Here is a 57,671-nt window from a genome sequence, read left to right on the forward strand (position 1 = left end):
AGAGCTTGCCACCGCCCGCCGCCTGGCCCTGGTCTGGGGCGTGCGCCCCGTGCACTTCCCCAAGCAACTGCACGAATCCAGCGAGATGATCGCCTGCGCCACCCGCAGTGCCTGCGACGCCGGGGTGGCCAAGCCTGGCGATACGCTGATTGTCATCGCCGGACTACCCTTCGGGCGCAGTGGAAGTACGAATCTGCTGCATGTGGCGCTCGTGCCCGCGAACTGAATCTCGTGCAGCGCTTGAAGCGCCACGGCTATGACCTCAAAGCAGCAGGCCTGATCCACCGGCCCGTCTGCTGTATGCATCCACGACAAACTTGCAATTGGCCTCCCCCGCTGCGATCCGACGCTGCAGCTCAACGATCGATACCTCTTCAACTACGTCACTCATGATCCATACTCCGGAGCTCCCCACGACTCACCGAAAATTCGGTGAGTCGTGGTCACCTTGTGCCAATAACTTCCCCATAACCAGAACGACGTCGATACCCGGCACTCCAACCGTTACAGTGGAGCCCTCTGGAGGCACCTTCGAAACAGCCAGCACGCCCATGACCCAACCCTGGACACCAGCATCTCGCTCGCTTGCAGATGACCCAGTGTCACCACCATATTGCGCATCTGGGTCTCAGAATGGCTCAACGCCTAGCCGATGTATTCACCAGCCCCACAGGGACTCTAGCTGCATCGAACGCCTGCATCCAATGGCCGTGCCCTGCGTCTGCAACACCATGCTCATGGCCGCACACAATTCCGCCCGGTTTTCCATGCGATTTGTATTAATCTCGACACGGGAGTCAGTGCGCCATTCTGAATGGCCCAGAACGTCGGCAGCGTGCTACACGCGGCACAAGTGTCGACAATAGCGACTGGGAAGATGCTATAGGATCTCTCTTACCACCTCTGCAGGTCGGCACAGCCTGATGCCCTTACGTGTTACGACGATCGGTCTACTGATAAGCTCGGGGTGCGCCACCATAAGATCCACCAGTTGATCTTCACTCCACTTCGGATCATCAAGCAACAATTCATCGAAGATTGGTGCCTTCTTCCGAAGAAGTTGGCGTGCGGACATTTCGAGCTCTCGCAACAACTCCAGCAGCTTCGGCTTGGAAAGCCTGTCAGCCTCCATATAATCGACAAGTGCAGGTGCGAATCCTGCCCCCTCCACGATTTCCCGTGTACCTCGGCACGTCGGGCAACCATCGTAATAATAAATAGTGATGTTCTCCATCCTGATCTCCTAGTACCTTTAACCTTTAGCCGTGACAAGGGTCTCTACTGAAGAGCCTCATCCCCATCTCTCTTCAGAAGCTTCCTGGCGTAGTAGTGAAAACTCCCCTCTATGGATTTTTTGCTGAGTCGGTAATCGTGAGCTTCTTTGGCATTCTTTGGATCTAAGCTCTGAACCGTTCCTGCCGAACTCGCCAGAATCTGCATACGTGCAGCACGTTCAATAAAAATCCCCAAAACGCAGGACTCTTCGATCGAGCCAGTCGCAACAAGCTGCCCATGGTGCGCCAAAAGAATCGCGCGCTTGTCGCCAAGTGCTTCGTGGATCAACTTCCCTTCCTCATCTCCAACCGGCGCGCCTGGCCAATACGGAAGATAGGCGCAGTCATCGTAGAACATACTGGTGTCCATATGAGCAGCAACAAGCGGTTGCCCGATGAGCGACAGTGCCGATACATACGGGGGGTGGGTATGGACAATGGCTGAAACGTTCGGCCGATGTCGATAAACCCACAGGTGGAATCGGTTCGAAGGATTAACCATACCTTCACCTTCCAGGATGTTTAGGTCATCGTCAACCAAAACAATGTTACTTGCGCTTGCCTCATCGAAGCCCAAGCCGAAACTCAACATCCAGTAAGTATCTGGCTTTTCACCTCTTGCAGTAATCTGACCCGCCAAGCCGGACTCATGCCCCTGGTCCGCTAGAATCCTGCAAGTAAGAGCAACCTTCTGGGGAATCGTCCAATTCGGCATCTGAAAGTATCTTTCCATCTCCTTCTTTGTTTTTTCAAAATATGCTTCTTTATCACGAGTAATATGTTCCACCACAATCTCCAGGATTAATCCAGATAAATACATAGAATAGGCTTATGGAATCAATCATCCCTCCTACCCGCTTAGACTTAGCACGCAACTCATACGGCAAGCAATCACTTTCCGCTGATCATTCCAGCCGAGATCATGATGTCCTTGGTCTTCGCTTCATCCTTTTGAAGATAGTCCGAGAAGGCCTTGCCAGTCAGAAATAGATTTTTATAGGCTCCTCTTTCGATATACTCTTTCCATTCCTTAGTCTGGACTACCTTCTTCAGCAAGTTTGTGTAATATTCAACTTGGTCACTCGTTACCCCCTTCGGCATGAAGATCCCTCGTATCATCTGATACTCAGCATCAATCCCCTCAGACTTGCACGTCGGAACGCTGTTCCAGGACATGTCACCGACAACCAACTTCTTATACGGCATGCGTTCCGAATCCATAACGCAGAGAGGCCGGACCTGCCCAGAACGCCACGTCGCAGCATGCTCTATGGGGTTGTTCACATCCGAGTTTATATGCTGCCCTACAAGCTGAGCAGTAATTTCACCACCGCCTCTGTACGGAATAAACTTAAACTTGGCCCCAGTTGCTTGCTCTATGATCCTCGTCGCTACCTCGTCTTCCCGCTTTGCTCCGGCGCCCCCCATCTTGAAGGTGTTGGGCTTGCTCTTCACCGCATTGATATATTCCGTCGCAGTATGGTAGGGAGACTTCGAATTGACCCACAGAACAAATTGATCCAGAGCCATCAATGCCACGGGTGTGGTGTCACGCCAATTGAAGGGCAAATTTGTCGTCAACGGAACCGTATAGAGGTTAGCCAGGGCAATCATTATCTTCTCCGGATTTCCCTGGCTTTCTTTGAGGTCAATAAAGCCTTGTCCACCCCCACCACCATTTTCGATGGTCACTATCATCGGTTCTTTTGAAAACTTATGCTTGGCGACGATACTCTGTATCATGCGGGCCATCTGATCCGCACCGCCGCCCGAACCGCCGGTCACGACAAAGGAGATCGGGCGAGTCGGCGCCCAAGCCGCGTCAGCAATTCCGGGTACAGCCAGAAGCGAACAACTTGCCGCAGCCAGGATCGCAGCCACTGGTGCCCGCCGAAAATACCTTATTCCTTTTGCCATCATGGTGTCTTCCTCCAATCTATCCAATTTATGAAGACGGAGCGTTCTGCTCGTCTGCCCAACCAGGCGACAACCCTATCTGGAATGCAGGTTGTCGTCGTCCTACCATCGTTTACTCTAACGCCTCCTCAAGTGTCCCAACATGGTATCAATGAAAGTTCTAATCATTGGATATACCGCAAGTAGTATCGCCAACGCCATCAACGTCGTGACTAGCGGATTCGACCAGAATATCGAGAGGCTTCCATCGGAAGAAAGCATGGACTGCCTGAATGCATCCTCTGTCCTTCGCCCCAAAACAATGGCCAATACCAATGGCGCCAGCGGATACTTCAGCTTTTTCAGGACATATCCGATCACCCCGAACACCAGCATGATCCATATATCAGCGGTCGAATTATTGACCACGTATGCGCCCACAGCACAAACCATTATGATCAATGCGGAGATCGTGGAAAACGAAATACGCATGATTGAAGCGAAGAACGGGACCGCTGAAAGGCAAACGACGAGACCAACCACGTTACTGATATACATGCTTGCAACCAGCCCCCAGACAAAGTCGGGCTGTTCTCTGAACAGCAGTGGTCCTGGCTCCAGGCCCCATGTGATCAACCCCCCCAACAGCACTGCCGCAGTCGCCGAGCCCGGAATCCCGAGCGCCAGCATTGGCAGCAGGGAACTTGCACCGGACGCGTGTGCTGCCGTTTCAGGCGACAGCACCCCTCGGGGGTTTCCCTCTCCGAACTTTATTTCACCTTTTGAAAACCGGTCCTCAATCCCATAACCCATGAATGATGCCGCCGTCGCACCTCCCGGTGTCACCCCCATCCAGCACCCGACAATACAACTACGCACCAAGGAAGCCCAATACTTCGGAAGCTTGGCCCAAGTACGGAATACGTCCTTCGGTGTCAGACGCACACCCATGCCCTTGAACGTCAGGGATTTCTCGATAGTAAACAGGATTTCACCGATGCCAAACAGACCAATAACTGCAACTACAAAATCGACGCCCTGAATAAGGCTGACTTGGCCGAACGTCAATCTCAGAGTCCCACTCATGGAATCCATTCCAACCTCGGCAACAGCAAAGCCAAACAGCGTCGCCAAAATCGTCTTCATGGGCGAGCCTTTGCTCGAACCGATGAAGCTACAAAAGGTCAGAAGATAAACACCAAAGAATTCGGGCGGGCCGAACTTCAGAGAGAACCTTGCAAGCGCGAGAGCGGAAAACGTGAGAAGGAGTATTCCCACCAATGCGCCCACAAAAGCTCCTGTGAACGATAGTGTCAAGGCCTCCGCAGCCTTCCCCTGTTGCGCCATTGGGAAGCCGTCGAAGGTCGTTGCTACTGATGTCGAGTCACCTGGTATGTTAAATAAGATCGAGGTTATCGAGCCACCGAACAATGCACCCCAATAGATGCAAGACAGCATGATGATGGCGCTTACCGGAGTCATGCTGAACGTCAATGGCAAGAGTATCGCAACCCCGTTTGGGCCACCCAAGCCCGGCAGGACGCCAACGAATACTCCTAGGACAAGACCAAACAGCATCAATATCAGGTCATGCCAGTTCATTATCACATTCATGCCATGCAGCAGAAGTTCGAATTGTTCCATTTATGACCTTTCCGTTTTGTGACGTTCAGGCGAACGCACCCGATTATTCTGGCGCCCGAGGACGCGTAGCCCCTGGGACTCGCGCACCGGCGACTAATAGCCCATCAGATGTTCGATATACCCCTTTGGCAGCGGTATGCTGAATACAATTTCGAAAAGCACAAATACAGATACAACTGATATCACTGAAATTAGCAATGCCTTTCGAATTGGCTGCTTTCCAATCACCAAGATAAAATACAGGATGAATGGAAGCGATGACTCATATATCCCAATTACCTTTATCAGAGAGACATAGATAATCGTCGGAATCAGGACCTTGGCTATTCTCTTTACCCCAGAAATATCCGTGAATTGCTCCGTATCTTTCGGGCGTCTCAGTGCGAGACGCCAAAAGAGACCTAGTCCTACGATCGCCATCAGCAAACCGACCCTGAAGGGAAAGTACCCCGACTGCATTCCTTCTTCTGTCCAGCCGCACCCCAACTTGTAGCTACTCCACGCGACCGCCAGCCCAAGCAGGACAAACCCAATCGCGACGAGCTGATCCACCCTGGATCTGCCGATGCCGCTGGCAGTGCCGGCCGGACGTTCGTCTTTCAGTTCGTCGGTCATACAATTCTCCGTCACCCAATAGGTCAACTTCAGGAATCAATCGGCGCCCGTGCGCCGTGTCAACCTGCTGAACGGGCTGCCTGCGAATATGCTGCATAGCAGGCAGCTCGTCCAGGTCCTCATCCGCGCAATGGCCTGGACCGCACCTCAGACTGCTCAGCTAGATACTCCATCGCCACCTGTACCCCGCCCTTCTTATGCGGTACATGCGCGAGCTCCAAACCCATTTCCACCCCCGCCAGGGTGCCGCACACTGTCAGATCATTGAGATCGCCCAAGTGACCAATGCGAAATACCCGGTCCTTAAGCTTTGTGAGCCCCTGCCCCAGCGACATGTTGAAGTGCTCGAACACAACGTTGCGAAAGGCGTCCGCCCCATGACCCTCGGGCATCATGACAGCCGTGAGGGATGGGCTGTAATGTTCCGGATCGGCACAAAGGATCTCCAGCCCCCACGTACGCACGGCACGTCGAGTCGCTTCAGCATGGCGTTTATGGCGAGCAAAGACTGTTTCCAGTCCTTCGGTAAACAGCATATCCAGCGCCTCATGCAGGCCGTAGAGCAAATTGGTAGACGGCGTGTAAGGGAAGTAGCCGGTCGCGTTGCTGGCGATCATGGCGTGCCAGTCCCAGAACGAGCGCGGCAGGGTGTTCTTTTCGCTCGCGGCAAGCGCCTTGTCGCTGACGGCATTGAAGGACAGACCGGGGGGCAACATCAGCCCTTTTTGCGAGCCGGCAACAGTCACATCCACGCCCCATTCATCGTGGCGATAATCGATCGATCCCAGAGAAGAAATCGTGTCCACCATCAGCAGTGCAGGATGGCCGGCCCTATCGATGGCATCTCGCACAGCCTTGACATCACTGGTGACCCCGGTGGCCGTCTCGTTGTGCACCACGCAAACCGCTTTAATCTCGTGCGTCGTGTCGGCCCGGAGATGAGCTTCGATATCGGCAGGGTCGGCTGCGCGGCGCCAATCACCCGGCAAGAACTGTACACGGACGCCAAGGCGTTCAGCCATCTTCTTCCATAAAGTGGCAAAGTGCCCGGTTTCCGCCATGAGAACCAGGTCGCCCGGCGAGAGCGTGTTGACCAACGCTGCCTCCCAGGCTCCCGTCCCGGAGGCCGGGTAGATGACCACAGGGTTTTGGGTCTTGAAGACTTTCTTCATCCCGGCCAATACCGAGAGACCCAATGCACCAAACTCCGGCCCGCGGTGATCAATAGTGGGGTTGTCGATGGCGCGCAGGATTCGTTCGGGGACATTCGTGGGTCCCGGAATCTGGAGAAAATGACGCCCCGATGGGTGAGCGCTGAGAGTCAACATCGTGAAGGTTCCTTGAATGAATAAGTGAAAATGAGTAACGGAAACAGGAGGCTAATCACCGCTGAGCAGTCATAAGCGCCGCAATCCCTGCCTTCCCAATCTCTACGTCCTGAGTAGATTTCACGCCGGACACACCGACGGCACCGATGACCTCTCCGTCAACCACGATAGGCACGCCGCCCTCGAGCATGACGGGCATCGGAACCGACAAATAGGCATAGCGCCCACTATTGATCGACTCCTCGTAATGACTGGACTCGTGACGCCCCAACGCGGCCGTCCGGGCCTTTCCCGGAGAAATCGTAGCCGTCATGGGTGAAGCCCCATCAAGTCGCAACATGCCCAGCAGATGGCCGCCATCGTCCACAACTGAAATCGTGACCCGCCAATCGTGTTCCTGCGCGTATCGGCTCGCCGCCTGGATGATCGTCTTCACATCGTCCGCCACCAAGACCGGTTTTGTTTTCATAACTCCCTCCAAAGAATTTTTTGTACCGGGCCTAGGCCAAGGCCCGCTTCAGCACTCGAGCCACATGCACCGCCTGGCGACCGGCACCGTCTTCGATCTGATGCCGACAGCTTGTCCCATCAGCCACGATGAGATCATCCGGGCCAGCCTGTCGCACGGCAGGCAGCAAAGAAAGCTCGGCCATCTTCATCGAGATATCAAAATGGTTGGCGCCGTACCCAAAGCTTCCCGCCATACCGCAGCAACTGGATTCAATGAGACTTACCTGCAAATCGGGAGTCAGCCCCAGCACGGTCTGCACCGACTTGACCGCGTCAAATGCCTTCTGATGACAATACCCATGCAACAGAGCATGTTTTTGCGGCAATGCTTTGAGCTCCAGCGTGAGCCGACCCGCTGTGTGTTCTCGCGTCAGGTATCCCTCGAACAGAAATGACTGCTTCGCCAGCGCCTTTGCATCGTCACCCAGCGCCATGACCAAGAACTCGTCACGCAGCGAGAGAAGATTCGAGCTTGCAGCACTTGCAACCGACGCACAGATCCAGGCTTTCACGCACTTCTTCCGAGGTAAAGGCGTCCTTGTCTATTTGGCCCGAAAGCGCAAGGTGCAGGGTATTGGCCCACCCCCCGCGCCACGAACGAGGCTTGCAGCTCACTGCAGATATCGACGGCAACCCGTACATCTTCAAAGGCCTTGGGAACCAGAACCCCGACGGGGTCCATCTGATAGATAGAAACATCGGTGGCATAACGCCCTCGGTCCGCACGATCGAACAGGATTTCTCCTTGGACGTCGCAGGCAAGGCGCTCTGCGAGCTCGTTGCGCTTTACACCCGCATGTATGACCTTCGTTGGAACAGGAACGTCCATGATGAGCGGTTGTCGTGGAGGTTAGAGAACCACTCACAACTTAATTTTGAATGCAAAATACTTTATCAAAAGAAATCTAAAAAAGAAACTGCTCCCAAGGATTTTTTGATTGGTAATTACCCTAGAAGCATGAGAAATATCCGATGTAGTAAAATCGATTCGACTCGCCATGTGACTTTTGTATGCAAAATTCAAATTCTCTACTTATCGCCCCCAAAGCCGCTCCCCTCTCGAAGGTCGCACGTCTCCAGCTCCACGATGTCATCGTGGAACAATTGCGCAATTTCGTAGTGGAAGGCTCTATTGCTCCAGGCACCAAGCTCAACGAGCGCGAGCTATGCGATACGCTGGGAATCTCGCGCACGCCGCTACGCGAGGCTATCAAAGTGCTTGCGGCGGAGGGGCTGGTTGAGATCACGCCCAACCGTGGGGCCTCGGTTTACCAAATGTCCGAAGCCGAGATCCGCGAAATGTTCGAGCTCATGAGCTGCCTGGAAGGCTTCTCAGGGCTACTTGCCTGTCAGCGCATCACAGAAGAAGAAATTACTGAAATCAAGGCCATGCATTATGTAATGCTGGCTTGCCATGCTAAGAAGGATCTGCCCGGGTACTACAAGCAGAACAGTCTGATCCACGATCACATCAATCAGGCGGCGCGCAACGCCGCTCTGCGGCAAGTGTACCTGGCGACGAACCGCCGCCTGCAATCTCTGCGCTTTCGGTCCAACTTTGAGACAGCCAAGTGGGACAAGGCCATGGGGGAGCACAGCGAGATGATCGAGGCACTCGAAGCCCATAACGGCGAGCGCCTGTCCATCATCTTGCGAGACCATTTGCTCGAAAAACGGGACGCGGTGCTCCGCGTCCTTGCAAGCGACTCAGGCACGCCACTCAACGAAAGCAGCGTGGCCTGATACCTAGCCGCTTACGCCAGCTTCAGCGCCGCAATACCTGCCTTGGCGATCTCTGCGTCTTGCGCCGACTTCACACCTGAAACCCCCACGGCACCGACCACTTGCCCATCGGCCACGATGGGCACGCCGCCTTCCATGAAGACCAGATCAGGCACCGACAAAAAGGCGTAGCGCCCGCCATTGATGGTTTCTTCGTACCCACGCGATTCCTTTTGCCCCACGGCAGCCGTGCGGGCTTTGCCCGGTGCAATCACCGCAGTCATGGGCGCCGCACCATCCAGGCGAAGCAATCCCAGAAGATGGCCGCCATCATCTACTACGGAAATCGTCACCTTCCACCCGTTCGCGGTCGCGTGCTCACGAGCCGCCGCCAGCACCGCTGCGACGTCATCGGCCGTCAATGCAAATTTTGTCTTCATGCTGATCTCTCCAGAAAAGGGGGTGCAACACCCCATCGGGGCACTGGGCCCACGCGGTAAAACCACAGTCTAGCCGGCTGAGCGAAGTCAATACCATCGCCACAACATACTTTAAGTATATGCTGCATATAGGGATTGGTCTTTCAACTCTTATAGAAGACTACCTATAATGCTGGATAACGCAAAAGTCCAACAGGAACGTCAAATGTCAGATCGAATCTCCGCACACGGCCTCCAGGTGGCAGGGTCCCTGCACCAGTTCATCGAGCACGAAGCTCTGCCTGGCACTGGGGTCCAATCGGCCGCCTTCTGGAAGGGCCTGTCCGACATCATTCACGATCTCGCTCCCAAGAACCGCGCGCTGCTGGCTGAACGCGACCGCATCCAGGCCGCCATGGACAAGTGGTACGCGCAGCATCCGGGCACGGTGAAAGACCCCGCGGCCTACCGGGCGCATCTGAAATCCATCGGCTACCTGAAGGACGTGCCGGCCCAGGTGAAGGTCACCACCGACAACGTGGACACGGAAGTCACTGTGCAAGCCGGTCCGCAGCTGGTGGTGCCGATTACCAACGCCCGCTACGCACTCAACGCCGCCAATGCACGTTGGGGCAGCCTGTACGACGCGCTGTACGGCACGGATGCCATTTCCGACGAAGGCGGGGCGGGCAAGACAGCCACCTACAATCCGGCACGCGGCGCCAAGGTCATCGCCTTCGGTCGCCAGTTCCTGGACGACAACGTCCCGCTGGCCACCGGTTCACACAAAGACGCGGTGAGCTACTCCGTGGTCGGCGGTGTGCTGGAGGTCGCCCTGAAGGACGGCACGCACACCAGCCTGCGCAACGTCGAAGCCTTCCTGGGCCATCGCGGTGCAGCCAATGCGCCCGAGGCCGTCGTGATGGTCCACCACGGCCTGCACTTTGAAATCCAGTTCGACGCGCAACACCCCATCGGCAAGACCGATGCGGCGCACGTCAAAGACATTTTGCTGGAATCCGCCGTCACCACCATCATCGATCTGGAAGACTCCATCGCTGCTGTAGACGCCGACGACAAGGTGCTGGCCTACCGCAACTGGCTCGGCCTGATGAAGGGCGACCTGATCGAAGAACTGGTGAAGAACGGCAAGAAGATCACACGTCGCCTGAACGCCGACCGCGAATACGTGGCGCGCGACGGCAGCAAGGGCACGCTGCACGGCCGTGCGCTGCTCTTCATCCGCAACGTGGGCCACCTGATGACCAACCCGGCCATCCTGGACCGCGACGGGCACGAAGTGCCCGAGGGCATTCTGGACGCCGTCTTCACGTCGCTCATTGCCATGCACGACCTGAAGTCGCGCCAGAATTCGCGTACCGGCTCCATCTACATCGTCAAACCCAAGATGCATGGCCCGGACGAAGTCGCCTTCGCCAGCGAACTCTTCGGTCGCACCGAACAGCTGCTGGGCCTGGCACCCAACACGGTCAAGATGGGCATCATGGACGAGGAGCGCCGTACCAGCGTCAACCTCAAGGCCTGCATCGCAGCTGCCACTGCGCGCGTGGTGTTCATCAACACCGGGTTCCTGGATCGCACGGGCGACGAAATCCATACGTCCATGCACGCCGGCGCACTGGTGCGCAAGGGCGACATGAAGAATCTGGAATGGATCAAGGCCTATGAGCTGAACAACGTCCAGAGCGGCCTGGAATGCGGCCTGCGTGGCCACGCTCAGATCGGCAAGGGCATGTGGGCCATGCCGGATTTGATGGCTGACATGCTGCAGCAAAAAATTGGCCACGTGAAGGCCGGTGGCAACACGGCCTGGGTGCCGTCGCCTACGGCTGCCACGCTGCACGCCCTGCACTACCACATGGTGGATGTCGTCCAAGTACAGAAATCGCTGGAAGGACACCATGAAGACTATACCGACCGCATCCTGACGGTCCCGGTCTCGTCCGACCCTCATTGGACGGCGGAAGAAGTCCAGCAAGAGCTCGACAACAACTGCCAAGGCATCCTGGGCTACGTGGTGCGCTGGATCGACCAGGGCGTGGGCTGCTCCAAGGTGCCCAACATCCACAACGTGGGGCTGATGGAAGACCGTGCCACGCTGCGTATTTCCAGCCAACACATCGCCAACTGGCTGCTGCACGGCATCACGAACCGTGATCAAGTCGAGAAAACCCTGCGCCGCATGGCCGCCGTGGTGGACAAGCAAAACGCGGGCGATGCACTCTACGAACCCATGGACGGCCATTTCGACACGTCCTGCGCCTTCAAGGCCGCCAGCGACCTGATCTTCAAGGGCCTGGAACAGACCAATGGCTACACCGAGCCGCTGCTGCACCACTGGCGTCAGGTGAAGAAGGCCGAGCAAGCCAAGAAAGCCTGATTCGACAACAGGCATACGAAAAAAGCCTGGTCCCCATCGGGGCCAGGCTTTTTTTAACGCCAATTCAGGGGATCAACGGCGAACTTGCGCCACCAGCTCATCCAGCCAAGCCAGCATGGTGTCGACTTCATCGGCCGAGACGTTCAGCGCCGGCATGAAGCGCAGCAAATTGCCGCGGGGAGCGTTGAGCAGCAAGCCTTCAGGGGCGCGATCACGCGCGGCCTGCACCAGAGCGGGACCATCATCACGATCCATGATCAGGGCCCGCAGCAGGCCCATGCCACGCTCACCCTTCATGCCCCACTTCGCCGACAGGCGCTTGAGGCCCTCGGACAGCTGTGCACCACGAGCATTGACGGATTCCATGAAGCCAGGTGCGGTCATGGTGTCGAAGATCGCCACGCCCACCGCCGTCATGAGCGGGTTGCCGTTGTAGGTGCCGCCCTGATCGCCATGCTCAAAGCAACTGACTGCCTCGCGCGCGCATAGGGCAGATAGCGGTACACCGCCACCGATGCCCTTGCCCAGCGTCATGATGTCGGGCTCGATGCCCGCATGTTGATAGGCAAACAGCCGGCCGGTACGCCCCATGCCGGTCTGGACTTCGTCCACGATGAGCAGCAGGCCACGCTCACGCGTCAGTGCGCGCAGGCCCTGCAGGAATTCGGCCGTGGCCGGGAGGACACCGGCTTCACCCTGCACGGGTTCGAGCATGACGGCCACGGTCTGGTCGTCAATGAGCGCCCGCACGGAATCAAGATCGTTCAAATCCGCCTTGGGGAAGCCTTCTACCTGCGGCGCAAATTTCTTGTCCCAACCCGGCTTGCCGGAAGCCGACATGGTCGCCAGCGTGCGTCCATGAAAGCTGTGATCGAAGGTGATGATCTTGTACGCACCCTTGCGATGCAGCTGCCCCCACTTGCGGGCCAGCTTGATCGCCCCTTCGTTGGCCTCGGCACCGCTATTGGCGAAGAACACACGATCGAAGCACGAAGCCCCGACGATGCGCTTGGCCAGCTCAATGGACGGCTGGTTGTAGAAGGCGGGCGACGGGTTGAACAGCGTATTGGCCTGTCGGGTCAGGGCTTCGACCATCACTGGGGCGTTGTGCCCCAGGCAATTCACCGCCCAACCCTGGATGAAATCCAGGTAGCGCTTGCCCGCCTGGTCTTCGAGCCAGGCACCTTGCCCGCGCACAAAGACCAGTTCAGGACGTGAAGTGATTTCCATCAGGGCATTGAGCCCTGCACGATCGATAGCCATGAGTAAGAGTTCCACCCCAGGAGACGCAGCGCACTTGCACCGCCAAAGAAGGTATTTTAGCGTCACCAGCGACGCAACGACGCCCTTGATCACCCAATGAGCGATCTACCTCCGGCTCTCATGGTCACCACCAACCCGAAAGAAGGCGCGGTGCTTTGACGATCAAAATGCTGCGGTCGCACAAAAATCTGAAATAACTACCCCTTAACCTGGGCTTAACACGGACGCACAAAAAGTGAGTCGGCTATTCCACCCCCCTGGCCGATAATCTAAAAGCCGGTTGACGCGATTCACCAACGGGCCTGCGTCCATTTGCATGCCTGCGTAACGCCACACCGGGGATCTCTTAATTCACGAAGGCAAACATCAATATGAACAATAGTCGAACGCTCGGGTTGGCCGTCGCTCAAATGGGACCTGTGAACTTGGCGGATTCGAAGGAAACAGTAGTCGCCCGATTGATAGAGATGATGCGCGATGCCAAATCAAGGGGCGCCGAAGTCGTCGTATTCCCCGAGCTTGCATTGACGACATTTTTCCCACGATATTGGATGGAGGATCAGCAGGAAATCGACCGGTTCTTTGAAAAGGCAATGCCAAATCCGCAGGTCCAACCGTTATTCGACGAGGCCAAGAAACTGGGAGTGGGCTTTTACCTTGGCTACGCAGAACTTACACCAAATGGCCGAAGATTCAATACATCGATATTGGTCGAGAAAAATGGAGATATCGTAGGCAAATATCGAAAGATCCACCTGCCGGGGCACTCGGACCATAAAACCGGCGTCCCATTCCAACATCTCGAAAAGAAATACTTCGAGGTCGGGGATCTGGGGTTCCGTGTCTTCAACCTGCACGACACTCAATTCGGCATGTGCCTCTGCAATGATCGCCGCTGGCCCGAGACCTACAGGGTCATGTCTCTGCAAAGCGCAGAGATCGTGGTCCTTGGCTACAACACTCCATCGATCAATATCCACTGGAACGAACCAGTGCATCTGCGTACGTCGACACACCTGATTTCACTGCAGGCAAACGCATACCAGAACGCGCTCTGGGTTGCCGCGGCCGCGAAATGTGGTTCGGAAGACGGATTCCACATGATAGGAAGTTCCGTCATCGTCGCCCCTACAGGCGAAATCGTGGCGCGCGCGCTGACGGAAGAGGACGAAGTCATTGCCGTCAAGGCAGACCTGCAAATCGGCGAGAACTTCCGAAAACACGTCTTCAACTTCGCCAAGCACCGCAGGCCGGAGCACTACCGGCTGATCGTGGAACGCGTCGGGGCAGGCGAACCTTTGGAATGAGCTGGAGTGAAAACAACCATGGATAGCCGCTTCGATCTGACCATTCGCAATGGACGAATCGTAACCGACACTGAAATCATAGACGGTGACGTGGGGATTCGCGATGGTTGCATCGCCGCAATAGGGCCAGAATTACCTGCTGGACTGCGGGATATCGACGCGGCCAAAAAATGGGTGCTTCCAGGTGGTATCGACAGTCATTGTCACGTGGAGCAGCTCTCTGGAATGGGGATGATGTGTGCGGACGACTTCTACTCCGCCACGGTATCCGCAGCCTTTGGTGGCACGACCACCATCATCCCATTTGCGGCTCAGCACCGAGGGATGAAGATCCCCGACGTGGTGAAAGATTACTCGGAACGCGCGCGCACCAAGGCAGTGATTGACTACGGCTTTCACCTCATCTTGGCCAACCCGGACGATGACACCATGACGCGGGACCTCCCAGAAGCCATACGTGGGGGCATTTCGTCGCTCAAGATTTACATGACGTATGACCGTCTGAAACTGGAAGACATTCAGTTCCTGGATGTTCTGGAACTGGCTCGCGAGCACAACGCGCTTGTGATGGTTCACGCGGAGAACAACGACATCATCAAGTGGTTGGCGAAACGCCTGATCGAGCGTGGCCATACGGCACCAAAGTTTCATGCCGTAGCACACGACCCACTGGCCGAGGCCGAAGCCACGAACCGCGCCATTACGTTTTCGCGTCTCGTCGACACACCGATTCTCATCGTACACGTCTCGGGTGGAGACACCGTGGGATTGATCCGCAGCGCCAGAACGCTCGGAGCACACATATTGGCAGAAAGTTGCCCACAGTATTTGTTCCTCACCGCCGGGGACCTCGACCGGCTCGGGCTGGAGGGCGCGAAGTTTTGCTGCTCCCCACCTCCACGAGATGCGCAGGCCCAAGAAGCCATATGGGACGGATTTTCAGACGGAACGCTCGCCACCTACTCGTCCGACCACGCTCCCTATCGTTTCGACGCGACCGGCAAACTTCCTAAAGGAGATCAAACCACCTTCAAGGACATGGCCAACGGAGTCCCGGGCCTGGAGCTTCGCATGCCGTTGCTGTTCAGCGAGGGTTTTCTCGCTGGCCGCATCGACATTCACGAATTCGTGCGGCTGACAGCATCAAACCACGCTGATTTGTACGGCCTGTCTCCCAGGAAAGGGCGCATCACCGTCGGAGCCGACGCGGATATCGCCGTCTGGAACCCGGCACGCGAGACACGCATCACCTATTCCGACCTGCACGATCAAGTCGGCTATACGCCCTACGAGGGGCGAGTGGTCAAAGGTTGGCCAGAAATCGTCATCTCTCGCGGGCGCATCGTCATCGAAGATCAACAGCTGCACGTCGAGCGCGGCAGTGGCCAGTACCTTCAGCGTGGAGCACCGCGCCTGAGTTGGCCTGAGAAGAAAGCCCCCCTGCACGGACAAGGCAGCTTCATCAAGTCGGCCATGGCCGCCGCAAAAGGAGACTGAACCAGCGCACCGAATCACGCCCCATCTGCAATCGCACACCTTTTCCCTCGAGCCGTCGGATGACCATTTATCTTAGTGACGAAGCCATCGCCTGCACACTGCCTCTCGCAAGAGCAATCGACTGCGTTCGTATGGCGTTTTCCGATCTCGCGTCGGGACAAGCCCAAAATGCAGTCAGAAATCGCATGGCCTCAGGCTCGGCAGTGATGAACGTCATGTGGGCATCATCTCAAGGCAGTGGCGCGATGGCAGTCAAGAGCTATGTGACTGCGGGGCACGGCGTCACCCATGGATCGGCCCTTTCGCTCGCGATCTACTCCACGGAGACAGGCGAGTTGCTTGCCCTGATGGAAGCAAACATTCTGGGCCGAATACGCACGGCTGCGGCTACAGTCATCGCCACACGGATGATGGCCAACGCCAACCCTGCAACACTCTCCATCTATGGCACCGGATTCCAAGCGGAATATCAAGTGGAAGCACTGCTGAGTTCCGTGAACACACTCACCAGGGTCTACGTAGTCGGTAGAAACGCAGAGAAAAGAGATGCATTCGTCGAGAAGCTTTCCACGGGTGCCAGAGACGTGGAGTTCCTCTCGGCCGATCCAAGAACGGCCGCGGCATCGGCGGACATCATCGTCACCGCAACCAACTCACGGGAGCCACTTTTCGACGCCACCTGGCTGAGGCCGGGAGTGCACATCAATGCCGTCGGATCAAACGCACCCGAAAAGGCGGAGATCAGCAGGGCAACGCTGGAACGAGCCAATCTCATCGTCGTCGACGACTTGGCTGTAGCGCAACAAGAGTGTGGCGACCTTATTGTGAATCAATGGAGCATGGATCGCATGAATACGCTGGGTGAGTTGATCCTTGGGAGGGCGAAGACGCGGACTGCGACTGACGACATCACGCTCTTCGAATCACAGGGACTCGCGCTGCAGGATCTCATGTGTGGTTTGGCTGTTACGAAGGAGGCAGAAAAAATGGGCTTAGGAATCAAATTAACAGGCTGATCAACTTGATCTTTACCTAAACGAAAGGAGACTGGATCATGACAACAACGGGATTTGAAAGGCGCACATACCTCGCGCATGCACTCAAGTTTGCAGCAGCTGGAATCGCCACTGCAGTGGGGCTCGCGTGGTGCCCAGCCAGCACCGCAGCAACGGGAAGCAGTGCAAAACACGTCAGCGACATTACGATCGGAACCATTCTGCCCCTGACCGGCGCTACCGCACAGAATGGTGAAAACTCACTGCGTGGAATTCGACTCGCGGTGGAAGAGATCAATCAAGCAGGCGGCATCAAGTCGATGGGAGGCGCAAAGCTGAAGCTCACGGTGGCGGACGCAACGAGTGACCCTGCCAAGGCCGCGTCGGCAGCCATCAACTTTCTCTCGAAGAGTGAGAAGCCTCTTGCGATGGTCGGTGCTTATGCAAGTGGCCTGACCGAAACCATCGCCCGCGTCACGGAGCGAGCTCGTATACCGCTGCTGAGCACCTCATTTGCGGACACTCTGACGCAACAAGGCTACAAATTCTTCTTCCAGATCCCGGCGGCCGCGTCCAAGATGGGAACGGCACAATTCCGATACGCCTCGGAAGTCGCCAAAGCAAACAACAGCTCGCTGAAGAAGATTGCAATCGTCTACGCAAACAACGCCTATGGGGCGAGCCAGGCGGCAGCTCTCAAGAAGCAAGCCGAAAGCAGCGGAGTCCAGGTTGCGCTCTACGCGGGGTACTCGCCAGACATCACCGATGCGAATCCGATCGTCGCCAAGATCCAGGCGTCCGGTGCAGACAGCATCTTTTCAATCGCTTACGTGACGGACGGGGTCCTGCTGATGCGCGCTCTCAAGTCATCGGGCAGCACGCTGGCCATGTTTGGCGGAACCGGAGGTTACGTCACGCCAGACTTCCTGAAAGTGCTCGGATCGGCAGTCAACGGTGTCTTCAGCATCACCACGTCCAACCCGGACGACTACGGTGCCATTGGCGAGGCCTACCAAAAGAAATACGGCCAGTTCATGCCTCAAGAAGCGCATGACAACGCAGCTGCAGTCTTCATCATTGCACAAGCATTGGAAGAGCATCCCACGACAAACCCGGTTGCGCTGGCACAGACCTTGCACTCCGGCAAATACACGCTGGGCGCAGCGTCATCCATGCCCGGCGGATCTGTGGAATTCAACGCTTCCGGCGTGAACATCCACGCCGAGCCACTGATGGTTCAATGGCAAGACGGCAAGCTGGTTGGGGTATGGCCAGCTAGCTTGGTCAAAGGCAAGCCGCAGTGGCCTGAAGCCAAGAAAAATTAGGCCGGCCTGCACTACCGCACCTCGCAGTGGCACCTCCTGGGCGCCATCGGCGAGGTGCCCTGCCACACCACTCGCCTGTCCAACTTGTCGCCAAAGTATCGAGACAGCCACTGTGTAAAGTGACGATAGGATAACGAAAAGTATGCTGCACCTAATACTGCAGTCGATCACGAACGGGATACTGATAGGAAGTGTCTATGGTCTTATTTCTGTGGGCCTGACACTGATGTTCGGCGTCATGAACATTGTCAACTTCGCCCAAGGCGAATATCTGATGATTGGCATGATGCTGGCATACCTTCTGAGCACTGCTCTCAAACTCGACCCGCTCATCATCGCCCCATTGGTTGGTGTCCTTGGCTTTCTGTTTGGCATGTTGAGCGAGCGCCTGGTGATAGAGCCAATCATAAAGGCCCCCCAATCAGCACAAATCATTGCCACGGTTGGCTTGAGCCTGATCCTTGCGAACGGCGTCGCAGTGATCACAGGAAACAATTTCCTGAGCGTCACCACCCCCTACCAAAACGAGACCTTTGACATCTTCGGACTGACGTTCTCTGCCAGCTTCGTCTACGCCGCAATCTGCGCACTCATCATGGCAACCCTGTTGAGCCTCTTTTTGAACAAGACGCGGTATGGCAAAGCGATGCGTGCGACCTCTCAGAACAGATCGGCAGTCCAGCTGATGGGCATAAACCCGCGCTGGATGTACATGCTCGCTTTCGGGATCGGCTCGGCGCTCACCATGATCGCGGGGGCCGTGATATTACCGTACACCTTGACCTACCCCTACATCGGCCAGCATTTCATTCTCATCATGTTCACAGTCGTCGTGCTTGGTGGGCTGGGATCAGTACGTGGCGCGATAGTGGCCGGCCTGGTTGTGGGAGTCATCCAGTCTGCGTCTACCCTGGTGCTACCTATAGAGATCCAGAATCTTCCGGTCTTCATCGTTTTCTTCTTTGCACTCGTCCTCATTCCGGGTGGCGTACTGAAACGCCTTCAGCGAGGGAGACTGAATCATGACTAAGCAAGCGACCCGTCGACCCAGCGGCCTGAGGATAGCAGGATGGATCGTATTCCTCGTCATCCTGTTCACCATGCCTCTCTATCTTTCCAGCGAATACGACCTGAGGCTTGCCGTCCTCGTGTGTCTGCTCGGAAGCGCCTCGATAGGATGGAATCTACTTGGTGGTTACGCGAACCAGATCTCTCTGGGGCACATCACGTTCTTCGGTATCGGGATGTACACAGTGGCGATCTTTCAATCTTCGCTGCACCTCAGCCCGTGGCTAGCGATACCCGTGGCAATCATCCTGTCACTCATGGTCGCTGCCCTGATAGGCTGGCCCAGCTTCCAACTATCCGGCCACTATTTCGCGCTCGCGACACTTGCACTTCTACCCGTCTCGGAACTGGTGGCCAGCGGTTGGGAAAGCCTCACCGGAGGTGCCCGGGGAATATCCGTACCAATCCTTCCGTCGGGCCTCTCGACACTGCAATTCGACACGCCCGAACCATTCTTCTACGTGTCAGCAGTCTTCCTGGTCATTTCTTTACTGGTTGCCCGCACCGTCAGCTTCTCGACACTCGGCATGCGTCTGGCAGCCATACGCTCAAACCCAGAAGCCGCAACCCTGGCTGGCGTGAACCAGTTCCGATCGAAAATGATCTCATTGCTGATCAGCGCCGCGCTGGTTGCAATCGCCGGATCTCTGTACGGCGCCTTCCTCCAGTACGTGGACCCCAGGACGGCATTTTCGTGGGACACCACACTGAACCTGGTGCTCTTTGCAATCGTGGGCGGACTGCAATTCTGGTGGGGCCCCCTCCTTGGAGCGGCCATCCTCATCCCGATCAACGAGTACGCCTCACTGCAGCTGAGCGGTAATTTCGCTGCACTTGGGCAACTGTCATATGGCGTGATCCTCTTGCTGTTGGTCATCTTCCAACCCCGAGGGGTAGGCGGCCTGCTGCAGGCCGGAATTCGAAGACTCACCGGGAGTGCCGCGAAATGAGCGACCCCATACTCCGGATAGACAACATAGACCAGCACTTCGCCGGCTTGCATGCCTTGAAGCACGTGAGCTTCAACCTCACCGAGGGCGAAATACTCGGCATCATAGGCCCGAATGGGGCCGGGAAATCCACACTATTCAACGCGATCGTCGGCACAGTCCCCCCAGTCTCCGGGGCGGTCTGGTTCAGGGATCAAAACGTCGTCGGAATGCCGACACACAAGATCGCGCAACTCGGAATCGCAAAAACATCTCAAAGCGTGCAAGTGTTCGGAGAGATGACCGCGCGGGACAACGTCGCAGTTGCGGCGCTTCTTGGCAGAAATTCTGTCGCATCGGCGCGAACGGCTGCGCAGGCCGAACTCGAATTCTGGGGGCTCGGAAGGCTCGCCGACAACCTGGCTCAGGATCTCCCTCTGGCTCAAAGGTCTCTACTCGAACTGGCCCGAGCAATGATGCTCAGCCCGCAGATCCTGTTGGTCGACGAAGTCATGGCGGGCCTGAATGAAAGCGAGGTGGACGACATCTTGTCCAGACTGATGCGTATCAACAAGGAACGCGGCGTGAGTCTGATGGTCATCGAGCACAACATGAGGGCACTGATGAAGGTCTCTTCACAAATCCTCGCCCTCGACTACGGAGCGGTGCTCACGATGGGCAAACCTGAAGAGGTCAGCCACCACAAGCAGGTGGTGGAAGCGTACCTGGGAGCAGACTGAATGAGCCTGGAGATCAAAGAATTGCGCGCCGGATACGGCAAGATCGAGGCACTGCACGGCATATCCCTCCAAGTAGGAGACGGTGACTACGTCGCAGTGGTTGGTGCCAACGGAGCGGGCAAGTCCACCTTGCTCAAAGCCATCTCCGGTACGGTCCAATCCTTCGGAGGGTCAATCTCATTTGACGGCAAATTGCTGACGAAAATGCCGGCCCATGAGATCCCGACGCACCGGATTGCTCACGTGCCCGAGGGCCGACAAATATTCCCGGCACTCAGTGTCTTCGACAACCTCATGTTGGGTGCGTGGCTGGTCAAGGACGACACGCAACGCTCAGACAGGCTGGCGCTGGTGTATGACCTGTTTCCGCGACTGAAAGAACGCGCCAGCCAGATGGCCGGAACTCTATCTGGAGGGGAGCAGCAAATGGTCGCCGTGGGTCGAGCCCTGATGCTGGGCCCCCGGCTCATCATGCTGGACGAACCCTCTCAGGGCCTGGCTCCAAAACTGGTCAACGAGATGTACGAGCGGCTGAAGCAGGTCCACGAACTGGGAACCAGCGTACTTCTGGTCGAGCAAAACACCACGTCAGCACTCAAATACTCGGCAAGAGCCTATGTCATGGAGCGTGGGAAGATCATCCTGAGCGGCCCCTCCGAAGAGCTCCGCGACAAGGAAGAAATCAGGCGAGCATATCTGGGAATCTGAAACCACACTGGACAAATACGGAGGGCCGAATGCCATCTGTTTCACTTTTGGACCAGGCGGTCGACACCGCCTCAGGCATTGAAATTGCCAAAGTTCCCGGCAAGGCTCTGGAGCGCGCTGGGCACATCATCGCTGACACCATCGGCGTGAGTTGCGCAGGGCATCGGCAACCCGAAATGATCCGGCTGCTCGACATCGAGAAGCGCCTCGAGACGGTGGGGGAAGACTTTCGGCACTGTTCCAGGGTGTTCAGTGGTCTTCTGATCCACGCAGAACCGCAGACGGCAGCTTTCCTGAACGCCACCGCCGGCAGTTTCGTGGAGCTCGATGAAGGCATGCGCCCTACCGGGCACCCAGGGATGCAGGTCGTGATCCCCGCAGTGGCGATGGCCGAGTCGGGCGCGGTCTCTGGAGAAACGCTACTGCGAGCAGTGCTGGCGGGCTACGAAGTCACCGCAAGATTGTTCACGGCCTATCGACTTCGGTACCCCACTCACCCCCACGGCCATTTTGGCGCAGTGGGCGGAGCAGTCGCCGTTGCGACGATCCTCGGGCGAGATCCCGTAGAAGCGGCACGGGTCGCGGCAACCAGTCCCATCCTTTCCGTTTGGGATGCCTGCTTCGAAGGCGCGACGGCCAGGAATACATGGATGGGAAGTGCTGCCCGCTGGGCGATCCGGTCGTCAGACCTGGTGGAGGCGGGATTTACGGGTTCACCCACGAGCCTGGAGTCGTCCTTCGGAAAAATCGCAGGTGAACTCGTCAACCCAAGTGCACTGACCGCCCCACTGGACTATGCGCATCTCGGGCTCACCCGAAATTACTTCAAGATCCACAGTGCATGCGCTCTGAGTCACGCCGCAATCGACGCAGTCATGAAATTGCCCGCCTTCGATGCAGACGATATCAGCCAAATACACGTCGAGACCGTGAGCAACAACCTCAAGTTGAACCGCCAATCCGAACCCAACGCTTTGTCTGCCAGATTTTCTCTACCCTATGTGGTCGCCGCTGCCGCATTGCGCCGTCCACTGGATGCCGACGGCTTCCGATTCGAAGCGAAAACGGCACGTCTCGCGGAACGTGTGGACGTAAAGGTTACCGACGATCTGGAAGCCAAATGGCCGGACGATTCCCCGGCACGGATCACATTCGTCACCTCAGACGGAAAAAGGCACACCACCCAGGTGGACAACCCCCACGGACACTACCACGATCCCTTAAGCGGGGAAGAAGTACGACAGAAGTTTGAAAGCCTGGTCGGCCACCACGGCACTGCCCAGGCGTGGTGGAAGCGCCTGACCAGCCTCTCAAGAATCACGGACTGCTCCCAGCTATTCTCAGAAAGCGTTGATCATGCAAGTTAGCCTGCTCGCAACCGGGGGAACTATTTCCACAAAGCCACACGAGTCAGGCGCAACCCCCGAACTCGAGGCCGAATCACTGGCGTCCTCCGCGCAGCTCGCCGGCAAAGCCGTCAGCATTCGCGCACGCGACGTTGCGCGCATCTCGAGCCGAAGCGTTACGCCACAAACGATGTGGGCGCTTGCAAAAGCCGTCGAAGACGAAATCCGCTGCGGGTCTGACGGAATCATCATCACACACGGAACCGACACACTGGAGGAAACCGCTTACGCGCTTTCGCTCCTGCTCCAGACCCCCGTCCCCGTGGTACTCACAGGCGCAATGAGAGTCCCAGCCTCACCAGGTGCGGATGGTCCCGCAAATCTGGCTGCCGCTGCCGCAGTGGCCACAACCCCACTTTTTGCTGCGTACGGCCCCGTCGTGGTTCACCAGGATGAAATCCATCTTGCCCGCTGGGTGACAAAATTTCACAGCACCCATGTGGCTGCTTTCGAATCCCCTTCGGCGGGGCCCATTGGCCTGGTGGTAGAAGGCAAAGCGGTGCCTCTCGCCGGCCCGCTGCCGTCGCCGCGACTGACACGTGTATGCGCACCCGACAAGCGTGTCGAACTGCTGTGGGCAGCTGCGGGCTCGGACGGCGTACTCGTGAACGCAATCAGAGACCAAATCGACGGTCTGGTCGTCGCCGGACTCGGCGGTGGCCACGTCCCGCCACCACTCGCGGAAGCGCTCGTGAGCACTGTGTCGGCGGGCATCCCCGTCGTCCTCGCGAGCCGCTGCCCCAACCCGATGGTTCTGGACAGCACCTACGGCGGCGTGGGAGGCGAAATACATCTTCTGAAGTCGGGCCTTGTCTCCGCAGGCAATCTGTCTGCGATCAAGGCCAGGCTGAAACTGATCTTCGGATTGTCTGCGGGCCTTACAGGCAACGACCTGTTTGGTTCCGAAGGATAGGTTAACGGAGACCTCGGGACGATCAGGCACCAAGCCTGCAACATCCAGTTGAATTATCGAAGGATGGCAAATCATGACTATGGAACGCAAAACTTTACTCGACACCCACCGGCGCTATCAGTATTCGGCAATCTGCGATCGGCCCACCTATGAATGGCCAGGCGGAAAGCGGCTCGCCCTGCACTTCAGCCTGAACATAGAACATTTCATCTTTGGGGCCGGGATCGGCAACGACTATGCGGTTGCACAGCCACAGCCCAACATCAGAAGCTTCGGCTGGCGCGACTACGGCAATCGTGTCGGTGCGATCAGGTTGCTGGATCTGGCAGATACTTACGATTTCCAATATGGGCTGCTCGCGAACTCCGATGTCTACGCCTACTGCCCAGGCCTGATAGAGCGCTTCTCGGCCAAAGGTCACGAAATCGTCGGGCACGGCCGTACCGATTCTGAGCGACAGATAGATATGTCCGAAGAGACGGAGACCGCTTGCATCAAGGAAGTCACGGACACCATTCGTGACCGTGAGGGCCGGCCCCCAAAGGGCTGGCTGGCGCCTTACATTTGCCAGACCAGCCGCTCACTGGAGCTGTTGAAGGACAATGGATACGAGTACATGATGGACTGGCCGATCGACGACCAACCCATCTGGTTCAGCACCAAGAACGGCCGGATATTGTCCATCCCCTACTCGCACGACCTGAACGACTCCATAGAATGCGTGTCCCGGCGAACACCATCACAGCTGTTTTGTGACAACCTGGTCGATCAATTCGACGAGATGCTCTCCGAGTCGCATCAACGGCCACTAGTGATGAGCATCGTGCTGCACAGCTTCGTGCTTGGCCAGCCGTACCGGCTGCGTCAATTCCGCAAAGTGATAGAGCACATCATGCAACACCGCGACGAGATATGGCTTGCGACACCTGGACAGATTGCCGATCACGTGAAAACGCTGCCGCCCGGCACCGTCCCCGGTGACGACGCCTGACAATGACACAATTTCAACCACACGACAGCAGCAGGCCGCGCCTGGGGGTTCTTGGGGGCATGGGACCATTGGCCGGCGCCTCCTTTGCCGTTCGAATCGTCCAGCTCACAGCAGCCAGCAAGGACCAGGACCACATCCCCGTGATCCTCGTCAACGACCCCGACATCCCCGACCGATCGACCGCACATTTCGGCCAGGGTGACAGCCCTCTGCCGGCCATGATACGCGGTCTCCATACCCTGGAAAGCACCGGTGTCGATTGCATTGCAATCCCCTGCAACACAGCACATTTGTGGTTTGAGGAGCTGCACCAGGCCAGTTCAAAACCCATCTTGCACATCGTTGACGCTGTCATTCACGACCTGCAGCGCCAGCAGACGCTCCAAGGGACTATCGGTCTCCTCGGGACACCTGCGACGCTGAAGACGAGGCTGTATCAGAACCGACTGGAATCGGCCGGGTACAAACCCATCATCCCGACGCAAACCGAAATACAGGAACTGCTGGTTCCCGCCATTGCAGCCGTCAAAGCCAACCGCGTCGACAAGGCATATGCGCCAATGATGCACGCCATCGATTTGCTCCGAGAGCGTGGCGCCGAATCAATCGTCCTGGGCTGCACCGAATTGCCTCTGGCCATCCCATATTCCCAAAGATCAAAAGTGGGAATTCCCCTGTCAGACTCAATCGATGCACTCGCACGCGAAGCCATCAGGTGGATCAATCAACAGGAGGCGTTGACGCAAGCTGTGCACTAAGCCGACAGGCCAAGCCCTCTCTCAGACAGCACGCCACGAAGTTCTCTCACGAAAGAATCCGCAGTGGCGGACAAGGGCCCGGTCCTGAGATGGACGAGGTCGGCCACAATGGGCGACGCCCCCTGGACGGGTATCGTCATAAACCTGGCAACCGGCCATGCCTGTAAAGAAAATTCGTCGACCAAGGCGACCCCGGCGCCTGCATCCACCAGCGCACAGGCGTTCTGTGGCGACCCCACCTCCATCGCAACCTGCAGCGGCTCCTTCCAGTCGGCGAACAGTTGTTCTATATGGGCACCAAAAGGAGTATCGGGCGGATAAGTGATGAGGCGCTGAGACTGCAGATCCAGTGGCGTTACAGACTCCCGAGACGACAGCGGACTGTCCGGTGAACAGATGCACAACAAGCGCCCCCTGGCGATCGGCGTGGTAGCCAGATTGGGATGATCCACCGGCAGGATGGACACACCCACCTCCGACTGACGGCTCAGAAGATGCTCCTTCAAAGACTGGTAGTGCAGATACCGGAAGTGAACGCGAACATCGGGATACCTGGCATGGAAGCGGCTGATCGCCAATGGGATCAGCATGTGCCCAATGCTGGGGCTCGTCACGATGCTGAGCATCCCATGACGCCGTTCGGCCAGCTCATGCGTCAGCCTATCCACACGCTGAACGCCGCGATAGACCAGTTCTATCTCCCGATACAGTTGCCGGGCTTCTTCGGTCGGATGTAGCCGTCCTTTGATTCTTTCGAACAAGGGGAAGTCCAGCTGGCTCTCAGCATGCGAGAGCACACGGCTGACGGCGGGAACCGAAACGTGCAGCAGACGGGATGCGTCGCTTACCGAGCCCGTGATCATAATGGCCCGGAAGACTTCAATCTGCCGCAAGTTCATATGTCACCCCAAACCGCCTTTCACTCCCTCAAACCGTCTGCAGGGATACTCAACTATTCGATGACGACGTTGGCATGCACCACATCGGGCGCTTGAGCAAAGAAGCCCCCCACCATGCCGCGCCACTCTTGGAAAGCAGGCGATTTGCGAAAGCCTTCCACGTGATCTTCCAGTGTTTCCCAATGGACGACGAGCAAATATTCTTCAGGCTTCTCGATCCCGTGGTGCAGCTCGACATGACGGCACCCCTTGACGCGCTTGAACAGCGCCAGCGCTTCGTGGACGGCGGCTTCGAAACCGGCCTGTGCGCCCGGCTTGACGACGATATGAGCCAATTCGCGGATCATGGGAATCCCCTGTTCAATGTAGAAATAGGGATTATGCCGTCTACAGGCCCTATGCGTCGACGAGGACAGCTCTTTCGGCCGGAATCGACAAAAATACCGCAGCGCCCTCTTCCAACAGCGCACCGGGAAACCCGTGCACCCGGATGAGGCCACCTGGCCATCGCACAAAGTACGTCACGATATCGCCCAGGAGAATGCGCCGCTCGATCGTCGCCGACCACTGATTGACGGATGAGGTCGATGGCTGGACGCCAAGCTCTGCGTAAACCGAGCGCACGGCAACTGCCTGCTTGCCATCCGGGCCGGGCCTCGGCTCATGCGCACGGGGCGCACACCGCAATGAAACGCCCCCCTCCAGCTCCAGCACCGGGGTGCCATCCGCCGGCCCGACCAGCTTGCCCGTGATGATGTTGGCCGCGCCGATGAAGTCGGCCACGAAACGGCTGCGAGGATGGTTGTAGATCTCCAGAGGCGGCCCCTCCTGCTCGATGTTGCCTTCCCGCATGACGATCACACGGTTCGACATGGCCATGGCCTCTTCCTGGTCATGGGTGACATAGAGCGTGCTGACCTCGAATTTCTGCTGCAGGTCTTTCATTTCTTCGCGCATGCGCGTGCGCAGCCGGGCATCCAGATTCGACAGGGGCTCGTCGAGAAGGATGACCTTGGGATGGCAGGCGTAACTGCGCGCAAGCGCCACACGCTGCTGCTGCCCACCGCTCAGGTCAGTAGCCGGCCGAGACGCGAAATCCTTCATGCCGACCATCTCGAGTGCGGACGCAACCTGCGCCTTGATGTCCACTTGGTGTGACTTGCGCGTACGCAGGCCATACGCCACGTTGTCGAACACAGTCATGTGCGGCCAGATCGCGTAGGACTGGAACACCATCGAGAGATTGCGCTTTTCAGTGGGGACGTTGATGCCCTTTGCCGAAGAGAACACGACTTGCGAATCGATCACGATCTCGCCCGAGGCGGGTGTCTCGAGCCCGGCAATGCACCTCAAGGTCGTCGACTTTCCGCACCCCGACGGCCCCAGCAACGACAAGTGCTCACCCGGTGCGACAGAAAACGAAACCCCGTGCACCACTACTTTGTCGCCATAGGCGGCCGTCAGATCCTTCACCTCGATGTAGGGTGCCGCTGCAACCATCGATATCCCCTCTAAAGTTCATCTGCAGGCTTCACGCCTGTGTCTTGCCGCTGCCCAGGCGGTGCACGACGATCAGACAGATCATGATGATGGCCGCCTGCACGATGGCGAGCGCACTGACCTTGGGCAACCCACCCGAATCCCAGAAGCTGAAAATGGCCGGTCCCAGTACTTGCGTCCCTGGTCCCGACAGGAAGAGCGATGCGCTCACCTCGCGCACGGAAATCATGAACAACAGCGCCCAATTCGCAAGGATGCCTGCCCTGAGCAGCGGCACGGTGACCGTGCGCATCATCCGCCACCAGTGCGCGCCTTCCACACGTGCAGCTTCTTCGAGCGACTGGTCGATCTGCACGATGACGCCACTCATGCCCCGATACGCCAGCGGCAAGAACACGATCACGTAGGCAAGCAGTACCGCCCAGAGCGTGCCATACAGCGGAATTGGCAGCGAAAGCACCATCCACAGGAACCCAAAGGCAAAAATGAGGCGCGGAAACGCTTGTGGCAGCATGGTCACCTGCTCAAGCACTTGCCGCCCCGCACTGTGCGAGCGGTACACCGTCCAGGCGATCAGGGTCGCGAGCGCAACCCCCACGGTGCCTGTTCCCACACCCAGCAGCAAGCTGTTGCCGATAGCCTCGCGCGTGGTGGGAAAATCAATCAGCACGTAATGGAAGTTGCTCAGCGTCCAGTGTGTCGGAATCAGCGAGAGATCGCCGCTGCTTTGCAGCGAGGCAAGCACCAGCACGCCGATGGGCAGCACGAGAGCAACCAGAACATAAAGACATTCAATGCCCAGAAGCAGCGGTGTCCAGCCTCGCATGTTGAGGCGGCGCGGGCGATAAGTCTTGCCGCTGACCACAGCAAAGCTGCGGGTCTTCACGGCCCACGTGTAGAGCCATACGCCCAGCGCGGCAATGGCAATGAGGACCACGCCAATGGCCGCGGCCAAGGGGTAGTTGGGTGGATAGCTCTGAAACATCACGTAGATGGCGGTCGTGGCCACATAGAAGCGCGCGCTGGTTCCCAGCATGGTGGGGATCGCAAAGGCGCCCATCATGGACGTGAAGACGAACAGGGCTGCACTCAGGATCGCGGGCAGAAGCAACGGCAGCGTGATGCGGATCGCAGTGTAAAACCGCCCCGCCCCAAAGATGGCCGACGATTCCTCCAGCGACGAATCCATACGCTGCATGGCGGCCCCTATCATGAGGACAGCCACGGGCGCCTCGAAGATGGCCATGACAAAAATAATGCCAGGCACCGTATAGATGTTGAACAACGGCTCTGTGGCGCCCGTGAGCTTCATGTAAAGCTGGTTCAGGATGCCATCGCCCGGCGAGGCGAGCGCGCTCCAGGCCAATGCCCCCACCAGAGGCCCCAGCGGGTACGGCAGGGAAATCAACACTTCGAACACGCGCTGCCCTGGCACCGTGGTCCGATACAGGATCCACGCCAGCACGACCGCCATGGCAATGGCCAGGACCGTGCCTATGGACGCCACCAGCAGCGTGTTGCCGATCCAGTCCAGATGCCGCCCCAGCTCGATAAAATTATTCAACCCATACTGCGTTGCGGGCAGTGCCTGCGGGTCCCCCACGTTGAACGCACTGGTGAACAGAAGAAATAGCGGATAACCCAGGCAAGCCAGGATGAATGCCAGGGGCAACCAGACACGCAATGAGAACTTGCCCTTGAAACGACTGGCCAAGGAGCGGCCAGTCGTTTGCACGGCGGACTCAGCGGCGACCATGGTTCGCTTACAACCCCACCAAGTTGTTCCAGACCTTCAGATACTCGGCATGGAGTTTCTGCGAGCCGAATTCGGCAAACTCATCCGGCGTGGGAAACAGCACCTTGATCGACGAGATGGCCGGCAGGCCTGCGATGTCGACGTCCTTGCGTGCCGAATACGATCCCTGGATCTCGTTCCACGCCTTCTGCCCCTCGGCCGAAAGCAGGTAGTTGACGTAGGCCTTGGCGGCATTGGGCCGCTTCGACGCCTTGAAGATGCCGGTCACTTCATTCACAGAGGGTGTCCCTTCTGTGGGAAAGACCATCTCGATCGGCAGCTTGTCACGTTTGGACTTCAGATACTGGAAGATGCTCACGCGGCCTCCGACCTTGAGGTCACCACGATGCAGGTCGCTCATGATCTGAGTCGAGGATGAATACCCCTTGGGGTTCTGCGCAGCCAGTTTCGTCCAATAATCTTTGGGGAGAATGTTGCGCAGCACGAACCACATCGCATATGACGTACCCGCAGCTGCATTCTGAAACCCGATGGCATTCTTCCAGCGTGGATCGAGCAGATCCATCAACGATTTGGGTGCCTCGTCCTGCTTCACGTAACGTGGGTCGTACATGATCGGCCCCACATTGATGAAGTAGGTCGACCAATATCCGCGCGGGTTGCTGAGCGCCCGCGGGTCGAAAGCATCCATTCCGGGCGGCTCATAGCGCAGCAAATGCCCCTGTTGGCGCATTTTGTCCATCGTGCCGGGGTCGGACGTATCGTAGACGTCGACGTCGACCTTGCCAGCGCGCAGTTCTGCGTTGAGCTTGGGCCAGGCGGCACCCGGCAAAAGCCGCTGTTGGTTGACCTGAATGCCCGTCTTGTCCGTGAACATCCGGATGAATTTGACGACGTCGGCCTCCTGGTCACCATGCCAGAGCAGCAGCGGACCTTCTTTGCGGGCGGCATTCATGTCGGGCGGTGCGCTGTCGGCGGTATCTGCAAACGCCTTGCGCGAGGTCACTATGAAAGGGAATCCGAGCCCGGCCGCACCCACACCGAGTGTCGTGAGAAACTTCCGACGGCTCGTTCCGCCATCGTCACCGGCCGTGTGGTCGGCGTTTTCGATCGTGTGTTTCATTTTGCCATCCTCCTGAAGCCGAAGCAGCCAGACTGCGCTGCATCCTGATTTCACTGAGTGTCCGCGTGCTCCGTCACCGATGGCCCAATCCCAAGCCACTCACGCAACACCTGTGCTGTGTGCTCACCAACCAAGGGCGGCGCCTTCCAGCCGCCCGCAACATCAAACTCCGAAAATTTCACGGCGGCACCCAGCGAAGCCACTTCTCCGTACTCTGGGTGCTGCAGCGTCTGCTTCATGTGCCTGTGCAGCACCTGAGCGTCTGAAAACACCTGTTCCATGTTGTTGATGGGCGCGCACGGGACGCCGGCGGCCTCCAGCGCAGCCAGCAGCTCACGCGACGCATGCCTGGCAACCTCTGAATCGAGAATGCCGTAGAGGAGTTCACGATTCTCGACACGGTCGGCCATGGTTCTGAAGCGCACGTCACGGGCCAGATCTTCGCGTCCCAGAACTTTGCAGAATTCCGGATACAGGTTCTCGAAACCAGCGGCTATGACCGCCCAGCCGTCGGCCGTCTTGAAGGCCTTGTAGGGGACTTGCTGGGCATGCTCGGAACCCCACTTTTCTGGTTCGGTACCCACGAGAAGGTATTCGAGGGCGGCACCCACGAGAAAGGCGACTTGTGATTCCAGCAGACTGGTCTCGACTTTCTGACCCACTCCGGTCATGCCGCGTTGTAAAAGTGCCGCCAGGATTCCGGCGTAGCAGTTCGTGCCGGCCAGCACATCGAAGCCCGAGGTCCCCAATTTGACGGGCTCACCATTGCGCTGGCCGGTGATGTTCATGTAGCCCCCGATCGCCTGGATGGTGAGATCGTAGGCGCGTTTGCCGCTGTCGGGGCCATCGGCCCCAAAGCCGGAAATAGATGCATACACAAGCCGCGGATTGTCCAGGGACAAGGCCTCGTAGCCCAAGCCCAGCCGATCCATGACACCAGGTCGGAAGTTCTCGAGCAGGACATCGGCCTTTCCGCAAAGCTGCTTCGCGATGCGACGACCGCCATCGGATTTGAGATCCAGTGCAATGGAACGCTTGTTGCGGTTGGCCGCATAGAAGCTGATGCCATTGCCATGCACGAAGGGGGGGCCCTGACGGCGCAATGGATCGCCGGTACCCGGCAACTCCACCTTCACAACGTCTGCGCCCAGATCGCCGAGGAGTTGTGCACAATAGGGTCCAGCGAGAATCCGCGAAAAATCCAGGACACGCACGCCTGCAAGCGGCTTGCGGCCAATAGGGCCCGATTGCAATCTGTCTGCACTGTCGTCCACTCAATTACCCCTGAACACCGGTTTGCGCTTCTCGAAATGCGCCTTTATGCCTTCCTCGTAATCATGGGTGGCTTCCAGTGGGCGACGCAGGCGCTGATCCAGCGTCGCAGCGTCATCCATGGGCAAGTCGGCGCCTTCGTTGACCGAACGCTTCACCGCCGCCAGGCCAAGCGGGCTCGTTGCCTCGATGCTGCGAGCAACCTCCAGCGCACAATCCATGAGTTTTTCGCGAGGCACGACGCGCTGTACAAGGCCCATCGTCAGTGCCTCTTCCGCACCTATGCGCCGCGCAGTGAAAAACAGTTCTTTGGCGCGCGCTCGGCCAACGAGGCGCGGAAGCAGAATGGCCGCACCCCCACCCGGATACGCGCCCAGGGTCATCTCGGGCCAACCGAAGCGAGCGTCGTCAGCCGCGTAACGAAGGTCACAGGCCAGGGCCAATTCAAATCCACCGCCCAGGCACCAGCCCCCAATAGCCGCGATGACGGCCTTTGGAGACTCCATCAAGCTCTGGTAAAGATGCCATCCGGCGCGGCTCTGCGCCCACTTCTGGTCCGGGGTGAGCGCACTGCGCTGTTTCAGATCCATCCCGGCACAAAATGCCCGGTCACCGGCACCTGTCAAAATGATGGTGCGAACACCAGGATCGTCGCGGGCGTTCTCGACAGCTTTCTGGATGTCCGCGGCCAGCTCGCTGGAAAGCGCGTTCATCACCTGAGGACGATTCAGCGTGAGAATCAATGCACTGCTCGCGCGTTCGCACAATAGATCCGCCATCGAGGTACCCTTGCAGAAACGTTGAAGTATGGTTACAACATCAAGCGCAACATAGCCAAGTACATAACTACTTTTTTACAAGTATAGATCCCAACGGGAAAAATGCAACCAAACGGAGCATTGGGAAATGATATCTTCAGCCGTGAAGAAAAAGAGTATTGAGACGGCGTCTGTGCGGCATGGCAGGCTGGCCGACAAACTTTACGAGGACTTGCTGGCCTGGATCACTCGCGAAGATCTGAAAGAGGGGCACAAGCTCCCATCGGAGGACCATCTGGCCCAGCAGTTCGGCGTGTCCCGTCCGGTCGTGCGCCAGGCGCTGCTACGCCTGCGATCCGACGAAATCATCATTTCGCGTCATGGATCGGGCTCCTACATCCAGCACAGGCCCAAGAAAGAATTCTTCGATTTCGCGCCTATCGGCGGGGTTGCTGACCTCGTACGCTGCTTCGAATATCGCATCGCACTCGAAGGAGAAGCCGCATGGCTCGCGGCAAGGCGCCGCACGGGTGCCGATCTGAAACGGATTGGCGATGCACTTCACGACATGGACGAGGCCGTGGCTTCGCGCTCGGTTGCCACAGACTCGGACGCCAAATTTCACGAGGCGATTGCGTCTGCCACCAAGAACGAGTTGTTCGTCTCCACCATGGAGTCACTGGCCGCGCTGATCTTCGCGGGCATGACCGTTGCGCGCAACCTCTCGCTGCAGATGAACCTGGCCCGGCTCGAGCTGGTCCAGAAGGAACACCTGGCAATCTACAAGGCCATCGAAGCACAAGACGCATCGGCTGCACGCGAGCTCATGCGCGCACACATCGACAACGCACGCACCCGACTGCTGACCGACAGCGTGGAGCCCGACCCCGGTTCCTGAACATAAAATAACAACTTAAGGCGCCATAACAAACAACAAATTCACAACTGAGCGTGTGCGCGATACAATGGCAGTGTTCTCAGAACCGGTCCGATCATGAAAACTACCGCCGTTACCCTGTCTGACATCACCCGTTCCGTCCTGGCTGTCCCGCCGCTCGCCCGCCATGACGATCTGTCGCTGGATCGGGAATCAAACCTGCGATTGATGCGGCACCTCGAAAGCGGTGGCGTACGCACGCTGCTATACGGCGGCAACGCCAATCTTTACAACATGGACACGGCGGAATACGGCAGCTTTCTGGACATGATCGAAGAGCTGGCAGGGGCCGACACCTGGGTCATCCCCTCCGTCGGTCCGGATTATGGCAAGCTCATGGCCGAAGCCCGTATTCTGAAGTCGCGGAAGTTCCCGACGGTCATGGTGCTGCCGCTGAAGTTTCCCTCAACGGGCAAAGGTACCGCTGACGGCATCCGGCGTTTCACGGACGAAACCGGCCTGCGTGTGATCGCTTATGTGAAAGACACGCACACGCTGCAACCAGACGACATCGCCGCTCTCGTGCAAGAAGGGCGGATCACGGCCGTGAAGTATGCGGTAGTGCTTCAGAAGCCGGAACAGGACGATTTCCTGACCCATCTGCTCCAGCGGGTGGACAAGCAAATGGTGATCAGCGGTATCGGTGAACGCCCTGCCATCGTCCACCTGCGTCAGTTCGGGCTCCCAGGCTTCACGTCGGGGTCAGTCTGCGTCGCACCACGAGGCTCGACGGCCTTGCTGAAGGCGCTGCATGAAGGCCGCTACGAAGAAGCGGAGAAACTGCGGGCTGCCTACATCCCGCTGGAGGACTGCCGCGACGAAATGGGGCCCATCCCCGTGCTGCATGAGGCCGTGACAGCCTCCGGCATCGCCGACATGGGCCCCATGCTGCCCATGATGTCGCGGCTCGAAGAATCGTATCGGGCAAAGGTCAAGGTAGCCGCGCGCGAGTTGCTCAAACACGATGAAACGCTCTGACCGCTACTCATCCAGGCGCATCTAGCACGGCATCACCGTCGTGACCCAGCCGCACGAAATTCGAACGTTGCCAGCGCTGGTCGTCGCGTTCAGGGTAGTCTGCTCTGAAATGCGCGCCACGGCTTTCCTGCCGGGCAAGCGCGGAACGCGCCACAGAGAGCGCCACGAGTGTAATGGTGCGGGCACGCGCCAGTGGATGCAGAGGCGAACCCGTCCATTGCGCGCAAATCTCGTCATGAAGCGTCGTCAATGTGCGGACGCCTTCCGTCATCGCACTGCCTGTACGTCGGATGCCGAAAGCCGTCGACATGAGAGCTGCAACCATGTTGATATGCGTCTGGACAGACTCGACGTCTTCGCCACCGTCTTCAACCACCACAAGACTGCGCACCAGATCCAGGACCCGCTGATGCTGTGGCCTCGTCGAACGCAGCTCGCCCTCGCAGGCCGACAGCCCCGCCAGACGGCCAAAAGTAATGGCATCGGCGGCGCCATTACCCGCAATGCGGCTGGCGCCATGCAGGCCGCCAGCGGCCTCGCCGCACACCAGCAGACCGGGCACACTGCTATGGCAGCGGGCATCGATGCTCACCCCTCCCATCAGGCTGTGTGCCGCGGGGTGAACTCGCACCGGCTGGGTCTGCGGGTCCACGCCCGCCTTGAACAGGCGCTGGCGATGTGACACATAGCCGTTCAGAACCTGCGGGCTGAGCACAGTAGCATCGAAATAAACGGCACCGTCCGACGTGCCCCGTCCTTCGTCGATCTCTTTCTGAATAAAGAGCGCCATCTGCGCCTTCTCGATCTGTTTCTCACAACCATCGGGATGGTACCGGCACATGAAGCGCTCACCCAAGGCGTTCTTCAGCACCGCACCATCACCTATCATGGCAGTCGGCATCTCCATGCCACGCACACCATCGGGAGACGCCACGACCGTTGGCTCAAACTGCACGAATTCCATGTCGCGCAGCACGGCGCCGGCGTCCAGCGCCAATGCATAGGAACTACCCACCACATCTGCGGGGTAGGTTGAATCCCCATAAATACCGCCAATCCCACCCATCGCCAGAACCGTGTTTGAAGCCAGGAAGGCGGTCAGACGACCAGCGCGCGGGTCCACCGCAAGCGCCCCCCAGACGCGGCCGTCCAGAACCAGCAGGCTCAACACCCTCAACCCTGGGTGCTCATCGACGCCCAGGACCTTTGCTTCGCTGGTCAGGGCACGCAGGACCGCATTGCCGGTGCCCCTGGCCACATAGACGGACCGGGCATAACGCGAGCCCGACAGGTGCCGCAAAGCCGGCCGCCCTTCGTGCATCTCAAAGGGAACACCCAGGCGTCGAAGTTCCTCGAACGCCACGGGCGCCTGCTCCACAAGTGCCCGTATCAGACGGGGTTCACCCAAGTTGTAGCCGCCAACAAGCGTATCCTGGTAGAACTGCTCGGCAGAATCTCCTGGGGTGCCTTGGGCAAGGCTCGCATTGAACCCGAGAATGAATGGCGATGCCCCCCGCGCTCGCGCCACCAGGCTGACGCGGGCACCAGAACGGGCAGCAGCAGTGGCGGCCTGATAGCCTGCAGCCCCCCCGCCAAGGACCAGCACGTCGCTGATCACCACATCCGGGTCCCCGTCTTTTTGCACCGCCGAGACATCGACGTCATTCATCAGCAGGTCTCCTCAGAAAGCCCGGAAAATACAACTTGTTGACAACATTGTCACAACCATGCATCGTTGTCAATCAAACAGAGAACGCTGGAACTGCGACGGCGGGAATCGCAAACCGCGAAGTCCGGGATCGCGCCATTTCCGATCGCTTTTTCACCGAAATCGCCATTTATTAAATAGCTTGCTATTTAATCGCGCACAATGTAGATTACAGATCATGACACCCCACGAATCAATCATCCGCGAGGCCCCAAGCCTCGCACTCGACATGCAGCTTTGCTTTGCGCTCTATTCTGCACAGCTGGCCATGGGCAAGGTGTATCGGCACTACCTGGCCGATCTGGGCCTGACATATCCCCAATATCTAGTGATGCTGGTACTGTGGGAATCAGATGGAATCTCCGTCACCGCGCTGGGCGAGCGGCTCTTTCTGGATTCCGCCACGCTCACGCCGCTGCTCAAACGTCTCCAGGTACTCGGGCTGGTGCGGCGCGACCGCGCACAAGAAGACCAGCGCCAAGTCCGGATCACTCTGACCCCTGCAGGGCTTGCATTGCAAGACCGCGCACACGACATTCCCCGTGGGGTGCTGTGCGCCACGGGCTGCAACCCTGGCCAGACAAGGGTTCTCAAGGCAGCACTTGAAGATCTGCGTGCCCACCTTCGGGGCGCACTGCTCTCACCTCAAGATCAGGCAGCACGGGCCTGAGCCCGCTGCACTCAGAAGGACGCCGCTTGTGGTGCCGGCTTCCTTTCATCATCCGCACCACAAGGAGTCCCACATGTCTCTGGAAAAAGTTCTCTATACCGCGCACGCCACCGCCACCGGTGGGCGCGATGGCAGCGCCAAGTCGTCCGACGACCGCGTGTCCGTCAAGCTGTCGGTCCCCAAAGAAATGGGCGGTGACGGCGGCCCGGGCACCAACCCGGAACAACTGTTCGCTTGCGGCTACTCGGCTTGCTTTCTTGGCGCCCTGAAGCTGGTGGCCGGCAAAGAGCAGGTCTCGCTGCCCGACAGCACGAAGATCGACGGCGCGGTGAGCTTTGGCCCCATCCCCACGGGGTTCAGCATCGCGGTGGAATTGAAGATCTCCGCCCCCGGCGTTGACCACGCCAAACTGCAAGATCTGGTAAAGAAGGCCCACGTCGTGTGCCCATATTCCAACGCCACGCGCAACAACGTCGACGTCAAGCTGACGGTGCTGTAAAAGCGGTTCACGCCCAAGACTTGGCAGTACTCGGGCCCCGCTCCAGCGGCTGTTGGAGCGGGCCTTTTGCTATGCGTTCGCAGTAGCATAGCCATGACCATGGCCACCGCATCACGTCCTCGCCGCATTGCCCACCTGGATATGGACGCTTTCTTCGCGTCTGTGGAACTGCTGCGCTACCCCGACTTGCGCGGGCAGGCAGTGGTGATCGGCGGCTGGGCACAGGCCCCGCAAGGTGGGCACTATGCGCGGCTGCGCGACTACGTGGGCCGAGGCGTGATCACCACCGCCACCTACGAGGCCCGAGCCTTTGGCGTGCATTCCGCCATGGGGATGATGAAAGCGGCGCGCCTGGCACCCGACGCGATCGTGCTGCCCGTGGACTTTCCGCGCTATCGGCACTATTCCAACCTGTTCAAGACGGCGGTTGCGGCCATCGCCCCCTGCATCGAAGATCGCGGCATCGACGAAATCTACATTGATCTCACCGAACTGCACGAGGACTCCGAGGCACTCGGGCATGCACTCAAAGGCGCAGTGCACGACGCAACCGGCCTGATCTGCTCGGTCGGCATTTCACCCAACAAGCTGCTGTCGAAGATCGCGTCCGATCTGGACAAACCGGATGGGCTCACGATCATTGGCCCCGGCGACCTGGAGCGCCGGATCTGGCCGCTGGCGGTCTCCAAGGTCAACGGAATCGGACCCAAGGCGACCCGCAAGCTGCAGGGTCTGGGTATAGAAACCGTAGCTCAACTTGCAGCGGCCGCGCCGGAACTGCTGCAGGAACACTTCGGCCTGGGCACCGCACTCTGGTTACTGGACGTGGCGCACGGCCGAGACGACCGCCCCGTGGTCACCGAATCCGAACCCAAGACCATCAGCCGCGAAACCACGTTCGAACGCGACCTGCACGTGCGCCGCGATCGCGCGCTGCTGTCCGAGATTTTCAGTGAGCTATGTGAGCGACTGGCAGAAGACCTCGCCCGCAAAGGCGTGTGTGGCGCCACGATCGGCGTCAAGCTGCGCTTTGACGATTTTCAGATCGTGACGCGCGACCTTACGCTGAATGAGCCCGTCACCAGTTCGGAGGCCATCCACAAGGCGGCCGGCCAGTGCCTGAAACGCATCACGCTGGATCGGCGCCTGCGGCTGCTGGGCGTGCGAGTAAGCAAGCTCGAACCCCTGGCCCCTGCACAGGCCCCACACCGGCCCATCCAACTGAACCTCTGCTGACCCCAAAAGGGTTTACTGGAAGTCGTACTCCGGCTCGAAGGTGTCGCCCACCTGCAGCCAGGCGCTCTGGCCCACTGGCAAGGACACGATGGCATTCAGGCCGAACAGCACCCCTTGCTCAAACTGCCGGTGGCGCGCCAAGGTGCGCCCTGGTTCTTCGGCTCTCAGGCCCGTCGCAGGATCGACGTTGGGAATCGGGCAGCGGGCACAAGGCTTGACGAAGGCAAAGCCCAACGCGTCCGAGCGAAACCCGGCCAGATGGTCTTCTTCGTAGGGTTCCAAGCCACCAAGCACGATGTTCGGACGAAAGCGGATCATGTCAACCGTAGAATGCCCACCAGCCGCAAGCTGGCCATTCAGCTCCTCCAAAGAGCCCTGGTTGGTCACCAGAAACGGAAACCCGTCGGCAAACGCAAACTGGTGTGCCCCCGGGGGAGCAAACGTCATGGGCCAGTCGGAATGCGCCGCACGCCAGCGGGCCACGTGGTCCTGGCTGGCGGGCCGGTGTGCCCGCGGGTGCACGTGCAAGAGCCGGCAAGGCAGGCCCAGAAAAGCAGTCAGCCAGCGGGCGACGTCATCCCCTTGATCCGCGCCCAACGTATGGGCACTGAAGATATCCACGGGCACAGCCGGCGCATCGGCTTCCGGCAGGGATACGAAGCAGTCTTCCTGCCCCTGCGCCCGCAGCCACAGGCCGCCCTCGACTGGCTCGGGGTGAATGAGCACCATGCGGGAATGCTCGCGCTGCGTCATGAAGGTCCCTTGGGCATCCACGATGACCCAATGACGGTCAGACGCAAGTCCCGCCTCGCTGCAGGAAACCTTGTCATGCCGAATACCTGCGCACGACTTCACCGGATAGCTGTACAGGCTTTGAATGGACAGAGACATGATCAGTCAGTGAAGAGAGGTTCAACCCGTCTTCGGAACGGGTTTGGGAATGAAGCGCCACGCGACGCACCAACCCAGGGCCTGCGAGGCCACCAGCAACGCCACCGTGGCCGCCCAGCCGCCATAGGTGTAGGCGACCCCGCCCAGCCACGCCCCTGAAAACCCGCCGCAGTAGTACGCCGAGTAATAGAGCCCGCTGGCGAGCGAACGCCCACTGGTGATGCGATAGGCAATGAAGCTCATGATGGCCGACTGGGTGATGAAGACCCCCGACGAGGCGATCGCCAGCGCCACCACGATCCCCCAGGCGGGATGCACCAGGGTCAGCAACACACCAAAGGCGGATGTTCCCACGGCAAGCAGCACCGTGAGCCGCACCCCGAGCCATAGAATCACGCGCCCGGCCATGGGGGTAATCACCACTCCCAGCAGGTACACCACGAAGATGTTCGCAAGCGCCCCCGAGCTGAAGTCATATGGGGCCGCCGCCAGGTGCAGATTCACGAACGTGAACAGGCCCACCAGTGCGAACAGCACCGTGAAGCCCAGCGCGCAGGCCGCCTGCAAGGACGGATTGTGGACAAGCTGCCCCAGCGTGCGCAGGCTGCCGCCAAAGCTCTTCTTGGCCACAAAGTGCCGCGACGCCGGCAAGCCCCGCCAAACGACGGCAGCCCCCAGCACGTTCAGCACGGCCATCACGCCAAACGCGTGACGCCAGGTCATGAGTTCAGTCAGGTGTCCCATGAGAAACCGGCCCATGAAGCCACCCAGCACGGAACCCGCGACATAGATGGCCATGATGCGGATCATCGACCCGCCGCGGAATTCCTCGCCAATGTAGGCGATGATCACCACCGAGACCCCGGGAACGGCAAGCCCCTGAAGAAAACGCAGCAACAGCAGGCCATGCACGGTCTGCACCTGGGTGAGCAGCGCCGTGGGGATCGCCAGCGCAAACGCCGACCCCACCACCATCCACTTCCGGCCCACCGCATCCGACAACATGCCCACAAAGGGCGATATGAGCGCCACGGCCAGGATCGTCATGCCGACCGAATTGCCGATTTCCACCACGGAAGCCCGAAGGTCAAGCTGCAGTTCGGGCAGGATGGACTGCACCGAATACACCTGGATGAAGGCAAACACCCCCACCAGGGCAACCGTCAGCGCCAGCAGGACCGAAGGCCGAACATAATCATCGGGCAAAGAGGAAGGGCCCGTTCCGGGCGAGGGGAGTATGGTCATGGGCACGCTTCGCGCTGCATGTGCAACAAAGCAGTGTAGCGCTCATGTGCGCCCGATTGCGCCCGATGCGCGATACCATTGGCCATGGACCTCAAACAGATCAGCGCCTTTGTCTGGGTGGCGGAACTCGGGGGATTTCGTGCGGCGGCCGAAAAGCTGCACACGACACAACCCACGATCTCTCAGCGCATCGCCGGGCTCGAAGCAAGCCTGGGCACGCGCCTGTTCGAGCGCAGTGCACGCGGCATAGGGCTGACCCAAAAAGGCCAGGAGCTGCTGCCACTGGCGCAGCGCATGGTCCACACCGGCGCGGACATCCTGCGAATTGCTCGTGCCGAAAGCGCCATGCAAGGGACGCTGCGGCTGGGCAGCACAGAAACACTGGTCCACACGTGGCTTGATCACTTGATCGACATCCTGCACCGCCGCTACCCGGCGCTGACGCTCGATTTGCAGGTCGACATCACACACGTCCTGAGAGGCCAGCTGGCGGCCCGGCAGATCGATCTGGCGCTGGTCGTCGGGCCGAGCCAGGACGTGCGCGAACATAGCCTGCACCTCTGCGACTACGATCTCGCGTGGATTGCAAGTCCGGGCATGAAGCTCCATGACCGCCCCATCACGGTGGCCGAGCTGGGGCAATTCCCGGTCATCACCTACCCATCCGTAAGTGTGCCCTATCAGGCCATCAAGACTCTGCTGCTGCAAGCCGGCGTGAAATCGCCCCGGCTCTATGGCAGCGCCTCGCTCAGCACGATCGTGCACATGACACAGCGCGGAATCGGCTCCAGCGTGATTGCGCCTGTAGTGGTTGCACAGGAGATCGACGAGGGGCGCCTATGCCTTCTGAATGCCGATCAAACCCCTGAGCCCCTGGGCTTTTACGCCTGCTGGGTGGACGGCGCCAACAGCTACGTGCCACAGACCGTCGCTGCATTGGCCCAAGAGGTCGCACGCAAGCACGGGCTCAAACGCAAAGGACACAAACAGTAGTCCCTGACAACGCTGATAAGGAATTCTTATCAGCAAAGATCCAAAATTAGAATTGGACAGCAACACCTGCATACGGTGGAATGAAGGACCAGTAGAAAGCCATCATTTCTGAATCGCCGCCAGGAAACGCCATGTTCCAATATTCGGACGCGCACGGCGCACTAGCCACCGAGGCAGCACGGTGCCGTACCAAAATCCGCACAGGTGAATACGCCAGCCAGACTGCAGGTCTAGCCCCGGGCTGCGTGCAAGCAAACCTGATGATCCTGCCCCGCTCGTGGGCCGACGAGTTCCTGCTGTTCTGCCAGCGCAACCCGAAGCCCTGCCCATTGCTGGCCGTCACCGAGCCCGGCCAGACCGCACTACCCTCGCTGGGCCAGGACATCGACGTCCGGACCGATATCCCACGCTACCGTATCTGGCGCGATGGTGAGCTGGTTGCAGAACCCACGGATCTGCACGAATACTGGCACGAAGACCTGGTGTCGTTCCTGATTGGCTGCTCGTTCTCATTCGAAGAGGCACTGCTCGCCGACGGGCTGGACGTGCGGCACATTACACAACAGCGCAATGTACCCATGTACCGGACCAGCGTCCCTACCCACGGTACCCAGCGACTGAGCGGCCCATTGGTCGTCTCGATGCGGCCCTTTCGTGCTGCCGACGCCATCCGTGCGATCCAGATCACCAGCCGGTTCCCGTCCGTGCACGGGGCCCCCGTGCATCTGGGTGACCCCGGACTCATCGGAATCCGCGACCTCTCAAAACCGGACTACGGCGAAGCAGTCGACATCCGCGACGACGAAATCCCCGTCTTCTGGGCCTGTGGCGTCACACCGCAATCCGTCATCGCTCACGTCCGCCCAGAATTCAGCATCACCCACGCCCCTGGTCACATGTTGATCACGGATCTTTCCAACAGCGGGCTTGCAACGCTCTGAACCCAACCGCAGCATCCATTCCAACAAATTGAGGAGACTCTGCATGTTCATCAAAAAAACCGCGCTCCTGGCGCTGGCCGCCGGCGCCCTTTCAGTGAGCGGCTACGCGCTCGCTCAAGACATCGTCGCTGGCGAAGTCGTCAAAGATCTGCCCAAAACCCAGCTTCAGGTCGTGGGCGGGCTGAACAATCTGACCGCTTATCAGGATTTTGAAAAGCCCTTCTGGTCAGAAACCGTACCAAAGCTCTCGGACGGCAAGGTCACGGCGACGATCAAGGGCTTCCCTGAGATGGGGCTCAAAGGTCCCGAGATCATGCGCCTGATCAGCCAAGGCGTGGTGCCTATCGGCACGGCCACGCTGTCGTACTTCGCATCCGACAATGCCATCAACGAAGCGATCGACCTGCCGGGCGTATCCCCCGACGTGAAGACCGCCCACGAAGTCACCAAGGCTTTCGCACCGGTTTATGCCAAGTACTACGCAAAACAAAACGTCAAGGTGCTGGGCTTCTCGACCTACCCGGCGCAGGTCCTGTTTTGCAACGCAACGATTCACGGCCTGCAAGACATCAAGGGCAAGAAGGTCCGCACCAGCAGCCGCACGCAGGCAGAATTCATTCAAGCCCTGGGGGGCACCAGCGTGACGCTGCCCTTTGGCGAAGTGGTCCCCGCCCTGCAAAACGGCGTCGTGAATTGCGCGATTACGGGTTCGATGTCCGGCTACTCGGCCAAGTGGTACGAGGTGTCCACCCACCTGCTCGCGCTGCCAATCAACTGGAACCAGCAGATCCACGCAGCCAACATGGCGTACTGGAACAAGCTCAACCCCAAGGTCCAGGACTTCCTGCAGAAGAACATCACAGCAATGACTGACAAGATCTGGGACGACGCCGGCAAGGCAACCCAGGAAGGCTATGACTGCAACAGCGGTGCAGCCGCCTGCCCGCTGAAAGACAAAGGCCACATGACGCTGGTTCAACCCAGCGCCGCAGACCGGGCCTTGCTCAAAAAACTCACGGCCGATGTCATCGTACCGAAATGGGCCGCCCGCTGCTCAGCGGATTGCGTCCAGGATTTCGATGACACCATCGGCAAGATGCTCGGCATAAAGGCCAAGAAATAATCAACCAGCACTCGTGGGGCGCCCGCTAAAAATCTCTGGCGGCCGCCCACGTTTTTATGGAATAACCATCGCCTCGGCGCACAACCATGACTTCTAACGTGACACGCACGCCCTTGCTGGGCCGGCTGCTGCTCGTGGCCAACACACTATCCCGCTGGGCCATCTGGGCCGCAGGGGCCCTGATGCTGATCACGGTGCTCTACATCGTCGCTGACGTCATCCTGCGCAAAGTCGCGAACTACTCGCTGCATTCAGACGAACTCTCGGGATACGCGTTCGCGATCAGCGTGTCGTGGGCACTGTCCTTTGCGACGCTGCAGCGGGCCAATATCCGCATCGACGCGCTCTATCAGACGCTTCCGATCAGGCTGTGCGCCATTCTGGACTGGGTGGCACTGGTGGGGCTCGCCGCCTTCATCGCCTATCTCACGCGATACTCGTTGGACGTGGCCTCCCTGTCGTGGGCCAACGATTCGGTGGCCAACACGATTCTCGCCACGCCTCTGTGGATTCCGCAATTTCTCTGGGTCGCTGGCTTTGCATGGATGTGCGTGGTGCTCGCCCTCATGCTGCTGCGTGCAAGCGCTGCACTGGTGCATGGCGACACTGCCACGATGATGGCCGTCTGCGGCATCCGCAGCGCGCAACAGGAAGCCCAGGAAGAAGCCGAAGCCGGCGAACGATTCGTCTCGGGAGCCCAATCATGATCGCCACCAGCCTCATCCTGCTCCTGGTCCTCTTGGGCATCAGCATCCCAGTGGGCGCGGCCCTGGGAGTACTGGGCCTGATCTTGGAGCCGATCTACTCCATGCTGCCGCTCTCGCGTGCCATGGGAGAAATTTCCTGGTCCACCAGCAACGAGTTTCTGCTGGTGGCGATCCCGCTGTTCATCATGCTGGGCGAGATCCTGCTGCGTTCAGGGCTGGCCGAACGCATGTATAACGCCATGAGCATGTGGCTCTCATGGTTGCCGGGCGGGCTGATGCACGCCAACATCGGCGCGAGTGCCCTGTTTGCAGCAACGTCGGGGTCCAGCGTGGCCACGGCCGCCACAGTCGGTACCGTCGCCATCCCGCAGATACGCAAGAAGGGCTACAACGAATCCCTGTTTCTGGGCAGCCTGGCGGCTGGCGGCACTCTGGGCATCCTGATACCCCCCTCCATCAACCTCATCATCTACGGCGTGCTCACCAACACCTCCGTGCCGAAGCTCTACCTGGCGGGGATCATCCCGGGCTTGCTGATGGCCGTGTTGTTCATGGCCGTGATCGCCATCGCCTGCATCGTCAAACCGGCATGGGGGGGCGATCGCACCCGCAGCAGCTGGCACGCACGCGTGTCCAGCCTGGTGGACCTGATTCCACCCCTGGGAATCTTCCTGCTCGTGGTGGGCTCCATCTATGCAGGTCTGGCGACCCCCACCGAGGCGGCCGCTCTGGGCGTCGTAGGTGCGCTGCTGCTGGCCGCCTGGATGCGGCGCCTGACCTGGACCATGCTCCGAGAGGTCTTCGAGGGCACCATGAAGTCCACCGCCATGATCATGCTGATCGTGATCGGCGCAGCCTTCCTCAATTTCGTGATGTCCGGGATCGGCCTCACCAGCGCCATTACTAATGCGATCGCGGGGCTGCATGTGTCACCTGCCGTCATGCTGCTGGTCATGGTGGTGTTCTACCTGATCTTGGGCTGCTTCATGGAAACACTATCCATGATGATCACCACGATTCCGATTATCGCCCCCATCATGATCGGCTTGGGGTTTGACCCCGTATGGCTGGGAATCGTCATCATCATCCTCGTCGAGACCGCACTCATCACCCCGCCCGTTGGCCTGAATCTGTTCGTCGTACAGAGCCTGCGGACCACGGGCAGCATGAATGCCGTCATTGCGGGCAGCCTGCCCTTCGTCATCATGCTGCTGCTCATGATCGGCGTTCTCTACTGGATACCCAACCTGGCCCTGTGGCTGCCCACGCTCTTCGGCTAGGTGCACACCAGCCACACATTCTTGTTGAACCTCAAATTTTGAACGGACCGAAACATGAAGCTGTCTTTCAACCTGATCAATAAAAACGGCGGCGGCTCACCCGTGGTGGAAGACATCACCCAGTGTGTCATTGCGGGCTGGGCGGGGCGGGATCGCGCGGCCATCGAGCACCACATCGAAGAACTGGCGGCCATTGGAGTGCCACGCCCCAGCGCCGTACCACTGTATTACCGCGTTGCAGCCAACCAGCTGACCCAGGAACCCGAAATCCAGGTTGTAGGGACCGGTTCGTCCGGCGAGGCGGAAGCCTTCGTGTTCACGCACCAAGGCACATTGCTCGTGAGCATTGCCTCTGACCACACGGACCGCACCCTGGAAGCGCACAGCGTAGCGCTCTCAAAACAGATCTGTGTAAAGCCCGTGGCGCACGACGCCTGGGAATTCGACAGCGTCAAGGGCCACTGGGATCAACTCGTGCTGCGGTCATGGATCGAAGAACGGGGCGACGTCGTCCTTTATCAAGAGGGCAGCATGGATCAGCTCAGTCGCCCCGAAGATCTCATCCAGCAGGGCTTCAGTGCTCCCACGCTGCCACCAGGCACAGGCATGACTTGCGGGACGGTCACGGTACGCGGCAGTATCCGCCCCGCGTCCGAGTTCACCATGGAATTGCACGATCCCGTGCTCAAGCGAAGCATCCGCCACCGCTACACAGTGACCATGTTGCCTGAGATCGCCTGACTCCTTTCACATCGTACCGACCATGCTGCCCACTCTTGCCAACCTTCAACATTCGCTTGCCTCAGGCGCCGTCACGTCAGTGAAACTGACCCAGCAGGCGCTGGCCCGGGCGCAGGATTCCGCCGGTCAGGGCAAGCAAGTCTTTACACGCCTCTACCCCGAGCGGGCCTTGGCGGCAGCCCAGGCCTCCGATGTGCTGCGCCACAGCGGCGTCGTGCGCTCTGCGCTCGAAGGGCTGCCCATCTCGATCAAGGATTTGTTCGACGTGGCCGGCGAGCCCACGCTATCCGGTTCCAAAGTGCTGCACGATGCCCCACCAGCCACGCAGACCGCTGCCGCCATACGACGGCTCCAGGAGGCGGGCGCCATCGTGACAGGCAAAACCAACATGGTGGAGTTTGCCTTCTCGGGGCTGGGAATCAATCCCCACTACGGGACCCCGCACAGCTCCTGGGACGGCGAAGCCAAGCGCATCCCCGGGGGGTCATCCTCGGGAGCAGGCGTGGCGGTTGCCGAGGGCTTTTCGACAGTTTCCATCGGTTCGGACACTGGGGGATCGGTGCGTATCCCGTCGGCCTTCTGCGGCCTGACCGGTTTCAAGCCCACCGCGCGCCGGGTTCCCACACAAGGCGCCCTGCCGCTGTCGACCACGCTGGACTCGCTGGGCCCGCTCGCCGCGTCAGTGGCCTGCTGCGCAGCAGTGGACGCCGTGCTCTCAGGCGAAGGCATCCCGGGTTCGGCACGCGAGCCGGTGGCCATGCGCGGTACGCTGACACCGCTTGCCGCATCGGGACTCAGACTTGCCGTCCCCGCCAACCTGGTGCTGGATGACGCAGACGACACCGTACGCACGACCTTTGCACGCGCCTTGCAGGTACTGAAGGACGCTGGCGCACGAATCGAGACCATCGAAATCCCCGAATTCTCGGAACTGGCCTCCATCAACGCCAAGGGCGGCTTCACAGGGGCCGAGGCCTGGGCCTTGCACCGTGAACGCCTTGCCACACGCGCCGACGAATACGATCCGCGCGTCGCCTCGCGCATCATCCGCTGCCAGGCCATGACAGCGGCAGACTACATCGATCTGATCGCGATCCGCGCACGCTGGATTGCCTCGATAGAACAGCGCCTGCGCGGCCGTGACGCGCTGCTGATGCCTACAGTCCCCATCGTGGCACCTCGCATTAGCGAACTGCAAGCGTCGGATGACGCGTACTTTGCAGCCAACCGCCTCATCCTGCGCAACCCGACACTCATCAATTTTCTGGATGGCTGTGCCCTGTCACTGCCCTGCCACACCGAAGGCGACGCGCCGGTAGGGCTGATGGTGGCGGGCTGCGCGATGCAGGATCACCATGTGCTGAACGTCGGTGTCACCATCGAGGCCATGTTGCACGACCTGCGAACTGGCAATCCCGGCGCATGACGGACGTCAGGCACCTCTCCACCCGTCCCCTGGCCTGCATGGGCAGGAGGATCTAGGTGCTCACCGAAGCGCTGCTTGATGCCGCCGCCGTGCGCCTGATTGCCACGGCGATCGTTATCATCGGTGTCACATGGTCGGTGAAGCTGTTCGGGCCACTCATCGGCGGGGTGCTCGCCGGGCTTCCGATCACGCTGGGACCCGGATTCTATTTTCTGGTGGGAGAGGCTCCTCCCGGTTTCGTCGCAAGGACAGCGTCTTACGCCCTCCTCTCCTTGTGTGCGACACAAAGCTTCTTGCCCGCGTATATCTTGCTCGCACGGCGCCGCAGCCCGCTGATCGCGCTCGGCGGAGGCATAGCCACCTGGGTACTCATCGCCTTTCTGCTGCACTTTTTGCCCTCACCACTCTGGCTGGGACTCCTGCTGTTCGTCGGGACTACCTGCCTGTCCCTGCGCTTGAGCAGCCGGGCACTGCTGCCGGTGAAATTACTGGGCAGCAAAACGGGCTGGGGGTCCCTGCTGCTGCGCGGCGTACTGGCGGGAATCCTGGTGGCCGGCGTGACCACGCAGAGCCATCGCCTGGGTGCCACTACGTCGGGCATCCTGCTGTCTTTTCCGATCGGCTTCAGCGTGATTTCCTTTACCCTGCACCAGCAGATGGGGAAGGCGGTGGCCATGGCCACGCTGCATTCGGCCATCCTGGGCACCGCCAGCCTCGCAGGTTTCTGCATCGCCCTCACGCTGGCCATCCCTCACCTGTCTCCCTATGCCGCCATGGGGATCGCACTACTCACTTCATTTGCCGTGACGTTCGCGCTGCTGCTGCAGCGCCGCGCGCAGCCTCGGAGCCATCCGACCTCCAGTCAGGGCTGAAGCACTGATCACACGAGCTGCCACCCGCTGCAAGCTTGCCGCCCACCTGCCGGGCAGGCCGCCCCAGTCTGGCACAGCATCAGAGAAGTATCGGACGCGGTGCATGGTGGGCACCCCCCGCCCACGGATCAGGATGTTCCAATAAAACCACGGCAGCAACACACGCTGCACCCACCCATACAGGCGCCGTGGCACACGCGGATCCAACGGCAGGCTGGGTGCCGCAACACCGCCATAAACGAATTCAGCCAGCAGTACCTTGCCCGGCGCAGTGACGAGCGGGCACGCTGCATAGCCGTCATAAGACTCCGAACTATCGCGACCACGCAGCGCCTGCAGCAGATTGCCGACCACAGTCGGGATCTGGCCCTGGATCGCGGAGACCGTCTTGCTATTGGGCGTCGACGTGCAATCCCCCAGCCCGAATACATTGGCGTAGCGCACGTGGCGCAAAGTATGCCGGTCCACTTCCAGCCAGCCAGCCGCGTCGGCCAGCACGCTGCCTCGGATGAAATCGGGTGCACTCTGTGGCGGAACCACATGCAGCAGGTCGTAGTGCACTTCTTCGCGCAGCAATTCCCCATTCATGCAGGATTCGAAGACTGCGATTTTTTCACAGGCACGCACCTGCACCAAGTTCTGGCCATAGTGAGTCTGGGCTCCATACGAGGCCATCACACGTTCCAGCGCACGCGCGTAAAAGGGGATGCCGAAGGCCGAGGTACCAGCCGACCAGAAATGGACGCGAACAGAAGCCGACGTCCGCCGAAAATGATCCGCCGCGAGGCAAAGCGCGCTTTGAGGCACCCCTGGGCATTTGATCCTCCCCGCTGGTTGGGTGAAAAGGGCATCCCCGCCCTTCAACCCTTGCACCAGTTCTGCGGTGTAAGGCGCGAGATCATGCCGGTAGTTGCTAGTGACGCCACCCTTGCCCAGTGCATCGGCCAGGCCTTCAACTGCGCCCCAGTTCAGCTGCATGCCCGCAGCCACAACCAGAAAGTCGTAGCCCAGCAAAGCCCCATTTGCCAGCCTGACGCATTGCTCTTGCGGCTGCAGCGCGGTCACAGTCTCGGCAAGCAGACGCACCCCTGGTGGCACACAGTCACGCAAAACCCGGCGTGCGTCCTCGGGGCGACAGATACCACCGCCCACGAGGGTCCAGGCCGGCTGGAAATCGTGAAACGGAGCAGGATCGATGAGCGTAATGTCCAGGTCCACACGCGCGTTGCGCAGACAGGCGGCCACAGCCATCCCTCCTGTTCCGGCACCGATGATGACGATGGCAGGCTTGCCAGAGGCAGATACGGAATGGCTCATAGGTGTTTTGCAGGCAGTCGAAGAAAATCGCGTCCGCCACCATGGTACGTATCACTGCCCATCCCGGGAACGATTGTTGCGTAATGCCTTTATGCAAGAACCACGGATACAGGTGGACGACAACTTGGCTGCGATCCCCCGTGGTAAGTATGAATCACGTCATGCGGGCCAGCGCCCCGTCCCGCCGGACCAGGCGGTGATACAACGCACCGCACACATGCAGAACCACCAAGGCGATGATGACGAACGCGACACATAGGTGAACGGCCAGAATACTGTCGGCAATGGGAAATTTCCCAAACGGGCTCCAGATCGGGATCACATCGAACCAATCCAGTGGAAAGCCTTGCGCGTTGGTCGTGAAATACCCCAAGATCGGTTCGATGATGAGCGCCAGATAGAGCAGTCGGTGATTCAAAATCCCCAGCCGCGCTGCCCACGAAGGCGTACCGGGTGAACTGGCCGGAACCCCGGTGCGCACACGCACGGCCAGGCGAATCAACATGAGCAAAAAAACAGTGAACCCAAGATTGACGTGCCAGAAATTAATGGTGCCGTAAACGTCTTCTTTCACGACCTTTTGCAAAAGGCCCAGCGGCAACACAAAACACACCAATAGCGCGATCAGCCAGTGCAGCGCCTTGAGCGCCGGATGATACCGTTGAGCCTGAGCTTTCATCTGCACGCCCTCCCTTACGCCTGCTGCGCTGCGAGCCTGTATCATGTTGAACAATTATAGATGTCCATCGTGGCGGGAATCTCTGCAACCATGTCAGCTATCGACGCGTCCAAGGCCTGGGACATCATCCGGGCAGCCCGCCGGCATACGCTGAAGTCAGGCTGGACTCCAGTTCAGGGAATCGAAATTCGGCCAGGCGGCGGTTGGTCGGCCACCAATCCTCTGCCTGCGGACGTCGCCACACTTTTCGATACGCTCCTGCCCATCGCCTGCAGCCCGCCCGACTATGTGATTGCCCAGATCGGCCAAAGCCTGGATGGGCGCATCGCCACAGCGACGGGACATTCCTGCTATGTCACGGGTACTGCCAGCCGTATTCACCTGCACCGGCTGCGGGCGCTGGTCGATGCGGTGATCGTGGGTGCCAATACAGCCACTCTGGACAACCCGCAACTGACGGTGCGCGATGTGGAGGGTGACAGCCCCGCACGGATCGTGATCGATCCAAACGGCCGGGTCCCGCACAGCCTCACACTCTTCACGGATGAAGGCCCCACAACGTGGCATGCAGTACGCGACCCGGCACGGGCCGCACCGGGTGCGCGCGCACTTATTCTGCCCCAAGGCTACGGGTCGATCACAAGTTCTCTGCTGGAGACCCTGGCCCACCACGGGCTACGACGCATCCTGGTTGAAGGCGGCGGCACCACCATTTCTCGCTTTATCCAGGCCGGGCGGGTCGACCGCCTGCACGTCGTGGTAGCGCCCTTTTTGATCGGCTCAGGCCGACCAGCATTGGCCATGGATGAAATCGACACCCTGGATCAGGCTCTACGCCCTGCAGTTCGCAGCTATCCCATGGGAGAAGACCGTTTCTACGATCTGAACTTGCGCGCGTAATCCAGGCCACCTTCCGGGTAGGGCAGCAGCCCCAACACGTCTACATGGCCAACCCTGATCGACACGCCGCCATCAGCCACAGCGCGCGACCGGCGTGCTGCCCAACCCATAATGGCAGCGCTCTCTTGTGGGCACTGACGCCGTGCAGCCTCGCACCAGCCCTCAATCAAGGCACGGGCCAAGGGGGCATCAGCGGCACTCAGCACCCAGTCACTGGCTTGCTCCAGCACACAATAGCCCTGCGCATTCAAGGCGTGCTTCAGACAACCCGAGGCCCCCGCTCCCAAAGCTACGCCCAGTCCCTTCTCGCGACGCTGGTCTTGTCCAACCCATCGCATCACCTGGGCATCCAACGGATCTTCGTCCCCAAACGCCACACGCCCGTCTACCGTCAATGCCATCAGAACCGCCGCCTGCGCCGACGCACAGGCCCGACACAAGGATTGAATCCAGTCACCAGAGACAAGGTCGAGCAACGCCGATGCCGTCACCAGATCGGCATCCTTCAATACCGGTGCCAGGGGTGCCGACAAATCGAATGCCTCAGTCGTCAAGGCAGCACCCGCCCAGCCCGAAGATTCAGCGCGAGCAAGCAGCGCAACGTCCTGATCCAATAAAGTCCAATGCGCTGGTACACCCAGATGCGCCGACAGGTAACGCTGATTTGAACCCGCGCCCGCCCCGAGATCCACGATGCTGACAGGCCTTCGCCCCCTGGCGAGCAGATGGCGGCGAAGCGGCGCCATCAACTCTGCCGCTCGGCTGCGATGGTCAACCGGCTCACGCAGTGTCAACCAATCGGCCGAGAAGTGGCTTCCTTCCTTGCTCATTGCGCAACTTCCTGTTGCGCGACCCGCGCCAGAACGGCCGCGAACCGCGCGCCTTGCGCATCCCAGCTGGCCAGTGCTCCACCGACCCGAGCGGCCTCCGTCTGGAGTGCATGACGCAGCCGATAATCCACCAGCACCTGCCGCAACGCATCCGTTAGCGCCGCGACGTCCCCCGGCGGAACCAGCAACCCGGCCCCCTCGGGCACGGTCTGTACCAAAGCTCCGCCGGAAGTCGCAACGATGGGCAATCCATGCGCCAGTGCCTCGGCAACCACCATGCCATACCCTTCGTAGTAAGACGGCAGGACAAACACCTGCGCCCGGTCATACGTGGTTGCAAGCGCTGCCGGAGGCAAAGTGCCCAGCAACCTCACGCGGTCCTGCAGCCGATGGTGCCCGATGGCAAGGCGCACGGCTTCGGCACACGCGGGGTCGCGCTGAAGATCACCCACACAATTGCACTGCCAGGCCAGATCCCGAAGGCCCGCCAGGGCCTCGACCAGAACGAGATGGCCTTTGCGGGGAACCAAAGTAGCGACACAAAGCAGCCGAGGGGATGCCTCTGTGTCGTCGTGAGCGACCAGGGGCGATTGCAGGCCTTGAGCGAGCGGGTGATCCACCCCTGGCTCCACCACATCAATCGCGTGAGGGGGCACACCATAGTCAGCGACCAGATGCCGCGCCGTGAAGGCGCTGGTCGTCATAACGTGACTCACCCATTTCAGGGCGCAACGCTCGCTGGCGCGAAACTGACCCGCTTGGGCGGAACCCAGGCCATACTCGTCAGCCAGCGGGTGGTGAATGAGCGCCACCATCCGCAGCGTATGTGCGTACCGCGCCAGCACGTCTGGAAGCCCACCCAGAGCCAAGCCATCGATCACGACGAGATCGTCGGGGGAAAAACCGGCCAAGGCTGCATTCAGAGCCTCGCCCGCACGAACGTCAGGGTCCGGAAATCGGCCCTCCAGGCCTACTACGTCGACGGACCAGCCTGACTGCCGTAACGCCTGTGCAATGCGCGCATCGTAAAGATAGCCGCCCGTGTACTGATCCGGATCGCCTGCAACGACAAAGCGTACAAGCTTCACAGAGCGGCCTCGTACCCCGCCCAGGCAACTGGTGATTCTGCCAGAGTGACCCGCATGCGCTGCAGATCACGCGCTGTTGGCCCCAGGCGGCCTTCGGCAATCGCCTGATGCAGGCGGTCAAAGACCACCTTCGCCATGAACTCGGTGGTCGTGTTGTGCCCCGCCAGCGACTCGTGATCGTCCAGGTTGGTGAGGTTGAATTCCCCCAACACGCTTGCCAGCGTCGATCGCGCGGCACCGATGTCCACAATCAGCCCGTCCGCGTCGAGCGCCTCGCGATAAAACGTGACATCCACCACATAGGTGGCCCCGTGCAACTTCTGCGCGGGACCAAAAACCGTCCCCGTGAAACTATGGGCAATCATCATCTGATCACGCACCGTCAACTCGTACATCAAGATTCCTCCGTGTAATGAACCCGCTGACACAGCGTGGAATCCGCCGGGTCTGCCAGGCGTGCAATTGCCTCAGGCAAGGAGGCAAATGAAATATCAGGCGCAAACAGGCTATCCAGACGCACGTCGGCACACAAAGATACTGCCAGCGCCAGACGATCATGATGGCTCCAGCGCGCCACACGCGCTGGTGACACGGTCCCCACCTGACTCGCACGCAGGCTCAGGCGCTGAGAATGAAAGCGCCCGCCCAGATCCACCGTGACTGACCGCGTGCCATACCAGCTCAGTTCAATGATCTCCGCCTCGCGGCCCGCCAGCGCCACGGCAGTATTCAACCCTGCCGCACTGGCACTGGCATGGAAAACCAGGTCTCGACCCGCCGCGGCGTGTTCAGGCGCGGCGAAACCCACTTGCAATGCCCGTGCAATTTGCGCACGATCTTGCCGAATGTCTATGAGTTCGACCTGCACGCCGGGAATCTGCGAGCACAGGCGTGCCACCAGGCACCCCAGCACCCCTGCCCCTACGACGCTGATGCGGTCACCCATCCGCGGGGCGGCATCCCACAAGGCATTGACGGCAGTTTCCATATTGGCGGCCAGCACGGCACGTGCTGCAGGCACTGCCTCGGGCAAGACCACTACGGCATCTGGATGGATCCAATATCGTGTCTGGTGGGGATAGAGACAAAACACGCAGCGGCCCAGCCAGTGTGCGGGACCCGCTTCGACCACACCTACGTTCGCATATCCATACTTCACGGGACCGGGCAAGGTGCCCACCTGAAACGGCGCCCGCATGCGCTCATATTCGGACGCTGGCACTCCGCCACCATATACCAGTGTCTCAGTGCCCCGGCTGATGGCGGAATAGCAAGTTCGCACCAGCAGTTCTTCCGGATCTTGCTGCAGTAGCAGCTCCTCGCGAACCCCGGCGTGGCCAGGCGGTTCAAGCCACAACGCACGGGCCTTCAGTTCCGTCATGGTGGGCCGATACCCCTCTCAATGATTCAGTCGTCTCAGCTTACGCCCTCCATACCTGCCGAGCCAGTTGCCTCGCGCCTGAACGCAGCCAAATCGTAAACTAGCCGCATTGCACATTCACAGGCCAGGTGATGGAAGTCCGTCAGCGTCGATTCATTTTTCTGGGACTTAACCTCATCACCCTGGGCCTTTTCGCCATTCTGATGCTGATGCTGATTCTCAGCGGCGGGATGACGGTATCCGAATGGCTGATCGGGCTGTGCTTTCTGCTCACCACGCCCTACGTCGTCATCGGCTTCTGGAACTCGGCGATCGGCCTGTGGCTGCTGCATTGTCACCCTGACACGGTACACACCATGCCTGGTGTCGCAGAAATTCTGGACGCAAAGAGACCAAAACCTTTGCACTGCAATGTGGCCCTATTGATGACCCTGCGCAATGAAGCGCCAGCACCCATCTTTGAGCGACTGGAACGCATACGCGTATCGCTGGCCGACACTGGCGAGCGCTCACGCTTCACCTTTGCCATCCTGAGCGACAGCGACCAACCTGCCATCCTGGAAGCCGAGGCCCGCGCCTTCACGCAGTTCGAGGCTCACCGCGCCCCTGATGAACCCGCGCCGTATTACCGCCACCGCACGCACAACGATGGCTACAAGGCCGGCAACATTGGCGAGTTCCTGGATACCCACGGGGCCACGTTCGACTATTTCATGCCACTGGATGTGGACAGCCTGATTGCCGGCAACGTCATCATCCGCATGGTGACCACCATGCAGGCACACCCGGAAATCGGCATTTTGCAGAGCCTGGTCGTAGGCATGCCAAGCCTCAGCGCCTTCACGCGGGTGTTTCAGTTCGGCATGCGCCACGGCATGCGCGTCTTTACGACGGGCGCCGCCTGGTGGACGGCAGACTGCGGCCCCTACTGGGGCCACAACGCGGTGGTGCGCACCGCGCCCTTCCACCAGCATTGCCGCCTGCCAAAGATCCCGGGCCGGGCGCCCTTTGGCGGTTTCGTGCTCAGCCACGATCAACTGGAAGCCACCTTCATTCGCCGTGCAGGCTACGAAGTACGCGTGATCCCGGTCGAATCCGACAGTTTCGAGATCAACCCGCCGACGTTGCTGGACTTCATCCGCCGCGAGCTGCGCTGGACCCAGGGCAACATGCAGTACTTCCATTTTCTGGCAACGCCAGGGCTCAAGGCTACCAGTCGCATTCAGCTCTGCATCGCCATCGGGATGTACTTGGCGCAGGCGGCATGGATCCTCATGATTGCAATTGGCTGCATCGGATCAATGGTCGGCAACTTCCATTTTCGCGACCTCACGTTGGGCATGACGCTCTTTGTCGGCGTGTTTTTCCTGTCGGTTGCCCCCAAGCTGTTCGGCGCACTGGATGTGTACCTTTCAAAAGGGGGCCCCAGGCGCTATGGCGGGCGCTTGCGCTTTGGCCTGTCGGTGCTGATGGAGTTTCTTTCTTCTACCCTGATGGCACCGATCGTGGCGCTGTCCGTCACGCTCTTTCTGATAGGACTCGGTTTTGGCAAAAGCGTGTCCTGGGGCGGGCAAAATCGTGAACAGACGAATATCCCGTGGCGCTCCGCGCTCCCCGCCCTGGCGCCGCACACCCTAGCAGGCCTGGCGTTGGCGACAGCGCTAGGGTGGGTAGGCGGCTGGCACGCCGTCCTGTGGGGGCTCCCGATCATCACGGGGTTGGCACTGGCCATGCCCTATACGGTCCTGAGCGCCCGGTCAGCCATCGGCCGCCAGTTGACGCGCTGGGGGTTGTTCAGCATTCCCGAAGAAAGGTCTACGCCGGCCGTCCTGAGTCTACCGGCATCCCGAAGCTGAAGGGCCGCCCCAGATGGCCCCAGCCTGCAGCTAATAGCACTTCCTCATTCGGCGTGCCATCTCGGTCGCCGACCGGGGACTGCCCAAACTTTGTCGGAACCCCTCGGAAGTATCCCTATTTTCCGATGCAGAAACTGCTGAAGATCTCGCCCAGCAGATCATCGCTGGTGAATTGGCCGGTGATGCGGCACAGCGACTCGTGCGCCAGGCGCAGCTCTTCGGCGAAGAGATCCAGGATCTGGTCCCCCTGCGCCGCGTAGCCCGCCGCAACGCGCAAATGCTCGCCCGCTTCTTCAAGAGCCTGGATGTGGCGTTCCCGGGCCAGCCACGGTGACTCCGCTCCGGGCGTCCAACCT

General features: G+C 59.4%; 57 protein-coding genes and 1 pseudogene (1 of these 58 running past the window's edge). 30 read left to right on the top strand and 28 right to left on the bottom strand.

From position 1 onward, the window contains the following. Positions 1-226, top strand: a 226-nt coding sequence (locus VF285_RS05445) for a pyruvate kinase alpha/beta domain-containing protein (RefSeq protein ID WP_346951613.1), incomplete at its 5' end; no start/stop codon positions are given. Positions 227-262: 36 nt separating this feature from the next. Here VF285_RS05445 and VF285_RS05450 read toward each other — a convergent pair. The 9 genes and pseudogenes from VF285_RS05450 to VF285_RS05490 form a co-directional block, all read right to left on the bottom strand. Next, the gene (locus VF285_RS05450; RefSeq protein ID WP_346951614.1) at positions 263-391 is read right to left on the bottom strand and encodes a hypothetical protein; all 129 of its coding nucleotides are present in this window, start codon (positions 389-391) and stop codon (positions 263-265) included. A 489-nt stretch (positions 392-880) separates the two neighbouring features. Then, complete coding sequence (locus VF285_RS05455; protein ID WP_346951615.1) at positions 881-1,234, bottom strand: ArsC/Spx/MgsR family protein; 354 nt, start codon at positions 1,232-1,234, stop codon at positions 881-883. A 44-nt stretch (positions 1,235-1,278) separates the two neighbouring features. Further along, positions 1,279-2,094, bottom strand: a complete 816-nt coding sequence (locus VF285_RS05460; protein WP_414648074.1) for an aldolase — start codon at positions 2,092-2,094, stop codon at positions 1,279-1,281. 71 nt (positions 2,095-2,165) lie between these two features. Then, entirely contained in the window at positions 2,166-3,194 is a 1,029-nt protein-coding gene (locus tag VF285_RS05465) for a Bug family tripartite tricarboxylate transporter substrate binding protein (protein ID WP_346951617.1), read from the bottom strand. 114 nt (positions 3,195-3,308) lie between these two features. After that, on the bottom strand, positions 3,309-4,814 hold the full coding sequence (locus VF285_RS05470; RefSeq protein WP_346951618.1) for a tripartite tricarboxylate transporter permease: 1,506 nt from the start codon (positions 4,812-4,814) through the stop codon (positions 3,309-3,311). Between the two features lie 93 nt (positions 4,815-4,907). Then, complete coding sequence (locus VF285_RS05475; protein WP_346951619.1) at positions 4,908-5,429, bottom strand: tripartite tricarboxylate transporter TctB family protein; 522 nt, start codon at positions 5,427-5,429, stop codon at positions 4,908-4,910. 119 nt (positions 5,430-5,548) lie between these two features. Next, on the bottom strand, positions 5,549-6,757 hold the full coding sequence (locus VF285_RS05480; RefSeq protein ID WP_346951620.1) for a pyridoxal-phosphate-dependent aminotransferase family protein: 1,209 nt from the start codon (positions 6,755-6,757) through the stop codon (positions 5,549-5,551). Between the two features lie 55 nt (positions 6,758-6,812). Continuing rightward, a complete protein-coding gene (locus VF285_RS05485; protein ID WP_346951621.1) occupies positions 6,813-7,226 on the bottom strand; it encodes a heme-binding protein in 414 nt (137 codons plus the stop codon). A gap of 31 nt (positions 7,227-7,257) precedes the next feature. Beyond that, positions 7,258-7,737 (bottom strand): annotated as a pseudogene (locus tag VF285_RS05490) (FAD-binding oxidoreductase); the annotation flags it as partial. Positions 7,738-8,278: 541 nt separating this feature from the next. Between VF285_RS05490 and VF285_RS05495 the strand changes: the two are divergent. Then, complete coding sequence (locus tag VF285_RS05495; RefSeq protein ID WP_346951622.1) at positions 8,279-9,010, top strand: GntR family transcriptional regulator; 732 nt, start codon at positions 8,279-8,281, stop codon at positions 9,008-9,010. An 11-nt stretch (positions 9,011-9,021) separates the two neighbouring features. Here VF285_RS05495 and VF285_RS05500 read toward each other — a convergent pair whose 3' ends face one another. Next, on the bottom strand, positions 9,022-9,429 hold the full coding sequence (locus VF285_RS05500) for a heme-binding protein (RefSeq protein ID WP_346951623.1): 408 nt from the start codon (positions 9,427-9,429) through the stop codon (positions 9,022-9,024). A gap of 205 nt (positions 9,430-9,634) precedes the next feature. Between VF285_RS05500 and VF285_RS05505 the strand changes: the two genes are divergently transcribed. After that, positions 9,635-11,809 (top strand): malate synthase G, encoded by a 2,175-nt coding sequence (locus tag VF285_RS05505; RefSeq protein WP_346951624.1) that lies wholly within the window; start codon positions 9,635-9,637, stop codon positions 11,807-11,809. A 72-nt stretch (positions 11,810-11,881) separates the two neighbouring features. Here the strand turns inward: VF285_RS05505 and VF285_RS05510 are convergent, their stop codons facing one another. Continuing rightward, on the bottom strand, positions 11,882-13,072 hold the full coding sequence (locus tag VF285_RS05510) for an acetylornithine transaminase (protein ID WP_346951625.1): 1,191 nt from the start codon (positions 13,070-13,072) through the stop codon (positions 11,882-11,884). Between the two features lie 371 nt (positions 13,073-13,443). Here VF285_RS05510 and VF285_RS05515 point away from each other — a divergent pair, with 371 nt between their 5' ends. From VF285_RS05515 to VF285_RS05570, 12 genes are all read left to right on the top strand, one after another. Beyond that, entirely contained in the window at positions 13,444-14,379 is a 936-nt protein-coding gene (locus tag VF285_RS05515; RefSeq protein ID WP_346951626.1) for an N-carbamoyl-D-amino-acid hydrolase, read from the top strand. 18 nt (positions 14,380-14,397) lie between these two features. After that, the gene (gene hydA / locus VF285_RS05520; RefSeq protein ID WP_346951627.1) at positions 14,398-15,876 is read left to right on the top strand and encodes a dihydropyrimidinase; all 1,479 of its coding nucleotides are present in this window, start codon (positions 14,398-14,400) and stop codon (positions 15,874-15,876) included. Positions 15,877-15,935: 59 nt separating this feature from the next. Beyond that, positions 15,936-16,892 (top strand): ornithine cyclodeaminase family protein, encoded by a 957-nt coding sequence (locus VF285_RS05525; RefSeq protein ID WP_346951628.1) that lies wholly within the window; start codon positions 15,936-15,938, stop codon positions 16,890-16,892. Positions 16,893-16,930: 38 nt separating this feature from the next. Next, positions 16,931-18,196 (top strand): ABC transporter substrate-binding protein, encoded by a 1,266-nt coding sequence (locus VF285_RS05530; protein ID WP_346951629.1) that lies wholly within the window; start codon positions 16,931-16,933, stop codon positions 18,194-18,196. 142 nt (positions 18,197-18,338) lie between these two features. Continuing rightward, positions 18,339-19,226, top strand: coding sequence for a branched-chain amino acid ABC transporter permease (locus VF285_RS05535; protein ID WP_346951630.1), 888 nt, complete (start codon positions 18,339-18,341; stop codon positions 19,224-19,226). Further along, the gene (locus VF285_RS05540; RefSeq protein WP_346951631.1) at positions 19,219-20,214 is read left to right on the top strand and encodes a branched-chain amino acid ABC transporter permease; all 996 of its coding nucleotides are present in this window, start codon (positions 19,219-19,221) and stop codon (positions 20,212-20,214) included. Before VF285_RS05535 ends, VF285_RS05540 begins: the two co-directional genes overlap by 8 nt. Continuing rightward, positions 20,211-20,933, top strand: a complete 723-nt coding sequence (locus VF285_RS05545; RefSeq protein WP_346951632.1) for an ABC transporter ATP-binding protein — start codon at positions 20,211-20,213, stop codon at positions 20,931-20,933. Before VF285_RS05540 ends, VF285_RS05545 begins: the two co-directional genes overlap by 4 nt. Beyond that, complete coding sequence (locus tag VF285_RS05550) at positions 20,934-21,641, top strand: ABC transporter ATP-binding protein (RefSeq protein WP_346951633.1); 708 nt, start codon at positions 20,934-20,936, stop codon at positions 21,639-21,641. Positions 21,642-21,670: 29 nt separating this feature from the next. After that, on the top strand, positions 21,671-23,008 hold the full coding sequence (locus VF285_RS05555; protein WP_346951634.1) for an MmgE/PrpD family protein: 1,338 nt from the start codon (positions 21,671-21,673) through the stop codon (positions 23,006-23,008). Beyond that, positions 22,998-23,960, top strand: coding sequence for an asparaginase (locus tag VF285_RS05560; RefSeq protein ID WP_346951635.1), 963 nt, complete (start codon positions 22,998-23,000; stop codon positions 23,958-23,960). Before VF285_RS05555 ends, VF285_RS05560 begins: the two co-directional genes overlap by 11 nt. Before the next feature lie 79 nt (positions 23,961-24,039). Beyond that, positions 24,040-24,951 carry a polysaccharide deacetylase family protein gene (locus tag VF285_RS05565; RefSeq protein WP_346951636.1) on the top strand — a complete coding sequence of 304 codons (912 nt, stop codon included), beginning with the start codon at positions 24,040-24,042 and terminating at the stop codon, positions 24,949-24,951. 2 nt (positions 24,952-24,953) lie between these two features. Continuing rightward, complete coding sequence (locus VF285_RS05570; protein WP_346951637.1) at positions 24,954-25,709, top strand: aspartate/glutamate racemase family protein; 756 nt, start codon at positions 24,954-24,956, stop codon at positions 25,707-25,709. Here the strand turns inward: VF285_RS05570 and VF285_RS05575 are convergent. The 7 genes from VF285_RS05575 to VF285_RS05605 are packed head-to-tail and all read right to left on the bottom strand — an operon-like array spanning position 25,706 to position 33,038. Beyond that, entirely contained in the window at positions 25,706-26,608 is a 903-nt protein-coding gene (locus VF285_RS05575; RefSeq protein WP_346951638.1) for a LysR family transcriptional regulator, read from the bottom strand. The genes VF285_RS05570 and VF285_RS05575 overlap by 4 nt on opposite strands. 53 nt (positions 26,609-26,661) lie before the next feature. Continuing rightward, on the bottom strand, positions 26,662-26,955 hold the full coding sequence (locus VF285_RS05580; RefSeq protein ID WP_346951639.1) for an antibiotic biosynthesis monooxygenase family protein: 294 nt from the start codon (positions 26,953-26,955) through the stop codon (positions 26,662-26,664). Positions 26,956-27,004: 49 nt separating this feature from the next. Further along, entirely contained in the window at positions 27,005-28,108 is a 1,104-nt protein-coding gene (locus VF285_RS05585) for an ABC transporter ATP-binding protein (RefSeq protein ID WP_346951640.1), read from the bottom strand. Positions 28,109-28,139: 31 nt separating this feature from the next. Continuing rightward, positions 28,140-29,843, bottom strand: a complete 1,704-nt coding sequence (locus VF285_RS05590; RefSeq protein ID WP_346951641.1) for an iron ABC transporter permease — start codon at positions 29,841-29,843, stop codon at positions 28,140-28,142. Positions 29,844-29,871: 28 nt separating this feature from the next. Beyond that, positions 29,872-30,987 carry an ABC transporter substrate-binding protein gene (locus VF285_RS05595; protein ID WP_346951642.1) on the bottom strand — a complete coding sequence of 372 codons (1,116 nt, stop codon included), beginning with the start codon at positions 30,985-30,987 and terminating at the stop codon, positions 29,872-29,874. Between the two features lie 50 nt (positions 30,988-31,037). After that, complete coding sequence (locus VF285_RS05600) at positions 31,038-32,261, bottom strand: CoA transferase (protein WP_346951643.1); 1,224 nt, start codon at positions 32,259-32,261, stop codon at positions 31,038-31,040. After that, positions 32,262-33,038: an enoyl-CoA hydratase/isomerase family protein gene (locus VF285_RS05605; RefSeq protein WP_346951644.1), complete on the bottom strand. Its 777-nt coding sequence runs from the start codon at positions 33,036-33,038 to the stop codon at positions 32,262-32,264. It lies immediately after the preceding gene. A 127-nt stretch (positions 33,039-33,165) separates the two neighbouring features. Here VF285_RS05605 and VF285_RS05610 point away from each other — a divergent pair, with 127 nt between their 5' ends. Beyond that, on the top strand, positions 33,166-33,915 hold the full coding sequence (locus tag VF285_RS05610; protein WP_346951645.1) for a FadR/GntR family transcriptional regulator: 750 nt from the start codon (positions 33,166-33,168) through the stop codon (positions 33,913-33,915). Between the two features lie 96 nt (positions 33,916-34,011). Beyond that, entirely contained in the window at positions 34,012-34,932 is a 921-nt protein-coding gene (locus VF285_RS05615; protein WP_346951646.1) for a dihydrodipicolinate synthase family protein, read from the top strand. A gap of 7 nt (positions 34,933-34,939) precedes the next feature. Here VF285_RS05615 and VF285_RS05620 read toward each other — a convergent pair whose 3' ends face one another. Then, entirely contained in the window at positions 34,940-36,601 is a 1,662-nt protein-coding gene (locus tag VF285_RS05620) for an FAD-binding protein (protein WP_346951647.1), read from the bottom strand. Positions 36,602-36,818: 217 nt separating this feature from the next. On the opposite strand from VF285_RS05620, the gene VF285_RS05625 reads away from it, so the two are divergent. The 3 genes from VF285_RS05625 to dinB all read left to right on the top strand — a co-directional run bounded on the left by VF285_RS05625 (position 36,819) and on the right by dinB (position 39,045). Continuing rightward, positions 36,819-37,310 carry a MarR family transcriptional regulator gene (locus VF285_RS05625; RefSeq protein ID WP_346951648.1) on the top strand — a complete coding sequence of 164 codons (492 nt, stop codon included), beginning with the start codon at positions 36,819-36,821 and terminating at the stop codon, positions 37,308-37,310. A gap of 73 nt (positions 37,311-37,383) precedes the next feature. Then, on the top strand, positions 37,384-37,809 hold the full coding sequence (locus tag VF285_RS05630; protein ID WP_346951649.1) for an organic hydroperoxide resistance protein: 426 nt from the start codon (positions 37,384-37,386) through the stop codon (positions 37,807-37,809). A 93-nt stretch (positions 37,810-37,902) separates the two neighbouring features. Next, positions 37,903-39,045, top strand: a complete 1,143-nt coding sequence (dinB, locus tag VF285_RS05635) for a DNA polymerase IV (protein ID WP_414648077.1) — start codon at positions 37,903-37,905, stop codon at positions 39,043-39,045. A 12-nt stretch (positions 39,046-39,057) separates the two neighbouring features. Here the strand turns inward: dinB and VF285_RS05640 are convergent, their stop codons facing one another. Further along, complete coding sequence (locus VF285_RS05640; protein ID WP_346951650.1) at positions 39,058-39,936, bottom strand: MOSC domain-containing protein; 879 nt, start codon at positions 39,934-39,936, stop codon at positions 39,058-39,060. 21 nt (positions 39,937-39,957) lie between these two features. Then, positions 39,958-41,181, bottom strand: coding sequence for an MFS transporter (locus VF285_RS05645; protein WP_346951651.1), 1,224 nt, complete (start codon positions 41,179-41,181; stop codon positions 39,958-39,960). 84 nt (positions 41,182-41,265) lie between these two features. On the opposite strand from VF285_RS05645, the gene VF285_RS05650 reads away from it, so the two are divergent. From VF285_RS05650 to VF285_RS05685, 8 genes are all read left to right on the top strand, one after another. Further along, entirely contained in the window at positions 41,266-42,174 is a 909-nt protein-coding gene (locus VF285_RS05650) for a LysR family transcriptional regulator (RefSeq protein ID WP_346951652.1), read from the top strand. 131 nt (positions 42,175-42,305) lie between these two features. Continuing rightward, a complete protein-coding gene (locus VF285_RS05655; RefSeq protein WP_346951653.1) occupies positions 42,306-43,115 on the top strand; it encodes a putative hydro-lyase in 810 nt (269 codons plus the stop codon). Positions 43,116-43,164: 49 nt separating this feature from the next. After that, positions 43,165-44,238 (top strand): TRAP transporter substrate-binding protein, encoded by a 1,074-nt coding sequence (locus tag VF285_RS05660; RefSeq protein WP_346951673.1) that lies wholly within the window; start codon positions 43,165-43,167, stop codon positions 44,236-44,238. An 86-nt stretch (positions 44,239-44,324) separates the two neighbouring features. Next, a complete protein-coding gene (locus VF285_RS05665) occupies positions 44,325-44,945 on the top strand; it encodes a TRAP transporter small permease (protein WP_346951654.1) in 621 nt (206 codons plus the stop codon). Then, positions 44,942-46,225, top strand: a complete 1,284-nt coding sequence (locus VF285_RS05670; RefSeq protein ID WP_346951655.1) for a TRAP transporter large permease — start codon at positions 44,942-44,944, stop codon at positions 46,223-46,225. The genes VF285_RS05665 and VF285_RS05670 overlap by 4 nt, the downstream gene beginning before the upstream one ends. Before the next feature lie 54 nt (positions 46,226-46,279). Further along, complete coding sequence (locus tag VF285_RS05675; RefSeq protein ID WP_346951656.1) at positions 46,280-46,966, top strand: DUF2848 domain-containing protein; 687 nt, start codon at positions 46,280-46,282, stop codon at positions 46,964-46,966. A gap of 22 nt (positions 46,967-46,988) precedes the next feature. Next, a complete protein-coding gene (locus VF285_RS05680; RefSeq protein WP_346951657.1) occupies positions 46,989-48,392 on the top strand; it encodes an amidase in 1,404 nt (467 codons plus the stop codon). A gap of 56 nt (positions 48,393-48,448) precedes the next feature. Further along, positions 48,449-49,264, top strand: a complete 816-nt coding sequence (locus VF285_RS05685) for a hypothetical protein (RefSeq protein WP_346951658.1) — start codon at positions 48,449-48,451, stop codon at positions 49,262-49,264. Here VF285_RS05685 and VF285_RS05690 read toward each other — a convergent pair. Together VF285_RS05690 and VF285_RS05695 are read right to left on the bottom strand one after the other, a co-directional pair. Next, positions 49,187-50,581 (bottom strand): FAD/NAD(P)-binding oxidoreductase, encoded by a 1,395-nt coding sequence (locus VF285_RS05690; RefSeq protein WP_346951659.1) that lies wholly within the window; start codon positions 50,579-50,581, stop codon positions 49,187-49,189. The two genes, VF285_RS05685 and VF285_RS05690, sit on opposite strands and share 78 nt — an antisense overlap. 154 nt (positions 50,582-50,735) lie before the next feature. After that, positions 50,736-51,260 carry a cytochrome b gene (locus tag VF285_RS05695; RefSeq protein ID WP_346951660.1) on the bottom strand — a complete coding sequence of 175 codons (525 nt, stop codon included), beginning with the start codon at positions 51,258-51,260 and terminating at the stop codon, positions 50,736-50,738. 90 nt (positions 51,261-51,350) lie between these two features. Here VF285_RS05695 and VF285_RS05700 point away from each other — a divergent pair, with 90 nt between their 5' ends. After that, positions 51,351-52,160, top strand: coding sequence for a RibD family protein (locus VF285_RS05700; protein WP_346951661.1), 810 nt, complete (start codon positions 51,351-51,353; stop codon positions 52,158-52,160). Here VF285_RS05700 and VF285_RS05705 read toward each other — a convergent pair. From VF285_RS05705 to VF285_RS05720, 4 genes are read right to left on the bottom strand one after another with little or no spacing between them, the layout of a single operon-like run. Beyond that, on the bottom strand, positions 52,136-52,990 hold the full coding sequence (locus VF285_RS05705; RefSeq protein WP_346951662.1) for a hypothetical protein: 855 nt from the start codon (positions 52,988-52,990) through the stop codon (positions 52,136-52,138). The genes VF285_RS05700 and VF285_RS05705 overlap by 25 nt on opposite strands. Further along, positions 52,987-54,078 (bottom strand): glycosyltransferase family 4 protein, encoded by a 1,092-nt coding sequence (locus tag VF285_RS05710; protein WP_346951663.1) that lies wholly within the window; start codon positions 54,076-54,078, stop codon positions 52,987-52,989. Before VF285_RS05710 ends, VF285_RS05705 begins: the two co-directional genes overlap by 4 nt. After that, complete coding sequence (locus VF285_RS05715) at positions 54,075-54,473, bottom strand: 6-carboxytetrahydropterin synthase (RefSeq protein WP_346951664.1); 399 nt, start codon at positions 54,471-54,473, stop codon at positions 54,075-54,077. Before VF285_RS05715 ends, VF285_RS05710 begins: the two co-directional genes overlap by 4 nt. Next, positions 54,473-55,459 (bottom strand): zinc-binding alcohol dehydrogenase, encoded by a 987-nt coding sequence (locus VF285_RS05720; protein ID WP_346951665.1) that lies wholly within the window; start codon positions 55,457-55,459, stop codon positions 54,473-54,475. The genes VF285_RS05715 and VF285_RS05720 overlap by 1 nt, the downstream gene beginning before the upstream one ends. Positions 55,460-55,590: 131 nt before the next feature. On the opposite strand from VF285_RS05720, the gene mdoH reads away from it, so the two are divergent. After that, positions 55,591-57,315 carry a glucans biosynthesis glucosyltransferase MdoH gene (mdoH, locus tag VF285_RS05725; protein WP_346951666.1) on the top strand — a complete coding sequence of 575 codons (1,725 nt, stop codon included), beginning with the start codon at positions 55,591-55,593 and terminating at the stop codon, positions 57,313-57,315. 115 nt (positions 57,316-57,430) lie between these two features. On the opposite strand, the gene mnmE is transcribed toward mdoH, so the two are convergent. Next, positions 57,431-57,671, bottom strand: partial view of a tRNA uridine-5-carboxymethylaminomethyl(34) synthesis GTPase MnmE gene (gene mnmE, locus VF285_RS05730; RefSeq protein WP_346951667.1) — the end only. 1,193 nt of this gene lie beyond the right edge of the window; only the last 241 of its 1,434 coding nucleotides appear in the window; its start codon lies off the right edge, out of view — the gene reads right to left on this strand; the stop codon is at positions 57,431-57,433.

The organism is Castellaniella sp. (assembly GCF_036379515.1).
Taxonomy (GTDB): domain Bacteria; phylum Pseudomonadota; class Gammaproteobacteria; order Burkholderiales; family Burkholderiaceae_B; genus Castellaniella.

Excerpts from the sequence above, each read along its gene's own strand:
- VF285_RS05450 (WP_346951614.1), bottom strand. The coding sequence starts at position 391 with ATGAGTGACGTAGTTGAAGAGGTATCGATCGTTGAGCTGCAGCGTCGG.
- VF285_RS05455 (WP_346951615.1), bottom strand. The coding sequence starts at position 1,234 with ATGGAGAACATCACTATTTATTATTACGATGGTTGCCCGACGTGCCGA.
- VF285_RS05460 (WP_414648074.1), bottom strand. The coding sequence starts at position 2,094 with ATGTATTTATCTGGATTAATCCTGGAGATTGTGGTGGAACATATTACT.
- VF285_RS05465 (WP_346951617.1), bottom strand. The coding sequence starts at position 3,194 with ATGATGGCAAAAGGAATAAGGTATTTTCGGCGGGCACCAGTGGCTGCG.
- VF285_RS05470 (WP_346951618.1), bottom strand. The coding sequence starts at position 4,814 with ATGGAACAATTCGAACTTCTGCTGCATGGCATGAATGTGATAATGAAC.
- VF285_RS05475 (WP_346951619.1), bottom strand. The coding sequence starts at position 5,429 with ATGACCGACGAACTGAAAGACGAACGTCCGGCCGGCACTGCCAGCGGC.
- VF285_RS05480 (WP_346951620.1), bottom strand. The coding sequence starts at position 6,757 with ATGTTGACTCTCAGCGCTCACCCATCGGGGCGTCATTTTCTCCAGATT.
- VF285_RS05485 (WP_346951621.1), bottom strand. The coding sequence starts at position 7,226 with ATGAAAACAAAACCGGTCTTGGTGGCGGACGATGTGAAGACGATCATC.
- VF285_RS05495 (WP_346951622.1), top strand. The coding sequence starts at position 8,279 with ATGCAAAATTCAAATTCTCTACTTATCGCCCCCAAAGCCGCTCCCCTC.
- VF285_RS05500 (WP_346951623.1), bottom strand. The coding sequence starts at position 9,429 with ATGAAGACAAAATTTGCATTGACGGCCGATGACGTCGCAGCGGTGCTG.
- VF285_RS05505 (WP_346951624.1), top strand. The coding sequence starts at position 9,635 with ATGTCAGATCGAATCTCCGCACACGGCCTCCAGGTGGCAGGGTCCCTG.
- VF285_RS05510 (WP_346951625.1), bottom strand. The coding sequence starts at position 13,072 with ATGGCTATCGATCGTGCAGGGCTCAATGCCCTGATGGAAATCACTTCA.
- VF285_RS05515 (WP_346951626.1), top strand. The coding sequence starts at position 13,444 with ATGAACAATAGTCGAACGCTCGGGTTGGCCGTCGCTCAAATGGGACCT.
- hydA (WP_346951627.1), top strand. The coding sequence starts at position 14,398 with ATGGATAGCCGCTTCGATCTGACCATTCGCAATGGACGAATCGTAACC.
- VF285_RS05525 (WP_346951628.1), top strand. The coding sequence starts at position 15,936 with ATGACCATTTATCTTAGTGACGAAGCCATCGCCTGCACACTGCCTCTC.
- VF285_RS05530 (WP_346951629.1), top strand. The coding sequence starts at position 16,931 with ATGACAACAACGGGATTTGAAAGGCGCACATACCTCGCGCATGCACTC.
- VF285_RS05535 (WP_346951630.1), top strand. The coding sequence starts at position 18,339 with ATGCTGCACCTAATACTGCAGTCGATCACGAACGGGATACTGATAGGA.
- VF285_RS05540 (WP_346951631.1), top strand. The coding sequence starts at position 19,219 with ATGACTAAGCAAGCGACCCGTCGACCCAGCGGCCTGAGGATAGCAGGA.
- VF285_RS05545 (WP_346951632.1), top strand. The coding sequence starts at position 20,211 with ATGAGCGACCCCATACTCCGGATAGACAACATAGACCAGCACTTCGCC.
- VF285_RS05550 (WP_346951633.1), top strand. The coding sequence starts at position 20,934 with ATGAGCCTGGAGATCAAAGAATTGCGCGCCGGATACGGCAAGATCGAG.
- VF285_RS05555 (WP_346951634.1), top strand. The coding sequence starts at position 21,671 with ATGCCATCTGTTTCACTTTTGGACCAGGCGGTCGACACCGCCTCAGGC.
- VF285_RS05560 (WP_346951635.1), top strand. The coding sequence starts at position 22,998 with ATGCAAGTTAGCCTGCTCGCAACCGGGGGAACTATTTCCACAAAGCCA.
- VF285_RS05565 (WP_346951636.1), top strand. The coding sequence starts at position 24,040 with ATGGAACGCAAAACTTTACTCGACACCCACCGGCGCTATCAGTATTCG.
- VF285_RS05570 (WP_346951637.1), top strand. The coding sequence starts at position 24,954 with ATGACACAATTTCAACCACACGACAGCAGCAGGCCGCGCCTGGGGGTT.
- VF285_RS05575 (WP_346951638.1), bottom strand. The coding sequence starts at position 26,608 with ATGAACTTGCGGCAGATTGAAGTCTTCCGGGCCATTATGATCACGGGC.
- VF285_RS05580 (WP_346951639.1), bottom strand. The coding sequence starts at position 26,955 with ATGATCCGCGAATTGGCTCATATCGTCGTCAAGCCGGGCGCACAGGCC.
- VF285_RS05585 (WP_346951640.1), bottom strand. The coding sequence starts at position 28,108 with ATGGTTGCAGCGGCACCCTACATCGAGGTGAAGGATCTGACGGCCGCC.
- VF285_RS05595 (WP_346951642.1), bottom strand. The coding sequence starts at position 30,987 with ATGAAACACACGATCGAAAACGCCGACCACACGGCCGGTGACGATGGC.
- VF285_RS05605 (WP_346951644.1), bottom strand. The coding sequence starts at position 33,038 with ATGGCGGATCTATTGTGCGAACGCGCGAGCAGTGCATTGATTCTCACG.
- VF285_RS05610 (WP_346951645.1), top strand. The coding sequence starts at position 33,166 with ATGATATCTTCAGCCGTGAAGAAAAAGAGTATTGAGACGGCGTCTGTG.
- VF285_RS05615 (WP_346951646.1), top strand. The coding sequence starts at position 34,012 with ATGAAAACTACCGCCGTTACCCTGTCTGACATCACCCGTTCCGTCCTG.
- VF285_RS05620 (WP_346951647.1), bottom strand. The coding sequence starts at position 36,601 with ATGAATGACGTCGATGTCTCGGCGGTGCAAAAAGACGGGGACCCGGAT.
- VF285_RS05625 (WP_346951648.1), top strand. The coding sequence starts at position 36,819 with ATGACACCCCACGAATCAATCATCCGCGAGGCCCCAAGCCTCGCACTC.
- VF285_RS05630 (WP_346951649.1), top strand. The coding sequence starts at position 37,384 with ATGTCTCTGGAAAAAGTTCTCTATACCGCGCACGCCACCGCCACCGGT.
- dinB (WP_414648077.1), top strand. The coding sequence starts at position 37,903 with ATGACCATGGCCACCGCATCACGTCCTCGCCGCATTGCCCACCTGGAT.
- VF285_RS05640 (WP_346951650.1), bottom strand. The coding sequence starts at position 39,936 with ATGTCTCTGTCCATTCAAAGCCTGTACAGCTATCCGGTGAAGTCGTGC.
- VF285_RS05645 (WP_346951651.1), bottom strand. The coding sequence starts at position 41,181 with ATGACCATACTCCCCTCGCCCGGAACGGGCCCTTCCTCTTTGCCCGAT.
- VF285_RS05650 (WP_346951652.1), top strand. The coding sequence starts at position 41,266 with ATGGACCTCAAACAGATCAGCGCCTTTGTCTGGGTGGCGGAACTCGGG.
- VF285_RS05655 (WP_346951653.1), top strand. The coding sequence starts at position 42,306 with ATGTTCCAATATTCGGACGCGCACGGCGCACTAGCCACCGAGGCAGCA.
- VF285_RS05665 (WP_346951654.1), top strand. The coding sequence starts at position 44,325 with ATGACTTCTAACGTGACACGCACGCCCTTGCTGGGCCGGCTGCTGCTC.
- VF285_RS05670 (WP_346951655.1), top strand. The coding sequence starts at position 44,942 with ATGATCGCCACCAGCCTCATCCTGCTCCTGGTCCTCTTGGGCATCAGC.
- VF285_RS05675 (WP_346951656.1), top strand. The coding sequence starts at position 46,280 with ATGAAGCTGTCTTTCAACCTGATCAATAAAAACGGCGGCGGCTCACCC.
- VF285_RS05680 (WP_346951657.1), top strand. The coding sequence starts at position 46,989 with ATGCTGCCCACTCTTGCCAACCTTCAACATTCGCTTGCCTCAGGCGCC.
- VF285_RS05690 (WP_346951659.1), bottom strand. The coding sequence starts at position 50,581 with ATGAGCCATTCCGTATCTGCCTCTGGCAAGCCTGCCATCGTCATCATC.
- VF285_RS05695 (WP_346951660.1), bottom strand. The coding sequence starts at position 51,260 with ATGAAAGCTCAGGCTCAACGGTATCATCCGGCGCTCAAGGCGCTGCAC.
- VF285_RS05700 (WP_346951661.1), top strand. The coding sequence starts at position 51,351 with ATGTCAGCTATCGACGCGTCCAAGGCCTGGGACATCATCCGGGCAGCC.
- VF285_RS05705 (WP_346951662.1), bottom strand. The coding sequence starts at position 52,990 with ATGAGCAAGGAAGGAAGCCACTTCTCGGCCGATTGGTTGACACTGCGT.
- VF285_RS05715 (WP_346951664.1), bottom strand. The coding sequence starts at position 54,473 with ATGTACGAGTTGACGGTGCGTGATCAGATGATGATTGCCCATAGTTTC.
- VF285_RS05720 (WP_346951665.1), bottom strand. The coding sequence starts at position 55,459 with ATGACGGAACTGAAGGCCCGTGCGTTGTGGCTTGAACCGCCTGGCCAC.
- mdoH (WP_346951666.1), top strand. The coding sequence starts at position 55,591 with ATGGAAGTCCGTCAGCGTCGATTCATTTTTCTGGGACTTAACCTCATC.